At 69.3% G+C, this 57,671-nt stretch carries 50 protein-coding genes and 1 tRNA gene (1 of these 51 running past the window's edge); 27 read left to right on the top strand and 24 right to left on the bottom strand.

The window, feature by feature from the left end:
• Together F4X11_19285 and F4X11_19280 are read left to right on the top strand one after the other, a co-directional pair.
• Positions 1–753: the 3' portion of a hypothetical protein gene (locus tag F4X11_19285; protein MYN67147.1), read on the top strand. 426 nt of this gene lie to the left of the window's left edge; only the last 753 of its 1,179 coding nucleotides appear in the window; its start codon lies beyond the left edge, outside the window; the stop codon is at positions 751–753.
• An 8-nt stretch (positions 754–761) separates the two neighbouring features.
• Positions 762–3,905, top strand: a complete 3,144-nt coding sequence (locus tag F4X11_19280) for an efflux RND transporter permease subunit (protein MYN67146.1) — start codon at positions 762–764, stop codon at positions 3,903–3,905.
• Here F4X11_19280 and F4X11_19275 read toward each other — a convergent pair.
• The gene (locus tag F4X11_19275; GenBank protein MYN67145.1) at positions 3,859–7,089 is read right to left on the bottom strand and encodes an efflux RND transporter permease subunit; all 3,231 of its coding nucleotides are present in this window, start codon (positions 7,087–7,089) and stop codon (positions 3,859–3,861) included. The two genes, F4X11_19280 and F4X11_19275, sit on opposite strands and share 47 nt — an antisense overlap.
• A gap of 143 nt (positions 7,090–7,232) precedes the next feature.
• On the opposite strand from F4X11_19275, the gene F4X11_19270 reads away from it, so the two are divergent.
• Positions 7,233–10,412, top strand: a complete 3,180-nt coding sequence (locus F4X11_19270) for an efflux RND transporter permease subunit (GenBank protein ID MYN67144.1) — start codon at positions 7,233–7,235, stop codon at positions 10,410–10,412.
• A gap of 7 nt (positions 10,413–10,419) precedes the next feature.
• Here F4X11_19270 and F4X11_19265 read toward each other — a convergent pair whose 3' ends face one another.
• On the bottom strand, positions 10,420–12,132 hold the full coding sequence (locus tag F4X11_19265; protein ID MYN67143.1) for a glutamine--tRNA ligase/YqeY domain fusion protein: 1,713 nt from the start codon (positions 12,130–12,132) through the stop codon (positions 10,420–10,422).
• Positions 12,133–12,137: 5 nt separating this feature from the next.
• Entirely contained in the window at positions 12,138–13,718 is a 1,581-nt protein-coding gene (gltX, locus tag F4X11_19260; GenBank protein MYN67142.1) for a glutamate--tRNA ligase, read from the bottom strand.
• A gap of 103 nt (positions 13,719–13,821) precedes the next feature.
• Between gltX and F4X11_19255 the strand changes: the two genes are divergently transcribed.
• The 5 genes from F4X11_19255 to F4X11_19235 all read left to right on the top strand — a co-directional run bounded on the left by F4X11_19255 (position 13,822) and on the right by F4X11_19235 (position 18,351).
• A complete protein-coding gene (locus F4X11_19255) occupies positions 13,822–14,628 on the top strand; it encodes a hypothetical protein (protein MYN67141.1) in 807 nt (268 codons plus the stop codon).
• A 163-nt stretch (positions 14,629–14,791) separates the two neighbouring features.
• Positions 14,792–15,841 carry an aldo/keto reductase gene (locus F4X11_19250; GenBank protein ID MYN67140.1) on the top strand — a complete coding sequence of 350 codons (1,050 nt, stop codon included), beginning with the start codon at positions 14,792–14,794 and terminating at the stop codon, positions 15,839–15,841.
• Between the two features lie 78 nt (positions 15,842–15,919).
• Positions 15,920–17,278: an NADP-specific glutamate dehydrogenase gene (locus F4X11_19245; GenBank protein ID MYN67139.1), complete on the top strand. Its 1,359-nt coding sequence runs from the start codon at positions 15,920–15,922 to the stop codon at positions 17,276–17,278.
• Between the two features lie 23 nt (positions 17,279–17,301).
• On the top strand, positions 17,302–17,811 hold the full coding sequence (locus F4X11_19240) for a trypsin-like serine protease (GenBank protein MYN67138.1): 510 nt from the start codon (positions 17,302–17,304) through the stop codon (positions 17,809–17,811).
• A gap of 18 nt (positions 17,812–17,829) precedes the next feature.
• On the top strand, positions 17,830–18,351 hold the full coding sequence (locus tag F4X11_19235) for a hypothetical protein (GenBank protein ID MYN67137.1): 522 nt from the start codon (positions 17,830–17,832) through the stop codon (positions 18,349–18,351).
• A 7-nt stretch (positions 18,352–18,358) separates the two neighbouring features.
• On the opposite strand, the gene F4X11_19230 is transcribed toward F4X11_19235, so the two are convergent.
• Genes F4X11_19230 through F4X11_19220 form a run of 3 tightly spaced genes read right to left on the bottom strand, consistent with a single transcriptional unit; the run spans position 18,359 to position 20,434 of the window.
• Positions 18,359–18,778 (bottom strand): hypothetical protein, encoded by a 420-nt coding sequence (locus tag F4X11_19230; GenBank protein ID MYN67136.1) that lies wholly within the window; start codon positions 18,776–18,778, stop codon positions 18,359–18,361.
• Positions 18,768–19,046 (bottom strand): hypothetical protein, encoded by a 279-nt coding sequence (locus F4X11_19225; protein ID MYN67135.1) that lies wholly within the window; start codon positions 19,044–19,046, stop codon positions 18,768–18,770. The genes F4X11_19230 and F4X11_19225 overlap by 11 nt, the downstream gene beginning before the upstream one ends.
• Positions 19,047–19,105: 59 nt before the next feature.
• On the bottom strand, positions 19,106–20,434 hold the full coding sequence (locus F4X11_19220) for a hypothetical protein (protein MYN67134.1): 1,329 nt from the start codon (positions 20,432–20,434) through the stop codon (positions 19,106–19,108).
• 207 nt (positions 20,435–20,641) lie between these two features.
• On the opposite strand from F4X11_19220, the gene F4X11_19215 reads away from it, so the two are divergent.
• Positions 20,642–21,970 carry a hypothetical protein gene (locus tag F4X11_19215; protein ID MYN67133.1) on the top strand — a complete coding sequence of 443 codons (1,329 nt, stop codon included), beginning with the start codon at positions 20,642–20,644 and terminating at the stop codon, positions 21,968–21,970.
• Positions 21,971–21,977: 7 nt separating this feature from the next.
• A complete protein-coding gene (locus F4X11_19210) occupies positions 21,978–22,871 on the top strand; it encodes a hypothetical protein (protein MYN67132.1) in 894 nt (297 codons plus the stop codon).
• 12 nt (positions 22,872–22,883) lie between these two features.
• Here the strand turns inward: F4X11_19210 and F4X11_19205 are convergent, their stop codons facing one another.
• Positions 22,884–23,714, bottom strand: coding sequence for a DUF4920 domain-containing protein (locus F4X11_19205; GenBank protein ID MYN67131.1), 831 nt, complete (start codon positions 23,712–23,714; stop codon positions 22,884–22,886).
• On the opposite strand from F4X11_19205, the gene F4X11_19200 reads away from it, so the two are divergent.
• From F4X11_19200 to F4X11_19190, 3 genes are all read left to right on the top strand, one after another.
• On the top strand, positions 23,563–24,627 hold the full coding sequence (locus tag F4X11_19200; protein ID MYN67130.1) for a metal-dependent transcriptional regulator: 1,065 nt from the start codon (positions 23,563–23,565) through the stop codon (positions 24,625–24,627). The two genes, F4X11_19205 and F4X11_19200, sit on opposite strands and share 152 nt — an antisense overlap.
• Positions 24,627–26,903 (top strand): ferrous iron transport protein B, encoded by a 2,277-nt coding sequence (feoB, locus tag F4X11_19195; GenBank protein ID MYN67129.1) that lies wholly within the window; start codon positions 24,627–24,629, stop codon positions 26,901–26,903. Before F4X11_19200 ends, feoB begins: the two co-directional genes overlap by 1 nt.
• A gap of 166 nt (positions 26,904–27,069) precedes the next feature.
• Positions 27,070–27,687 carry a hypothetical protein gene (locus F4X11_19190; protein MYN67128.1) on the top strand — a complete coding sequence of 206 codons (618 nt, stop codon included), beginning with the start codon at positions 27,070–27,072 and terminating at the stop codon, positions 27,685–27,687.
• A 6-nt stretch (positions 27,688–27,693) separates the two neighbouring features.
• On the opposite strand, the gene F4X11_19185 is transcribed toward F4X11_19190, so the two are convergent.
• The 6 genes from F4X11_19185 to F4X11_19160 all read right to left on the bottom strand — a co-directional run bounded on the left by F4X11_19185 (position 27,694) and on the right by F4X11_19160 (position 34,971).
• Positions 27,694–29,043, bottom strand: a complete 1,350-nt coding sequence (locus F4X11_19185; protein MYN67127.1) for an MCE family protein — start codon at positions 29,041–29,043, stop codon at positions 27,694–27,696.
• A gap of 156 nt (positions 29,044–29,199) precedes the next feature.
• Positions 29,200–29,862: an ATP-binding cassette domain-containing protein gene (locus F4X11_19180; GenBank protein ID MYN67126.1), complete on the bottom strand. Its 663-nt coding sequence runs from the start codon at positions 29,860–29,862 to the stop codon at positions 29,200–29,202.
• A gap of 83 nt (positions 29,863–29,945) precedes the next feature.
• On the bottom strand, positions 29,946–30,731 hold the full coding sequence (locus tag F4X11_19175) for an ABC transporter permease (GenBank protein ID MYN67125.1): 786 nt from the start codon (positions 30,729–30,731) through the stop codon (positions 29,946–29,948).
• Between the two features lie 9 nt (positions 30,732–30,740).
• On the bottom strand, positions 30,741–31,724 hold the full coding sequence (locus F4X11_19170) for a BON domain-containing protein (protein ID MYN67124.1): 984 nt from the start codon (positions 31,722–31,724) through the stop codon (positions 30,741–30,743).
• A 164-nt stretch (positions 31,725–31,888) separates the two neighbouring features.
• The gene (locus tag F4X11_19165; GenBank protein ID MYN67123.1) at positions 31,889–33,337 is read right to left on the bottom strand and encodes a DUF459 domain-containing protein; all 1,449 of its coding nucleotides are present in this window, start codon (positions 33,335–33,337) and stop codon (positions 31,889–31,891) included.
• A gap of 125 nt (positions 33,338–33,462) precedes the next feature.
• Positions 33,463–34,971 (bottom strand): MBOAT family protein, encoded by a 1,509-nt coding sequence (locus F4X11_19160; GenBank protein MYN67122.1) that lies wholly within the window; start codon positions 34,969–34,971, stop codon positions 33,463–33,465.
• Positions 34,972–35,012: 41 nt separating this feature from the next.
• On the opposite strand from F4X11_19160, the gene mtgA reads away from it, so the two are divergent.
• The 7 genes from mtgA (at position 35,013) to F4X11_19125 (ending at position 38,751) form a co-directional block, all read left to right on the top strand.
• Complete coding sequence (gene mtgA, locus F4X11_19155; protein MYN67121.1) at positions 35,013–35,828, top strand: monofunctional biosynthetic peptidoglycan transglycosylase; 816 nt, start codon at positions 35,013–35,015, stop codon at positions 35,826–35,828.
• A gap of 6 nt (positions 35,829–35,834) precedes the next feature.
• The gene (locus F4X11_19150) at positions 35,835–36,005 is read left to right on the top strand and encodes an alpha-E domain-containing protein (protein MYN67120.1); all 171 of its coding nucleotides are present in this window, start codon (positions 35,835–35,837) and stop codon (positions 36,003–36,005) included.
• Positions 36,002–36,769, top strand: coding sequence for a peptidase (locus tag F4X11_19145; GenBank protein ID MYN67119.1), 768 nt, complete (start codon positions 36,002–36,004; stop codon positions 36,767–36,769). The genes F4X11_19150 and F4X11_19145 overlap by 4 nt, the downstream gene beginning before the upstream one ends.
• Positions 36,766–37,614: a transglutaminase family protein gene (locus tag F4X11_19140; GenBank protein MYN67118.1), complete on the top strand. Its 849-nt coding sequence runs from the start codon at positions 36,766–36,768 to the stop codon at positions 37,612–37,614. The genes F4X11_19145 and F4X11_19140 overlap by 4 nt, the downstream gene beginning before the upstream one ends.
• Positions 37,615–37,704: 90 nt before the next feature.
• Positions 37,705–37,778: transfer RNA gene (locus tag F4X11_19135), tRNA-Gln, on the top strand.
• Positions 37,779–38,026: 248 nt separating this feature from the next.
• A complete protein-coding gene (locus F4X11_19130; protein MYN67117.1) occupies positions 38,027–38,314 on the top strand; it encodes a type II toxin-antitoxin system Phd/YefM family antitoxin in 288 nt (95 codons plus the stop codon).
• The gene (locus F4X11_19125; protein MYN67116.1) at positions 38,302–38,751 is read left to right on the top strand and encodes a type II toxin-antitoxin system VapC family toxin; all 450 of its coding nucleotides are present in this window, start codon (positions 38,302–38,304) and stop codon (positions 38,749–38,751) included. The genes F4X11_19130 and F4X11_19125 overlap by 13 nt, the downstream gene beginning before the upstream one ends.
• A gap of 49 nt (positions 38,752–38,800) precedes the next feature.
• On the opposite strand, the gene F4X11_19120 is transcribed toward F4X11_19125, so the two are convergent.
• The 8 genes from F4X11_19120 to F4X11_19085 all read right to left on the bottom strand — a co-directional run bounded on the left by F4X11_19120 (position 38,801) and on the right by F4X11_19085 (position 47,450).
• Entirely contained in the window at positions 38,801–39,901 is a 1,101-nt protein-coding gene (locus F4X11_19120; protein MYN67115.1) for a Fic family protein, read from the bottom strand.
• An 89-nt stretch (positions 39,902–39,990) separates the two neighbouring features.
• Positions 39,991–40,740: a hypothetical protein gene (locus tag F4X11_19115; protein ID MYN67114.1), complete on the bottom strand. Its 750-nt coding sequence runs from the start codon at positions 40,738–40,740 to the stop codon at positions 39,991–39,993.
• Positions 40,741–40,755: 15 nt separating this feature from the next.
• Positions 40,756–41,127, bottom strand: coding sequence for a DUF488 family protein (locus tag F4X11_19110; GenBank protein ID MYN67113.1), 372 nt, complete (start codon positions 41,125–41,127; stop codon positions 40,756–40,758).
• Between the two features lie 4 nt (positions 41,128–41,131).
• Positions 41,132–42,784, bottom strand: coding sequence for a gamma-glutamyltransferase (gene ggt / locus F4X11_19105; protein MYN67112.1), 1,653 nt, complete (start codon positions 42,782–42,784; stop codon positions 41,132–41,134).
• 254 nt (positions 42,785–43,038) lie between these two features.
• The gene (locus tag F4X11_19100; protein ID MYN67111.1) at positions 43,039–44,886 is read right to left on the bottom strand and encodes a transketolase; all 1,848 of its coding nucleotides are present in this window, start codon (positions 44,884–44,886) and stop codon (positions 43,039–43,041) included.
• A gap of 226 nt (positions 44,887–45,112) precedes the next feature.
• Entirely contained in the window at positions 45,113–45,640 is a 528-nt protein-coding gene (locus F4X11_19095; protein MYN67110.1) for a hypothetical protein, read from the bottom strand.
• Positions 45,641–45,689: 49 nt separating this feature from the next.
• Positions 45,690–47,174 carry a thioredoxin domain-containing protein gene (locus tag F4X11_19090; protein ID MYN67109.1) on the bottom strand — a complete coding sequence of 495 codons (1,485 nt, stop codon included), beginning with the start codon at positions 47,172–47,174 and terminating at the stop codon, positions 45,690–45,692.
• 6 nt (positions 47,175–47,180) lie between these two features.
• A complete protein-coding gene (locus F4X11_19085; GenBank protein ID MYN67108.1) occupies positions 47,181–47,450 on the bottom strand; it encodes a hypothetical protein in 270 nt (89 codons plus the stop codon).
• 79 nt (positions 47,451–47,529) lie between these two features.
• Here F4X11_19085 and F4X11_19080 point away from each other — a divergent pair, with 79 nt between their 5' ends.
• The 3 genes from F4X11_19080 to F4X11_19070 all read left to right on the top strand — a co-directional run bounded on the left by F4X11_19080 (position 47,530) and on the right by F4X11_19070 (position 50,164).
• Positions 47,530–48,276 carry a hypothetical protein gene (locus F4X11_19080; protein ID MYN67107.1) on the top strand — a complete coding sequence of 249 codons (747 nt, stop codon included), beginning with the start codon at positions 47,530–47,532 and terminating at the stop codon, positions 48,274–48,276.
• 88 nt (positions 48,277–48,364) lie between these two features.
• A complete protein-coding gene (locus F4X11_19075) occupies positions 48,365–49,855 on the top strand; it encodes an amino acid decarboxylase (protein ID MYN67106.1) in 1,491 nt (496 codons plus the stop codon).
• 69 nt (positions 49,856–49,924) lie between these two features.
• Positions 49,925–50,164 (top strand): hypothetical protein, encoded by a 240-nt coding sequence (locus F4X11_19070; protein ID MYN67105.1) that lies wholly within the window; start codon positions 49,925–49,927, stop codon positions 50,162–50,164.
• A gap of 16 nt (positions 50,165–50,180) precedes the next feature.
• Here F4X11_19070 and F4X11_19065 read toward each other — a convergent pair whose 3' ends face one another.
• The 3 genes from F4X11_19065 to trkA are packed head-to-tail and all read right to left on the bottom strand — an operon-like array spanning position 50,181 to position 53,441.
• Entirely contained in the window at positions 50,181–50,633 is a 453-nt protein-coding gene (locus F4X11_19065) for a phosphohistidine phosphatase SixA (GenBank protein MYN67104.1), read from the bottom strand.
• Positions 50,633–52,093, bottom strand: a complete 1,461-nt coding sequence (locus F4X11_19060; GenBank protein MYN67103.1) for a TrkH family potassium uptake protein — start codon at positions 52,091–52,093, stop codon at positions 50,633–50,635. Before F4X11_19060 ends, F4X11_19065 begins: the two co-directional genes overlap by 1 nt.
• 10 nt (positions 52,094–52,103) lie before the next feature.
• Positions 52,104–53,441, bottom strand: coding sequence for a Trk system potassium transporter TrkA (gene trkA / locus F4X11_19055; GenBank protein ID MYN67102.1), 1,338 nt, complete (start codon positions 53,439–53,441; stop codon positions 52,104–52,106).
• 104 nt (positions 53,442–53,545) lie between these two features.
• On the opposite strand from trkA, the gene F4X11_19050 reads away from it, so the two are divergent.
• The 4 genes from F4X11_19050 to F4X11_19035 all read left to right on the top strand — a co-directional run bounded on the left by F4X11_19050 (position 53,546) and on the right by F4X11_19035 (position 57,564).
• Entirely contained in the window at positions 53,546–54,841 is a 1,296-nt protein-coding gene (locus F4X11_19050) for a C4-dicarboxylate ABC transporter (GenBank protein ID MYN67101.1), read from the top strand.
• A 50-nt stretch (positions 54,842–54,891) separates the two neighbouring features.
• The gene (locus F4X11_19045) at positions 54,892–55,944 is read left to right on the top strand and encodes an AAA family ATPase (GenBank protein MYN67100.1); all 1,053 of its coding nucleotides are present in this window, start codon (positions 54,892–54,894) and stop codon (positions 55,942–55,944) included.
• Between the two features lie 412 nt (positions 55,945–56,356).
• Complete coding sequence (locus F4X11_19040) at positions 56,357–56,617, top strand: hypothetical protein (GenBank protein ID MYN67099.1); 261 nt, start codon at positions 56,357–56,359, stop codon at positions 56,615–56,617.
• Between the two features lie 50 nt (positions 56,618–56,667).
• On the top strand, positions 56,668–57,564 hold the full coding sequence (locus tag F4X11_19035) for a restriction endonuclease (GenBank protein ID MYN67098.1): 897 nt from the start codon (positions 56,668–56,670) through the stop codon (positions 57,562–57,564).
• Positions 57,565–57,671 lie beyond the last annotated feature (107 nt).

Below are 57,671 nucleotides of genomic sequence, written 5' to 3'. Positions count from 1 at the left end.
GGTGCGGAAGAGGACATCCGGACATTCGAGCGCGAGAACCCGGGCGCCGAGCCGTCCGAGTCGGTCCGCCGCCTGCCGTCCATCGCGGAGGCCGAAGCGCGGCTCATGCGGGCGCAAGCCGACCTGAAGCTGGCCGAGCTGCGACTGGAGCGCACGAACATCTCCCTGCCGTACGACGGGCGGGTGATGGGCTCGGACGTCGAGGTGGGTGAGCTGGTGGGCCCGGCGGACCTGGTCGGCGGGCCGTCGTCGCGCCTGGGCGTCGTGTACCGCCCGGGGGCGCTGCAGGTGGACGTGCCCATCGAGCCGCGGGACCTGGAGTACCTGGATCCCGTGATCGGGCGGAAGGCGCGCATCGTTGGCCAGATGGCGGCGTGGGAGGCCCGGGTGGTGCGCGTCTCCTCGGTGGTCGCTCCCAGGACCCGCCTGGCGTCCGTGTTCCTCAAGTTCGCGGCGGATGCGCATCCCGACTCGCTGCCCGCGCCGGGCACGTTCGTGGAGGCGGCCATCGAGGGTCCTGTCTACAAGGACGTGTACGTGCTGCCGGAATCGGTCCTGCAGGAGCGCGACAGCGTGTGGGTGGTCCGGGACGGCCTGCTGAGCGCGCTTGCGCCGAAGGCGCTCGGCCGGACGGATGCCGGCTGGGTGGTGCAGGCGTTCGAGGCGGGCGAAGGGGTCGTAGTCGGCACACTGCCGGGAGCCCGTGAAGGACTGGCGGTCGAGGCGACGGACGCGGCGCCGCCGTCCAACTGAAGGGAGTCATGGGCATGTCCACCACCGACACTTCGGGGACGGCACCGCCCGCGACCACCGCGCGCAAGGGTCTGATCGGCTACTTCGCGGAGAATCCGGTCGCCGCCAATCTGCTCATGGCGGTCTTCGTCGTGGGTGGCATCGCGTCCGGGTTCGGGATCGCCGTGCAGAACTTCCCGGAAATCGATCTGCGCACGATTCTCGTGACCGTGCGCTCGCCCGGCTCGTCGTCGCAGGAGGTGGAGCAGGACATCAACCGCCGCGTCGAGGAGAGCGTCATCGGGCTTGCCGGCGTCGAGCGGGTAGTGACCACCGCCAACGAGGGATGGGGCAGCACACGCATCGAGCTGGCGACCTTCGCGGACAACAACACCGTCCTGAACGACGTGCGGAACGCGGTGGACGCCATCGAGAACTTCCCGCCGTTGAACGCCGAGCGCGCCGAAATCGAGCTGGCGCGCCTGTCCATCGAGGCGATGACCCTGGTCGTCTCGTCGTCGGTGGTGGACGAGAACGAGCTGCGGCTCGCGGCCGAGGACGTGCGTAGCGAGCTGCTGGAGCTGCCCTCCGTCTCGCAGGTGTCCCTGCGGGGCACGCGCGACCGGGAGATAGCGATCGAGCTGAGCGAGGAAGAGTTGCGCCGCAACGACCTGTCCATCGCCGAGGTGTCGAGCACGGTGCAGCGGGCCTCGCTCAATCTCACGTTCGGGGAGCTGCGCACCGACGCCGGCGGGGTGGTGCTGCACACGGTCGCCAAGCGCAGCATCGGCGAGGAGTTCGAGGGCATTCCGCTCATCACGCGGCTGAACGGGACCATCGTGACGCTGGGCGACGTGGCGGAGGTCCGCGACGGGTTCGTCGACGACGACATCGTCTCCGAGGTCAACGGCGCGCCGGCGGTGTTCATTCGCGTCGACGCCACCGAGCAGCAGTCGCTCACCGCCATGACCGGCGACATTCGTAGCTGGCTGGCGAGCTACGACGCCCCGCAGGATGTCGCGGTCGGCGTCTGGAAAGACCAGGCGCAGCCGGCCCTCGCCCGGTTGTCGTCGATCGCCAGAAACGGGCTGGCCGGCGTGATCCTGGTCTTCGTCCTGCTCCTCCTGGTGTTCGACCTCCGTGCCGCGACGTGGATAACCGTCGGCATCCCGTTCTCGTTCGTCGGCTCGCTCCTGTTCTTCGGCCCCGCGAGCCTGACGCTGAACCTGGCGACGCTGATCGGGTTCTTCCTGATGGTGGGCCTCGTCGTCGACGACGCGCTGGTGGTGGGCGAGAGCATCGCCGCCGAACGCGACAACGGCAAGCGCGGGGCCGAGGCGGCGGCCGCGGGCGCCCGGGCGGTGGTGGGGCCGATAACCATCGGCGCCTGCACGACGCTGCTCGCGTTCGTGCCCTTCCTTTTCGTCACGGCCACCGTCACGCAACTGGTGAACGTGTTTCCGTATGTCGCGCTCTTCGTGCTCTCCGTGTCGCTGATCGAGGCGTTCTTCATTCTGCCGGCCCACCTCTCGAACGAGGGGCGCTGGAGCCGGGAACCGTTGCGAACGGTGCAGGCCCGCGTGTGCGACTGGATAGACCGGATCCGCGATCGCACGGTGGTGCCGGCCGTGTCGTGGTCCGTGCGGCACGGCTCGTCGACGCTGGCCGCCGGGGCCGCGCTGGTGCTGTTTTCCCTGCTGTTGATCGGCTCCGATGTCGTGCGCGTCATTGTCTTCGATGCGGAGATGAACCCGCCCGAGAACGTCGAGGTGGACCTGCGCCTGCCGGTCGGCACGCCGTTCGGGACGACGCTGGCCGCCGCCGAGCAGGTCGTGGACGCCGCGTACGCGATGAACGAGCAGCTTCCGGGGGAGTCCATCGACGCGGTCAGCATTCTCGCCGGCGACGTCATGTCGCCGCGAGCGGTTGCGCGAGAGTCCAGGGGCAGCCATATCGCCGGCGTCCGGGTCCATCTGAACGAGCGGCCCGTCCGGGAGGCGTCGCCCGCGGAGATCGAGCGGGCGTGGCGCCGGAACATCGGCGAGCTCCCGTACCTGGAGCGGATGGAGGTTGTGACCACGGACATTCGGTCCCGGCCCACCGTCGCCTACGCGCTGAAGCACGACGACGCGGAGACGTTGCGGAAGGCGACCGGCGAGTTGCGGGCCTTCCTGGCGACGATTCCGGGCCTCTACGAGATCACCGACAGCCTGTCGCCGGGCAAGCGGCACCTGGATATCTCGCTGACCCCGGCCGGCGAGGCGGCGGGCCTGACGCCGGCCGCGATCGGGACGCAGTTGCGCGCCAACTTCCACGGCCTCGAGGTGCAGCGGATCCAGCGCGGCCACGAAGAGCTGAAAGTGATGGTGCGCTACCCGCGCGAGCGGCGGAGCAATCTGCGCGCGCTGTCCAGCGAGCGCGTCCGCCGCGTCGGCGGCGGCGAGGTGCCGTTGTCAGTGGTGGCGAATCTGACCGAGAGCCGCGACCAGGCGACGTTGATGCGCATCGACGGCAGGCGGGCCACGACCGTGGAGGCGCGGGCGGACACCGCGGAGCTCACTCCCATCCAGGCGCGGCGAAGGGCCGACCGGGAGTTCATCCCGGAACTGCTGGCGAAGTACCCGGGCCTGAGCGTCGAGCGGGAAGGCGGCGCGCGGGACGAGCGGGCCATGCTGGAGACGCTGGGCCTGCTGGTCCCGGTGGTGCTGATCGCGATGTACGCGCTGATGGCGGCCTTTCTGCGGAGCTACTGGAAGCCGCTCGTGGCCGTGGCCGGCTTCCCGATCGCGTTCGCCGGCGCGGTCCTCGCGCATTGGGTACTCGGGTGGAACCTGGGCGCCCTGTCGCTGTTGGGCCTGATCGCGGTCTTCGGGGTGGTGGTCAACGACGCGCTGGTGCTGCTGGACCGCTACAACGTGATTCGCCGCGAGAACGACATGCTGCCGGCCATCGCCGCGGCGTCGGCCGCCGCGCGGCACCGCTTCCGGGCGGTGTTCCTGACGACCGCGACCACCATCCTCGGGCTGTCGCCCATGCTCTACGAACGAAGCGACGACCTGATATTCCTCGTGCCGTTCGTGGTGAGCATGGTGGGCGGCCTGGTCCTGTCGGGTGCGTTCATTCTGTTCATCCTGCCGACGCTGGTGATGATGGCCGAGGGCGCCAGCGAGTAGAACCCGTCAGACGCCGCGGCAACCGCTGCACGTCGTCGAGGATCGCGTAGGAGACCGGCACCAGGAACAGCGTGATGACGGTGGCGAACAGCACGCCGAAGGCGAGCGAGACCGCCATCGGAATGAAGAACGCCGCCTGCATGCTGCGGTCGGCCATCATCGGCACCAGGCCGGCGAAGGTGGTCAGCGACGTGAGGACGATGGGACGAAACCGCTGCCCGCCCGCCTGACGGATGGCGTGCTCCAGTCCGGCAGGGGCAGGCTGCCGGCCGTCCGGTCCACGGCTCTCCGCGCCCTCGGCGTGCCGCGCCCGGTTGATGAAGTCGACCATGATCAGGCTGTCGTTGACGACGACGCCGGTCAGGGCGACCAGGCCGAGCAGCGACATGAACGTGACGTCGAGCCCCATCAGGATGTGGCCCCACAGAGCGCCCACGAGGCCGAAGGGAATGGCGCCCATGATGATGAGCGGCTGCGCGTACGAGCGCAGCGGGATCGCGAGCAGTCCGAAGATCAGGATCACGGCCAGGACGAACCCGACCCGCAGGCCGCTCACGGCCTCCTGCTGCGTCTGCTGCGAACCTCTGAACGCGTAGAACACGCCCGGAAACTCCGCGAGCAACTGGGGCAGGATGCGCTCTCGCAGATCGGCGACGAGGGCCCCCGCCGACGAAACCTGCGGATCGACCGACGCGGTCACGTTCACGGCCCGGCTGCGGTCGATGCGCCGGATCGAGGCGAAGCCGCGCCCCGGCTCCACCAACGCCACCTGGCTGAAGGGCACCTCCCCGCCGTTCGGCGTGCGGACGCGCATGGCTTCCAGGTTGCCGAGCGACCGCCGCTGCTCGCGGGGGTAGCGGACCATGACGCGGACGTCGTCGCGCCCACGCTGGATGCGCTGCGCTTCCTCGCCGTAGAACGCCTGCCGGACCTGGCGGCCGAGGTCCTCGAGCGTCAGCCCGAGCGTCTCGGCCGCGGGCCGGATGTCCAGCCGCATCTCCGCTTTGCCGGCCTGCATGGAATCGGCGATTCCATAGACGCCGGCGTACTCGGCCAGCCGGCCCTTGAGCGCGTCGGCGACGGCCCGCAGACGTTCGAGGTTCCGCCCGGAGAACTCCACGTTGACGTCCTCCCCGGCGCTCAGCAGCGACGCGCGCAATTCGATAGCGACCGCTTCCGGGACCGGGCCGGTCTCCTCCCGCCACAGGAGGCCGAGCTGCTCGCTGGTGTACGAGCGTGTCTCGGCGGGCGCGAGCTCGATCGTGACTTCACCTATGTTGGAGGCGGCTACCACGTCGGCGTTGATGCGTCCCACCCGGCCGCCGGTCGCTCCGCGCGCCAGCACCGGCTGGTCGCCGATCGTCGTCGCCAGGTGCCGGAAGTAGTCGAAGCCGGTGTTCTCCTCGAGAGTCGCCCGCAACCGTGCGGCGCCCGCCTCGAACTTCGCGACCGCCGCCGAAGTGGCGTCGGCCGGCGTGCCCAGCGGCATCGTGATCGAGGCGGTCATGAACTCGTTCTCGATCGCCGGTGCGAACTGGAAGTTGGTCCAGCCGCCCAGCGCGAGGCCGCCAGTGAGGATCAGGGCGGCCAATCCGACCGCCGCAGCGACATAGCGCCACCGGAGAGCGGCGTCCAGGGCCGGTTCGTAGCCGTTGCGGACGCACCAGAGGAGTCCGCCTGCGATGCGCTGCTGCAATCGGCGCCAGGAGCCGGCGCGCGCCCGCCGCCGGCCGTGCGCGAGGTGGGCGGGCAGGATGCCGAGCGATTCGATCAGCGAGAACAGCAGGCAGGGCACGACGACGAGCGGCACGACCTGGAACATCTGCCCGAACCCGCCGGTCACGAAGAGCAGCGGCATGAATGCCACCGCCGTCGTCAGGACGGCGTAGATCACCGGCTTGCCGATCTCCCGCGCCCCGTCGACGGCGCCGCGCAGACCGTCTCCGTGCTGTTCCTGATGGCGGTGGATGTTCTCGCCGACGATGATGGCGTCGTCGACGACGATGCCGAGCACCAGGATGAAGGCGAAGCACGAGACCATGTTGACGCTCAGGCTCAGGCCGGGCATCAACGCGACGGCGCCGAGGAAGCAGATCGGAATCCCGAGGCTGACCCAGAAGGCGAGCCGCATGTCGAGAAACAGCGCCAGCACGACGAAGACGAGCATGAACCCGGCGGCGCCGTTTTCGAACATGATCGCCAGCCGGTCGGTCAGCACCAGCGACTGGTCCTGCCAGACCGTCAGCGTGACGCCTTCGGGCAACCAGGCGTCCGCGCGCCTGACGAAGTCGCGCACGGCCGCCGCCACGTCGAGCGCGCTCTGGTCCCCGGAGCGGTAGACCGACACCGTCACGGCCGGAAGCTCGTCGAAACGGGCGCGCTGATCGGTTTCCGCGAAGCCGTCGACGACCGTGGCCACGTCGCCCAGCAGCAGGCGACTGCCGTCCGGCCGGGTCCAGAGCACGAGGCGCTCGTAGTCGGCGCCGCTGTAGGCCTGTCCGATCGTGCGCAGCAGGATCTCGCCGCGCCGGGTGCGCACCGAGCCGCCCGGCAGATCCAGCGAGGAGCGGCGAACGGCGTTCGCGACCTGGTCGAACGTGAGCCGGTGACGCCGCAGCGCCACCTCCGACACCTCGATGGAGATCTCGTACGGCGGGACGCTCACGATCTCGACCTGGCCGACCTCCGGCAGGGCGACCAGTCCGTCCCGCACGAGCTCGGCGATCGACTTGAGAGTGGCGACGTCGGCGGCGCCGGCGATGGCCACATCCGTCACCTGGTTGCGGGTGACCAGCTCGCGAATGATCGGCTTCTCGGTCTCGATGGGAAACGTCGTGATCGCCTGGACGTTGTTGGTGATCTCGTCGAGCACGCGCTGGGCGTCGGCGCCGGTCTCGAGCTCCACGATCACCGACGCGCTGCCCTCGGACGCCGTCGACACGATCTGCTGAACGCCGTCGATGTTCTGGACGGCCTCCTCGATACGTACGACGACCCCGGACTCGACCTCTTCCGGCGCCGCACCGAGGTAGGGCACCTGGATGCTGATGCGGCGCAGGTCGAGTTCCGGGAACACCTCTTCGGTGACGCTCGCGGCGCCCGTCAGGCCGCTCGCGACGATCAGAACCATCAGGAGGTTGGCCGCGACGGGATTGTGAGCCAGCCAGCCTATCGCACGGTTCATCTTGCCGCTCGCCCCTGCGTATCGACCCTCGCTCCCGAAGCCGAAACGTCACCCGGCCGGACGCAGCGCACGCTGCGCAGTTCAGCTATCCGTCGCCGTCTCCCCTCGAATCCGTCGTAATCGACTACTACCGCGGTGGTTGTATGATACCGGCTCCTCGCCGACGAACCGAGGGAGTGATGCCCATGAGCACCACCGACGTCGAACGGAACGCGCAGTTGGGAGCCGCCGGGAAGACCGGGTTGATCGGCTACTTCGCGGGGAATCCCGTCGCCGCCAATCTTCTCATGGTAGTCCTCGTCGTCGGGGGAATCGCGTCCGGGTTCCGTCTCGCCGTGCAGAACTATCCGGCAATCGATCTGCGAACCGCCAGCGTGACCGTGCGCGCGCCCGGCTCGTCGCCGCAGGAGGTGGAGCAGGACGTCAATCTGCGCATCGAGCAGGCCGTCATCGGTCTCGCCGGCGTCGAGCGGGTCGTGGCCACCGCCGCCGAGGGCCGCGGGCGGGTACGGATCGAGGTGGCCACCTTCGCGGACGCCGGCGCCGTTCTGAGCGACGTGCGCAACGCGGTGGGCGCCATAGAGAACTTCCCGCCGATGAACGCGGAGCCGCCCGAGATAAGGCTGGAGCGGTTGGCCATCGAGGCGATGACCTTGGCGGTCTCGTCGTCGCTGGTGGGCGAGGACGCGTTGCGGCTCGCGGCCGAGGAAGTGCGCAGCGAGCTGCTGGAGCTGCCCTCCGTCTCGCAGGTGACGCTCAGGGGGACGCGCGACCGCGAGATAGCAATCGAGCTGAGCGAGGAGGATCTGCGCCGCAACGATCTGTCCCTCGCCGAGGTATCGAGGGCGGTGCAAAGGGCCTCGCTCAACCTCACGTTCGGAGAGTTGCGCACCGAGTCCGGCGGCGTCGTCCTGCACACCGTCGCCAAGCGCAGCATCGGCGAGGAGTTCGAAGGCATTCCGCTCATCACGCGGCTGAACGGGACCATCGTGACGCTGGGCGACGTCGCGGAGATCCGCGACGAGTTCGTCGACGACGACGTCGTCGCCGAGGTCGACGGCACACCCGCGGTGTTCGTGCGCGTCGACGCCACCGAGCGGCAGTCGATCGCGGACATGGTCGCCGACATCAGAAGCTGGCTGGCAGACTACGATGCTCCGCAGGGCATTCACGTCGGCGTCTGGAACGATCTGGCGCAGCCGGCCATCGAGCGGTTGTCGTCCGTCGCGCGCAACGGGCTGGCCGGCGCGATACTGGTCTTCGCCCTGCTGTTGCTGGTGTTCGACCTGCGCGCCGCGGCGTGGATTACGGCCGGCATCCCGTTGGCCTTCATCGGCTCGTTGATGTTCTTCGGTCCAGCCAACCTGACCCTGAACATAGGAACGCTGGTCGGCTTCTTCCTGATGGTGGGCCTCGTGGTCGACGACGCCTTGGTGGTCGGCGAGAGCATCGCCGCCGAACGCCACAACGGCAAACGCGGGGCGGAGGCGGCCGCGGCAGGCGTCAGGGCAGTCGCGGGTCCGATCACCATCGGCGCCTGCACCACGCTCCTGGCGTTCGTGCCGTTCCTCTTCGTCACCACCGCCGCCATGCAGTTGGTGAACGTGTTTCCGTACGTCGCGCTCTTCGTGCTCGCCGTGTCGCTGATCGAGGCGTTCTTCATTCTGCCGGCCCATCTTTCGCACGAAGGGCGCTGGAGCATGGAGCCGTTGCGTACGCTGCAGGACCGCGTTTGCGTCTGGATAGACGCGATCCGCGACCGCACCGTCGTGCCGGCCGTGTCGTGGTCCGTGCGGCACATCTCGTCGACGCTCGCCGCCGGCGCCGCGCTGGTGCTCTTCTCCGTGTCGCTGCTGCTATCCGAGGCGGTTCGGGTGATCATCTTCGATGCGGAGATGGGCCCGCCCGGGAGCGTGCAGGTGGACCTGCATCTGCCGGCCGGCACACCGTTCGAGACCACCCTCGCCGCCGCCGAGCAGGTCGCCGACGCCGCCTACGCGATTAACGAGCAGCTTCCGGGAGAATCGATCAACGGCGTCAGCGTGCTCGCAGGCAACGCCCTGGCGTCGCGAACGGGCACGGACGAGTCCAACCGCAGCCACATGGCCGGCGTGCGGCTCCATCTCAACGAGCGGCCCACGCGTCAAGCGTCGCCCGTGGAAATCGAGCGGGCGTGGCGTCTGAACATCGGCGCACTTCCCGATCCGGAGAGAATGGTGTTCCAGACCACGCAGATCCGGATCGGGCCGACAGTCGCCTACGCGCTCAAGCACGACGACGCGGAAACGCTGGGAAGAGCGGCCGCCGAGTTGCGGTCGTTTCTGGCGACGGTGCCGGGCGTGTACGGCATCGCCGACAGCCTTTCGCGCGGCAAGCGTCACATCGAGATCGAGCTCACCCCGGCCGGCGAGGCGGCGGGACTGACGCCTGCTGCGATAGGGATGCAGTTACGCGCCAACTTCCACGGCGTGGAGGTCCAGCGCATACAGCGCGGCCACGAAGAGCTCAAGGTCATGGTGCGGTACCCGAGGGAGCGGCGGCGCAATCTGCGCGAGCTGACCGGCGAGCGCGTCCGCCGGGCCGGCGGCGGCGAGGTGCCGTTGTCGATGGTGGCGAACCTGACCGAGAACCGCCAACAGGCGACGTTGATGCGCATCGACGGCAACCGGGCCGCGACGGTGGAGGCGCGAGCGGACGCCGCGGTGATCACGCCCATCCAGGCCCGGCGGACGGTAGAGCGGGAGATCGTCCCGGCATTGCTCGCGCAGTACCCCGGCCTGACCATCGAGCCGGAGGGCGGGGTACGGAACGAGCGGGGCATGCTGGAAACGCTCGGGCTCCTGGTGCCGGTCGTGCTGATCGCCATGTACGCGCTCATGGCGGCCTTTCTGCGGAGCTACTGGAAGCCCCTCGTGGCCGTGGCCGGGTTCCCCGTTTCGTTCGCCGGCGCCATCCTGGCGCACTGGGCGCTCGGGTGGGATCTGAGCGCCATGTCGATACTCGGCCTGATCGCCGTCTTCGGAGTGGTCGTCAACGACGCGCTGGTGTTGCTGGACCGCTACAACGTGATTCGCCGCGAGAACGACATGCTGCCGGCCATCGCAGCGGCGGCCGCGGCGGCGAGGCACCGCTTCCGGGCAGTCTTCCTGACGAGCGCGACCACCATCCTGGGGCTGTCTCCCCTGCTCTACGAGCGTAGCGACGATCTGATCTTCCTCGTGCCGTTCGTGGTCAGCATGGTGGGCGGCCTGGTGCTGTCGGGCGCGTTCATTCTCTTCATCCTGCCGACGCTGGTGATGATGGCCGAAGGCGCCAGGGAGTAGGACCCAGCTACCGCTTGCCCTGCTTCTTCAGGATCTTCACCCACGTGTCCCGCAACCCGACCGTCCGATTGAAGACCAGATCTCCGCCCGTCGAGTCCGGATCGACGCAGAAGTACCCCCGGCGCTCGAACTGGTAGACCGCACCCGGGACCGCACCGGCCAGGCTCGGTTCGACGCGGCTCTTCTCGCGTGTCTCGAACACTTGGAGGCCGTCCTTGTAGTCCGTCCCCTCGGGAACGTCTTCGGGATGCTCCACACCGAACAGGTGCTCGTAGAGACGCACCTTGGCCGGAAGAGCATGCCGGGCCGACACCCAGTGAATCGTGCCGCGCACCTTTCGGCCGTCGGGCGCATACCCGCCTCGGGTCTCCGGATCGTAAGTGCAGCGCAGCTCGACCACCTTTCCGTCACCGTCCTTGATCACGTCGCGACAGGTCAGGAAGTAGGCGTAGCGGAGACGAACCTCCCGCCCCGGCGCGAGGCGGAAGAACTTCCTCGGCGGGTTCTCCTGAAAGTCCGCTTCCTCGATGTACAGCTCTCGCGAGAACGGCACCTTGCGCGTGCCGGCACTGGGGTCCTCCGGGTTGTTTATCGCTTCGAGCTCTTCAACGCGGTCTTCCGGGTAGTTCTCGATGACCACCTTCAGCGGTAGGTTGACCGCCATTACGCGAGGGGCTGTTCGGTTGAGTTCCTGCCTGACCGCATCCTCGAGCTGTGCCATCTGCACGACGCTGTTGGCCTTGGCGATCCCGATTCGCCCGCAGAAGTCGCGAATGGCGGCGGGCGGATAGCCACGCCGCCGCATGCCGGTCAACGTCGGCATCCGCGGATCGTCCCAGCCGTCGACGTGCTTCCCCTCCACCAGCTCCAGCAGCTTCCGCTTGCTGAGCACGGTGTGCGTCAGGTTGAGCCGGGCGAACTCGATCTGCCGCGGCGGGTCCTCGAAGTCGAGCGCCTGCAGGTACCAGTCGTAGAGCGGCCGGTGGTCCTCGAACTCCAGCGTGCAGAGCGAATGCGTGATCCGCTCGAAGGCGTCCGACAGCGGGTGCGTGAAGTCGTAGGTCGGATAGATGATCCAGTCGTCGCCCTGCCGGTAGTGGGGGCTGCGGCGGATCCGATAGATCGTCGGATCGCGCATGTTCATGTTGGGCGCCGCCATGTCGATCTTCGCCCGCAGCGTCCGCGCGCCGTCGGCGAACTCGCCCGCCCGCATCCGGGCGAACAGGTCCAGGTTCTCCTCCACCGGCCGGTCGCGGTACGGGCTGTCGCGCCCCGGCTCGTCCCACCGTCCGCGGTAGCGGCTCACCTCCTCGCCCTGCAGGTCGTCGACGTAGGCCAGCCCCTTGCGGATCAGCGAGACCGCGCACGCGTGGAGCCGCTCGAAGTAGTCGGACGCGTAGCAGGAGCGGTCCTCCCAGTCGAAGCCGAGCCAGCGGACGTCCTGCTCGATCGCGCGCACGAACTCCTCGTCCTCCGTCTCCGGGTTCGTGTCGTCCATGCGCAGGTTGCAGAGGCCGCCGAACTCCTGCGCGATGCCGAAGTTCAGGCAGATCGACTTCGCGTGGCCGATGTGCAGGTAGCCGTTCGGCTCGGGCGGAAACCGGGTGTGGACCCGCCCGCCGCGACGGCCGGCGGCCTTGTCGGCAGTGACGATTTCCCGAATGAAGTCGAGTCCGGCGGTTTCGGTCTCGGGCATGCTCACGCGTGTGTCCTCGCTCATTTGAATCAGTCAGCGCCCGACTGCGCCTCCGCGGCGGCCAGGGCCCGGTCAATTCTAGCGAGACACGCCGCGCGGCCGAGAATCTCCAGTGCCTCGAACAGGCCGAACCCGACGCCCTTGCCGGTCGCCGCGACCCGTAAGGCATGGATGATCTGTCCGATCTTGATCTCCTCCGCCTCGACGAACCGGTGCAGCGCGGCGTCGAGCGTCGCGGCATCGAAGGGATCGACCGCCTCCAGCACCGGGCGGAACCGCCGCAGCCGGTCCGCGGCATCCGGCGCGCCGATGCGCTTGCGGAACGCCTTCTCGTCGTAGGCGAAATCCGCGTCGCCCTGGAAGAACTCGGTGTAGCGCACGATGTCGCCCGCCACCTTGATCCGGTCGTCCGCCGCGCCGACCACCGCTCCGATGCGCTCCCGCTCCGCCTCGGTCGGCTCCGCCCCCAGGAGGCCGAGCCGCGCGAGGTACGGAGAGACGGCCTCGACCTTCGCAGCCACCGAAAGCGCGTTCATCCGGCGCTCCTCGAACGCCATCATCTTCTGCGGGTCGAAGCTCGCGGCGGACCGGTTCACCCGCTCCAGAGAGAAGTGCTCGATCATCTCGTCGCGCGTGAAGTCCTCGGTGCGGTCGTCGAGCGACCAGCCGAGCAGCAGCAGGTAGTTGACGAGCGCGTCCGGCCGGTAGCCGACGTCGCGGTAGAACTCCACGAGCACCGGGTTGAAGGTCTCCGGCACGACATTCCCGCCGAGCGCGGCCAGGATGCCGGCGCCGTGGTCGTGCATCTTCTTGAACTCGGGCTGTGACAGGTACTTGCCGAGCTTCCGCTTGCTCAGCTTCTCGCTGCCGCCCGGCGCCGCCACGTAGGGCAGGTGCGCGTAGCGCGGCCGGTCGTAGCCGAGCCCGTCGGCGATGAAGACCTGCCGCGGCGTGTTCGACAGGTGCTCCTCCGCGCGGATGACGTGCGAGATGTCGAAGTCGTGGTCGTCGACCGCGCTGGCCAGGTGGTAGAGATGGCTGCCGTCGGCCCGCTGGATGACGTGGTCCTGCTCGAGCGCCCAGTCGAAGGCGACCGGCCCCCGCACCAGATCGTCGAAGCGGCAGGCGCCGTCGCGCGGCATCTTCAGGCGGACGACGGCGGTGCGTCCCTCGCCCTCGAAGCGCGCCGCGTCGGCGTCGGTCTCCACCATCCAGCGCCGGCTGTAGATGAATCGCCGCTTCTCGCGCTGCGCCGCCTCGCGCTCGGCCGTCGTCTCTTCCGCCGTGGCGTAGTCGCGGTACGCGAGCCCCCGGTCGAGCAGTTCCGACACCGCGGCCCGGTAGCGATCGGTCCGTTGCGACTGGTAGTACGGCGCGTACGGGCCGCCCACCTCCGGCCCCTCGTCCCAGTCGATGCCCAACCAGCGGAAGCCGTCGAGGATCGGCCGCAGGGCCGCCTCGACGTTGCGCTCCCGGTCGGTGTCGTCGATGCGCAGGATGAACCGCCCCCCGTGACGGCGCGCGAACAGCCAGTTGAACAGCGCCGTGCGGACGCCACCGATGTGGAGATAGCCGGTCGGGCTCGGAGCGAAACGGGTGCGAACGGGCATGCGTGTACCTGAAAGGGAGCTCTGTCCAGACTCTCGCAGGCGACTCGCGTGAGCCGCCCGGCCACGGCGCGCCGCGGCTCGCGCACCGCGACGCTCGGATATTATGCAGGGACCGATGCACGGAAGACTGCGGCCGCTGCACGGCAGAGAGGATTCCGACATGCGCGCTCTGGTGACGGCGGTCGTCGTGATGGTGGCTCTGGGCGGACTCGGGACGATGGCAGGCGCCGGGAGCGAGTTGCTGGCGCAGGCGGGAGGACGGCCGGAAGTGGAGCACCTGACGTTCGCCATCGAAGGCCACGGCGAGATGCCGTACGCGGTCTCGGTGCCGGCCGGCTACGACCCGGCCACGCCGCATCCCCTGATCCTGGCCCTGCACCCGGGCGGCAAGCAGGGGTCGTACTACGGCAGCCTCCACATGCGGCAGATGTTCGAACCCGCCCTGCGCGCCCTGAACGCGGTGGTCGTCGCCCCGGACGTGCCGACGCGGCGCTGGACGAGCGACGTCTCCGACCGCGGGGTCATGGCTCTGCTCGAACAGATCGTCGAGACCTACAACATCGACCGCGCGCGCATCCTCGTCACCGGGTTCAGCCTCGGCGGGCGCGGCACGTGGTTCTTCGCAACCCGGCACCCGGACTTCTTCACCGGCGCCATTCCCATCGCCGGCCGCCCCGGCGACGAGCCGCTCGACGCGCTCGGCGGCATGCCGGTGCACATCATCCACAGCCGCGCGGACGACGTGGTTCCGTTCGGCCCCGCCGAGGAGGCGGCGCGGCAGCTCGAGGAGGCGGGCGGCGCCGTGGCATTCACAGCGCTCGACCGCGTGGGCCATTACGCGATGGGCGGCTACGTCCGCTCGCTGCGCGACGCCGGCGAGTGGATGATGGAACAGTGGAACAGCCGCTGAGCTGACGGGACGCCCAGCCGAAGGCACGGGGCGGCCCTGACGGACGTCGGGGCGGCCCGACTGCTGCGGTCAGACAAAGCCGCCGCGTGGAGCGCCGCGCTGGCAAGCGATGCCCGGTCGGCGGTTGCCGCGCGAAGGGGTCCCCGCCCGATACAATGATTGGATGCAATACCGGCGATTGGGCGCAACAGGGGTGTACGTCTCGGAACTCTGCCTGGGGGCGATGACCTTCGGCACCCAGTGGGAGATGATCGGCGCGCTCGGCCAGTCGGAGGCCGACGCGCTCGTCGGCCGCTCGCTTGACGCCGGCGTCAACTTCTTCGACACCGCGGACGTCTACTCCACCGGCGACTCCGAGGAGATCCTCGGCCGCGCCCTGGCCGGGCGCCGCCGCGACGTCGTCATCGCGACCAAGGTGCGCGGCCGCATGGGTCCGGGGCCGAACGAAGTCGGCCTCTCCCGGCTGCACATCATCGACGCCTGCGAGGCGAGCCTGAAGCGGCTCGGCACCGACTACATCGACCTCTACCAGATCCACCGCGCCGACCCCGAGACCGCCATCGACGAGACGCTGGGCGCGCTGACCGACCTGGTCCGCGCCGGCAAGGTGCGCTACATCGGCTGCTCGAACCTGGAGGCGTGGGAGCTGATGAAGGCGCTCGGCGTGGCGGAGCGGCGGGGCTTCGAGCGCTTCCAGTGCACGCAGTCCTACTACGCGCTGGCGGGACGCGACATCGAGCGGGACACGATTCCGCTCATCCGGGACCAGGGGCTGGGCCTGCTCGTCTGGAGCCCTCTGGCCGGCGGGTTTCTGTCCGGGAAGTTCACCCGCGAGGGCGCGCGCGACGGCGACGCGCGACGCGTCGCATTCGACTTCCCGCCCCTGGACAAGGAGAGAGCGTTCGACATCCTCGACGTCATGCGGCCCATCGCCGACGCGCACGGCGCATCCGTAGCGCAGGTGGCGCTGGCCTGGCTGCTGGCGCAGGACGCGGTCACGAGCGTCATCATCGGCGCCAAGCGGATGGATCAGCTCGTGGACAATCTGGGCGCGGTGGAGCTGACCCTCACCGACGACGAGGTCGAACGGCTCGACGACGCAAGCGCGACGCCGGCGCCGTACCCCGCCTGGATGCTGGCGCTGGGCGACGACCGCCTGCCGGGCACGTCACGGGACCTGGCCGCGCTCCTCAAGAAGCCGCGCGGCAACTGAAGTCGCGCGGTCACCGCAGGCAACCGTATCGCGTCGCGGGAACGAAACCGGAAGAGCGGAAACCGAGGAGGCAGGGACATGCACCGGACCCCGGGTGTCCACGAACGGCTGGAGAAGTTCATGACCGGTCTCATCCGGCGCAATCCGGGCGAGCCCGAGTTTCACCAGGCGGTTCGCGAGGTCGCCGAGTGCGTCATGCCGTTCGTGGCGGCGCACCCCGAGTACGGGGAGGCCCGCATCCTGGAACGGCTCACCGAGCCCGACCGGATCATCACCTTCCGGGTGACGTGGCAGGACGACGACGGCGGCATCCGCGCGGCCCGCGCCTGGCGCGTGCAATTCAGCAACGCCATCGGCCCCTACAAGGGCGGCCTCCGCTTCCACCCCACGGTGACGCAGAGCGTGCTGAAGTTCCTCGGCTTCGAGCAGATCCTCAAGAACAGCCTCACCGGCCTGCCGATGGGGGGCGCCAAGGGCGGCTCCAACTTCAGCCCGCGGGGCCGCAGCGCCAACGAGGTGATGCGGTTCTGCCACGCCATGATGCGCGAGCTGCACCGTCACATCGGCGAGGACACCGACGTGCCGGCAGGCGACATCGGCGTCGGCACCCGCGAGATCGGGTTCCTGTTCGGGCAGTACATGCGCCTCGCCAACCGCTTCACCGGGGTGCTGACCGGGAAGGGCCTGGCTTTCGGCGGCAGCCTGGTGCGGACCGAGGCGACCGGCTACGGCGCGGTCTATTTCCTGCAGAACATGCTGGCGACCCGCGGCGACGGGATCGCCGGCAAGACGGCGGTCGTCTCGGGCTCGGGCAACGTCGCGCTCTACGCCATCGAGAAGCTGAACGAGCTGGGCGCCACCGTCGTCGCCGCCTCCGATTCGAACGGCTTCATTCACGATCCGCACGGCATCGACGCCGAGCGGCTGGCCTGGCTGAAGGAGCTGAAGGAAGTGCGCCGGGGACGCGTACGCGAGTACGCCGAGCACTTCGGCTGCGACTACCGCGAGAAGGAACGGCCGTGGCGCGTCCCCTGTCAGCTCGCCGTGCCCTGCGCCACGCAGAACGAGCTGGACGCCGACGACGCGGAAGCCCTCCTCGGCAACGGGCTGGTGGCCGTGTCGGAGGGCGCCAACATGCCCTCGACGCTCGGCGCGGTCCGCGCCTTCCTCGGCCGGAAGATCCTGTTCGGCCCCGCCAAGGCGGCCAACGCCGGCGGCGTCGCGGTCTCGGGCCTCGAGCAGAGCCAGAACGCCCTGCGAATCTCCTGGTCGAGAGAGGAGGTCGACCGGCAGCTACAGACCATCATGCACGACATCCACGAGAAGTGCCGCGCGGAAGGAACCGACCCGGACGGGTTCGTCAACTACGTGCGCGGCGCCAACATCGCCGGCTTCCGGAAGGTCGCCGACGCGTTGCTCGCCTACGGCGTCGTGTAGCGGCGAACACAGGAAGTCATGCCATGTCTGCCGATTGGAAGCCGGTCATCCATGAGTGCCGCAACCACGTACCCATCATCGAGGGAGTCAATCATCTGGGATCCGGTCTGCTCGTTTCTGCCGACGGCTTGATCGTTACGAACGCACACGTGGTCGACGAGAAGGGAACGCTCCTGATCTCGCTCCATGACGGTACCCGCGCCAAGGGTGTCATGGTCCACCGCCATGAACAGGCCGACCTAGCCATCGTGAGAGCCGCCATACACACGCGGCAGTACTTTCCGCTGGAGGACCGCCTGGCCCACGGCTACGATGCCGGGGACGAGGTCCTGGCCATCGGACATCCGCGCGGGCTGCACTTCACATCTACGAGAGGCATCGTGAGCGAAGCGAGTCGCCGTACGCCCGACGGTCGTTTCGTACAAACCGACGTTGCCATCAACCCGGGCAACAGCGGTGGGCCACTGCTCGACGCGCAGGGCAACCTCGTTGGCATCAACACCTGGCAGATTCGAACCGACTCGCAAGGGTAGGGGTTCGCCATTCCCGGCGTGCAGGTCCTCGAGTACTTTCTGGAATTCTCCAAGTTGCATCGCACCGGGCAAGTTGAGATTCCCACCGACGAACAGCTGGCTGAACTCGAGCAATCGCTCAGTCCACCGCAACTCTTCGAAGCCGCGGCAGAGCTGGCTGAGTTGCCGGTCCAGCGCAACGAAGAGGTCGCGGCCGACGGCTGGTGGTGGAACGTACTGACCGTTTCCGAAAACGGATTCCTCGCTGGCGTCGGCGAGCATTTCCTCATCACTCGACACATCGCTGACCTCACGCCGGCCCACCAAGAGGACGAGAACCTGCTCTTTCAACTGCTCCGATGGCAGAACGAAATGGCATGGTGCAGGTTCAGGATCGACGAGGACAACGCCCTGTTTCTGGGGTACCTTCGTCCGTTCGAAGATCTCGACGTCTCGGAGGCATGCAACGCGCTGCTGGAAATGTCGAGGGCGGTGGATTCTTGCCTTCCACCGCTTGAGGAGTACTTCAGCACCCCCCAGAAGAGGGGCTGGTTCCGCTGAAGGTGTCCTACGTGGACACCTGTCGCTTCACCTCCACGACAGGGCAACCGCCGTTTACCCCTGACCGGCTCGAATAGTCTCCAAGACCGCGGTGACGACCGGCGGAAGACGGTACAGCAACCACGCGATGATGGCTGCGACCCCGCCAAGCAGCCATCCAGCCGTCTTGATGGATGCGCGGCGCCGCCGTCACTTCGTGACGCATCGCATCGAGCTTGACCCCTTGGTCCTTGACCTGCTCGGCCAGGGTGGCCACCGCCTGCGTGAGCGCTCCAACTGACTTCTGCAACTCCATGGTGGTCTGCAAGACCCAACTGTGGTCGGCGGCCTGCAAGCCCGGTGGCGTGGCAATCGGGTAGTTCTCGGGCGTGCTCTTGACTGGTTCTTGCCCGCCTGGCCTGTCGCGGACGATTCGTTCAGTCGCCATTGTCCAGGGTGCGCTTCGCGGCAATCCACTCCCAGACCGTGGCGTCGCGGTAACCATAGTAGCCACGGACCGGGAAGACCATGCCGGTTGGCTGGCCGCCTTCGCCCACGATTCGTTGCCATACGGACTTGCTGGTCGAGGCGTCGGAGTGGACAAGCCACTGGCATGGACCGACCTTCAGACGGTCGTCGTTGGAGAAACGCTCAAGGATGAGCCCCTCCCACTCGGTTTCGTCGTCGCCCATCACGCAGTAGATCATCTGCTTCAATTATCGAACGATCGCAGAGCACATGTCATGACACATGCTCAAGCAGGTTCCGTGCCAGATCAACGACTACCGGTGACCGTCCCGAAGTAGTCCGGCAGACCCGGCTTCGTGTCCCGCAAGATTTCCACGATCGCCTGCCGGTCGGCGAGCGCCAGCCGGTCGTACGGCGACTCGGCGACCTCCCCGGACAGCACCGCCCACATGCGCTGGTACACGGCATCGAGCGCGGTCTCCGGCAGCGCGTCGAACGCCTCGGTGTAGATCATGTAGCTGCACGGATAGCGGAACAGGCGGCCGTCGAGCGAGATCTCCCGGAGCGACCGGCCCCGGCCATCGCGGGGACCGCGCGCCGAGAACAGCTCGCTGAAGCCCGAGCCGCCGGCGACGCCCGGCGGCAGCGGCGCCTCGTCGACGAACAGCAGGTAGTCGACCAGCTCGACCGCCGCCTCGTCGACGATCTCCAGGAAGCGGCCGTCATCGGTCGAGCGGCCGCGATCCGCGGGGGCCACCATCTCCGCGCGGTGCTCCACCCGCCGCGCCTCCCAGCCGATGCGCGTGATCAGGTTGGTGAGATGGGCCTGGTGCTCCAGCACCATCAGCGCCACGATGTCGCTGTAGGGCGTCGGGAACCCGTCCAGGTCGAACCGCCCGTCGAGCGAGTCGATGACCGGCGGCACGACGCCGAAGGTCGCGTGCGGGTCATCGACAGCTTCCACCTCGACGTTGCCCATATGCGCGACGCCGCCGTGCGACCCGGTGACGTACCAGCCGCCCCAGCGGTCCTCCAGCCGGCTGCGATGGTCGGTGGGGTGGCCGCTCGCGTAGGCGTTCGGATCGTCCGGCATCGGGAACATGCTGAGGACCTGCGGGCCGGGCACGCCGAGCGTGTCCCACGACAGGTGGCAGGCGAGGCAGGTCTCGCGGCGCCGGAAGCGGGGCGCGGCCGACGGGGTCTGCTCGAGCGAGTAGAAAATCGTTCCCTGGCGCCGATCCTGGGCGGCGATCTCGATGACGTCGGCGCCACGGACCCAGCCCAGCGCGACATCGTCCCGGAAGAAGACGGCGCGCGGGTTGTCGAAGTCGATCCAGTCCTCCTGGAAGCTCGTCGGGGAAAAGACGAGCACCTGCGACTCCACGGGCATGTCGAGCGCGTCGAGCAGCGAGCGGAGATAGCCGTTCCGGCCTTCGAAGGCGAGCGCGGCCGAGCCCTCCTCGAGCCGCCGGTTCAGGTCCTCGACGGCGTTGTCGACCGCGCCGTTGGTGTACAGGATCGCCGGGTGGTCGCGCGACGCCCGGTATGCGCCGCCGCGCTGACCCCAGACGGACGTGACGGCGACGACGCCCAGGAGAATTGCTGCCGCCGCCCCGATCGAAGTCGTCTTGCGCATGAACGTCTCGACCTCGTTGTTCGTCTTAACGGATCGGGGAGCCGGCGCCCGCCGGCCCGGTCGGATTCCACCTCACGGCTGCGACCGCCGGAGCGCTCGGCTCCCCACACGCGAGTCATGGACCCGCTACCCACGATTATAATGACCCGCGAGTGGTCGGGCGGCTGCCGCCGCGGTCACGGGAGAGAGAACGAAAGGACGTATGCGATGCGGACCAGAATCCTGGGCATGCTGGTGCTTTTTGCCGGGACGGCGGCCCTCGTTCCCGGAACCGCTGTCGCCGCAGACGACGGCGTACCGACGTTCACGAAGGACGTGGCCCCGATCTTTCAGGCCAAGTGCGAGGCATGCCACCGGGCGAGCTCCATCGCGCCGATGTCCCTCGTGACCTACCAGGAATCGCGCCCGTGGGCGCGCTCGATCCGGGAGCGCGTGTCGACGCGCCAGATGCCGCCCTGGCACATCGACCGCACGGTCGGCATCTCCGAGTTCAAGAACGACCGTTCTCTGACCGACGCCGAGCTGGACACCATCGTCCGCTGGGTCGACGGCGGCGCGCCGCGCGGCAACCCGGCCGACATGCCGCCGCCGATCGAGTGGCCCGACGCGTCGAAGTGGTACTTCGCGGAGCTCTTCGGAGCGCCGGACCTGGTGGTCGCGTCCGAGCCCTACACGATGCCGGCCGAGGCGAACGACGCCTGGTGGAAGCCGGTCTCCGACACCGGCCTGACCGAGCCGCGCTGGGTGCGGGCGATCGAGCTGCGGCCCGGCACGACGGCCGGCCGGAGGATCACGCACCACGCCATCGCCCGCCTCGAGCAGGAGGAGACCGATCCGCTGCTGCGGAACGCGGCGGCGAACGGCGCCGACGATCCGCTGAACAACTCCGGGCTGTTCATGGAGTGGGCGGTCGGCAAGCAGGGCGAGTTGATGCGCCCCGGCAGCGGCAAGCTGATGCTGCCCGGCTCGCGCATCGTCTGGGACGTGCACTACTCGGCAGTGGGCGAGGAGATCACCGATCACGTCGAGCTCGGCATCTACTTCTACCCGCGGGGCGAGGAGCCGGAGCACCGGCAGGTGCTGCACCTGATGGGAGCCGGCGGCGTCGACATCCCGCCGAACACCATCTCGGTCACCGAGGGCTTCTTCCCCCTGAAGCGCGCCGCGCGCATCGAGAGCTTCCAGCCGCACATGCACCTGCGGGGCAAGGCGATGGCGATGGAGGCCATCCTGCCCACCGGCCGGCGCGAGGTCCTCAGCCATGTCGGCGACTTCAACTTCAACTGGCACAACACCTACGTCTACGCGGACGGCGCCGCGCCGCTGCTGCCGAAGGGCACCCTCGTCAAGATCACCGCGTGGCACGACAACACCGCGGCCAACCGCGCCAACCCGGATCCGAACGTCTGGGTCGGGTACGGCGACCGGACGGTCGACGAGATGGCCCACGCGTGGGTCAACGTCACCTACTTCACCGACGAGGACTACGAAGCCGAGGTCGCGGCGCGCGCGGCGATGACCGACAACGACGACTGATATCTCGATGCAACTCCACAGGTTTCGGGTCGGTCTCGCGACGGCCCTCTCCGCCGCGCTCCTGTTTGCAGCCGCCACGACGCGGGCCCAGCCGCCCCGCGCCCCGCTCCCCCTCGAGCCCGAAGGAAGCCGCGGCGAGGCGATCTTCCCGGCCGTGGAGGGCTGGTACCGCAACGCGGACGGGTCGTTCACGATCCTGTTGGGATACTTCAGCCGGAACGACGACCCGCTGGACATCCCCATCGGTCCCGACAACCGGATTCAGCCCGGCGGTCCCGATCTCGGGCAACCGACGCACTTTCTGCCCCGGCGCGCGTGGGGGGTGTTCGCCATCAACGTCCCGGCCGACTTCGGCGAGCAGCGTCTCACCTGGACCCTGACCGCCAACAACCAGCGCTCCGAGGTGTCGTTCTGGTTGAATCCGCCCTACTTCGTCAACCCGTTCCTGAACCGCGCGAACGGCAATTCGCCGCCGCGGCTCACGGTGGGCGACGGTGAAGAGCTGCAGGGGCCGCCGGTGATGGGAGTCTCCGCCACCTACACCGCGTCGGTCGGCGAGACCCTCGAACTGAGGGCGTCGGCACGCGACGAACCGCTGACCAACCCCCCGCCGCCGCGCCGGCGGGGACGCCCGCGGCCGCCGCTGACGCTGACGTGGCGTCTCTATCGCGGACCCGCCGAGGTGATCTTCGAGTCGGGAACCGAGGACGGCACCGAGGACGGCACGAACGGACGCCACGAATTCACGGACCTCACCGGAGGCGAAACCGCCACTTTCGCCACCTTCACGGAGGCGGGCGACTACCGCTTGATGGTCACCGCCAACGACATCTCCGGCAACGGCGGCGGCGGAGATCAGTGCTGCTGGACGACGGGCTTCGTCGACGTGACCGTGCGCTGACGCGCGGCGTGTCTACTTCCGCAGTTCCACCGCCTGCGCGACGAAGCTGACCTCGGTGGCGGTCCCGTCCGGGTTGCGCGTCAGCCCCACGCCCTCGGCGATCAGGTGGTCGGCGTCCGCCTTCGACCAGGTGTGCTGCTCGAACATCCCCTCCAGGCGGGCACTGGCCCCGCTGGAATCGGTCGGCACGAAGAAGGCGTAGCCCTTGAAGGTGACCCGGATGCCGCGGTCCGCACCGGCCGGCACCAGCTCCAGCCAACAGCCCTTCATCTGGCACACCCGGTTGACCTGCCCCTCGAGCGTCACCGTGCGGTCGGCGTAGGAAGAGATCGACTGCAGCGCCACCGCCAGATCGACGACGGGTGAATCGCCGATGGCCTCGCCACGCTTGACGAGGTCGTCCTGGGCGCCGGCGGCGAGCGGCAGGCCGATGGCCAGAGCGGCGACGAGCGCGAGCGAGCGGGCGGTCCAGCGGTGCATGAGAGCCTCCTCCAGTGGCACAAGAATCCTGCCAGCCACCGATGATACCAGCACGGCGACGGATTCCCCACAGGCGGCGGCTCGGGATTCGGCGCCCGTGCGCAGAACGCGCGAACGGCCGCCGACCGCCGGCCCCACGGTTGCGCCCGCTGGACGGATACGGCGCGGTGGTTTAGACTGATCAAGATCCATTTTTTGAATAGTCAAACTCATGCCCGACCCCGCGCTCGCGCTCATCGTGTTCGGCATCGCGGCAGCCGCCGCGGTCGTGTCGTTCTGGCCCCGGATCGGGCTGGCGCCGCGACTGCGGCGTCTCTTGCGACTGAGCGAACGCGTCCTCCTGGAGGACGCCGTCAAGCACATCTACACCTGCGAGCGCACGGGCCGCGTCTGCTCGCTGGAGAGCCTGGCCGGGCGCCTCGAAGTCTCCCGGACCCGCGCGGCGGTGCTGCTCTCGCGCCTGGGCGCGATGCGCCTGGTCCACACCGGCGGGGACGGACCGACCGTGACCGACGAGGGACGGCAATCGGCGCTGCGGCTGGTCCGGACGCACCGCATGTGGGAACGCTACCTCGCCGACCGGACCGGCGTCCCGGCCAGCGACTGGCACGATGAGGCGGAGCGGATGGAGCACGCCCTGTCGGTGGACGAGGTCGACGCGCTCGACACCCGGCTGGGACACCCCCGCTGGGATCCGCACGGCGATCCGATCCCGACCTCGACCGGCGACGTGCCGCCCGACCAGGGACTCGGCCTGGCGTCGGCCCAGCCGGGACGAACGGTGGAGATACTGCACCTGGAGGACGAGCCGCGCGAGATCTACGACGGCCTGATCCGCGACGGGCTCGTGCTGGGCGGCCGCCTGGACGTCGTCGCGCGCACGGACGGCAGCGTCCAGCTGCGGAGCGGCGGGCGCGAGTGGGAGATCGACACGGTGGCCGCCGGCAACGTCACGGTCCAGTACCTGCCGCCCGGCGAACGCGCCGAGACCAGCCGCACGACGCTGCTCGACGCGGCGGCCGGAGAGACCGTTCGCGTCACCGCCATCTCCCGCGCCTGCCAGGGCACCCAGCGCCGCCGGCTGCTCGATCTCGGCGTGGTGCGCGGCACGCCGATCACGCCGGAGCTGGCGAGCGCCGCCGGCGACCCGGTCGCCTACCGCATCCGCGGCGCGCTGATCGCGCTGCGCCGCACGCAGGCGGCGTGGATCCACGTCGAACGCGCCGCCGCCGGCGACAGCGCCATTCCCGCCCACGGCGTCGAGGAGGTCGCCTGATGGCGCTGCCGGCCCCGACGTGCGGCAGCCGCGCCGAGCACCGGACGCAGAGCCTGATCCGGCTCGGGTTGAGCCCCGACAAGTGGGACATCCTCGTCGCCCTCGCCGGCAACCCGAACGTCGGCAAGAGCACCGTCTTCAACGCCCTGACCGGACTGCGGCAACACACGGGGAACTGGCCCGGCAAGACCATCGTCCGCGCCGAGGGCGCGTTCGCGCACCGGGGCTCTCGGGTAAAGATCGTCGACCTGCCCGGCACCTACTCCCTGCAGGCGGGCAGCGCCGACGAAGAGGTGGCGCGCGAGTTCATCCTGTTCGGGCGGCCCGACGTGACGGTGGCGGTGGTCGACGCCACCCGCCTCGAGCGCAACCTGAACCTCGTGCTGCAGATCCTCGACATCACCGACCGCGTGGTGGTCTACGTGAATCTGATGGATGAGGCCCGGCGCCACGGCATCGCGGTCGACGCGGCGCGGATCGAGCGGGAGCTCGGCGTCCCGGTGGTGGCCGGCTCGGCCCGCTCCGGCGTCGGCATCGAGGCGCTGCTCGACGCCGCGCACGGCGTAGCGACCGGCCGGACGCGCACCACGCCGTTCCGCCTCGCGCAGCAGGCCCCCGGGGTCGAGCAGGCCGTCGCATCCCTTGCGGAGGTGGTCGAGGGAGCTTTCCCCGGCGTGCCGAGCAGCCGCTGGGTGGCCCAACGGCTGCTGAACGCCGACGACGCGGTGGCCGCCGCCGTGCGCTCCGGCGAGCTCGGCCAGCTCGGCGACGACCACGCGGTCGCCGAGCCGGTCCGCTCCCGCGAGCCGAGCCAGCGCGGCGAAGACCACGCCGGCGCGGCGCCGCCGGTTCCACCCGCCGCGGCCCGGAAGCGGCTGCTCGACGCCGCGCAGCGCCTGCGGTGGGACCTGCCGGCGGACTTCCACGACACGCTCATGGAGCGCACCTACGGCGCGGCGCACGACATCGCGGCGCGCGCAGAGGCGCGCGGGTTACGCAAGGCCGGATTCGACGTCGACCGCACGCTGGATCGGCTGCTGACGAACCGCTGGCTGGGCTTCCCGCTGATGCTCGCGATTCTCGCCGCGGTCTTCTGGATCACCATCGAAGGGGCGAACGTCCCGTCCGGCATGCTGGCCGCGCTCCTGATCGACACCGCACATCCGGCGCTGAAGGCAGCGGGCGACGCGGTGGGGCTGCCGTGGTGGCTGAGCGGCTTCCTCTTCGACGGCGTGTACCTGGCGACCGCCTGGGTCGTCGCGGTGATGCTGCCGCCGATGGCGATCTTCTTCCCCATCTTCACCCTGCTGGAGGACTTCGGCTATCTGCCGCGCGTCGCCTTCAACCTCGACGCGCTGTTCCGCAAGGCCGGGGCGCACGGCAAGCAGGCGCTGACGATGTGCATGGGGTTCGGGTGCAACGCGGCCGGGGTAGTATCCACCCGCGTCATCGACAGCCCCCGCGAACGACTCATCGCCATCATCACCAACAACTTCTCGCTCTGCAACGGCCGTTGGCCGACGCAGATCCTGATCGCCTCGATCTTCATCGGCGCCCTCGCCCCGGCACACCTCGCCGGCCTGGTGTCCGCGGCGGCGGTCGTCGCCATCGCGGTGCTCGGCATCGGCGCCATGTTCCTGGCGTCGTGGTTCCTGTCGAACACGGTGCTGCGCGGCGAGGCGACCAGCTTCAGCCTGGAGTTGCCGCCCTACCGGCCGCCGCGGGTGCTCCAGACGCTCTACACCTCGCTCATCGACCGCACCCTGATCGTGCTGTGGCGCGCGGTGGTGTTCGCCGTGCCGGCCGGGGCGGTCATCTGGCTCTCGTCCAACGTGACCGTCGGCGGCGCGAGCATCGCCGAGCACGCGGTAGGGTGGCTCGATCCGTTCGGCTTGCTGATCGGCCTCAACGGGGTGATCCTGCTCGCCTACGTGGTGGCGATTCCCGCCAACGAGATCGTCATCCCGACGGTGCTGATGTTGACGGTGCTGACCGCCGGCGGGGCGGCGGGGACGGGAACCGGCGCCGGGGTGATGTTCGAGCTCGACAGCGTGGCGGCGACCGGCGAGCTGCTGCGGGGCGGCGGATGGACGCTGCTGACCGCGGTCAACCTGATGCTCTTCAGCCTGCTCCACAACCCCTGCTCGACGACCATCTACACCATCTACAAGGAGACCCGCAGCGCCCGCTGGACGACCGTCGCCTCGCTGCTGCCGGTGGCGATGGGCCTCTCCGTCTGCTTCCTGGTCGCGCAGGTGTGGCGGCTGCTGGCGTGAGGTGCCGAGCAGGCCGGTCGCGCTCCACCGCACCTCCGGCTCGGGCTTGACCCGGCCTGCCCGACAGGACAGACTGAATTCTCTTTCGGACCTATGTCGCCAAGAACCGGTCGCGCAGATCGCCCACGACCGGCGTAACCGACGGTGTCGGGATTGGCACCCTGTGATGGAGCGAACGATGCGACGACAGCTATCCCGTACCTGCTGGTTCGCGTGCCTGCTGAGCGCCGCGGTGGCAACGCTGGCGGTGGCCGGCGCGGCGCACCTCGCCGCCCAGTCCGGCGGTGACGACACGCCGCCGGCCATGCCGCGCTACGACGCGGACGGCGCGCTCCAGCTCCCGGACGACTACCTCCGCTGGACCTTCGTCGGCGCCTCGCTCGGGCTGAGCTACAACGACGAGCCTCCGCAGCGCGAATCGTTCAACCACACGCTGATGGAGCCGACCGCCTACGACCACTTCGTCCGTACCGGCGAGTTCCGCGAGGGCACCATGCTCGTGCTGCTGGTACGGAGCACGGAGGCCGACGCGATGCCGGCCCGCCACGGCCGGTTCGCGGCCGACGTGCTGGCGGTGGAGCTGGCCGTCAAGGACAAGGAGCGAGTCGAGGCCGGCTGGGCCTACTACGACTTCCGGGGCGGCGCCAACCTGATGACCACCGCGCAGCCGCAACCGGTCGGCAACCGCTGCTACGCGTGTCACATCGACCACGCGGCGCGCGACAATGTCTTCCTGCAGTTCTACCCCCTGCTGGCGGACGCGGCCGGCGTCACCGTCGACTGACAAGCGTCACTGCGCCGCCCGGACGGAGCCGCGCGCGAGCTGCTCCGGGTCCGCGAACAGCGTCAGCGCCACCCCGTCCCAGCGCCCGTCGCCGCGGGGGCTCTCCGCGGCTTCGGCGCCCAGGGCCATCGTGCCGGTCCCGCCCGCATGACGAAACGCCCGCACGACGTGGCGCTGCACCAGCTCCGCGCGTGCGAGCGCGTCGAGCATGCGCCGTCCGACACCGCCGTCGGTGGCGTAGCCCTCCACGACGACAGGGCTGTTCCGCGGGTACTGGAGCAGCTCTCCCATCGCTTCCTCGATCCGGCGGCCGGCGCCGTCGCGCAGCGTCAGGCCGCCCTCGGGATCGGTTTCGAACAACCGATCGGCGGCGAGCCATATGCGCAACGGCGCGTAGCGATCGTCGCGCAGGAGCGTGCGGTACTCGTCCACGGTCAGCTCGTCCAGGTTGTAGAAGCCGCGCTCGGCGAAGAAGCCCCGGAACAGCCAGTTCCGCTTCAGCGCCTCGGTGTTGTCGGCGACGTCGGCCATCGCCGCGCGGGCGCGGCCCATGACCTCCCCCGCCTCGACCAGCAGCCGCTGGGTTGCGCTGTCGGGGCCGCTGAAGCGCCCTATCGCGTCCTCCACGCGCTCGGCGCTCTGGCGCACCGCCCGCATCGTCCCCTCGGTCTCCCCGAGCACGCGTTCGACGGCGTCCTGCCCGCTCGCCACCGTATCCATCACCCTGCGCACTTCACCCACCATGCCGCGCGCCTCGGCGATCAGGTCGGCGCTGGCGCCGGTCACGCGCCGGGCGTCGTTCCCGAGTCCGTCGATGAGGCGGGTCGTGCTCTGAATGGTGTCTTCGAAGCCGCCGAAGCTCTCGGTCAGCTCGGCCCGCATCTGCACCATCTCGTTGGCGGCGATGCGGAACGTTTCCCGTCCCTCCGCGATCAGGTCGGCGATCGCCACCGCATCGATCCCTCGCAGCTCGCCGCCGTCCGAAATGAGCGGCGCCGCCTCGCTTCCCGCCCGGAGCTGGATGAACGCCGAGCCGAGCAGACCGTCCGACAGGATCGCGGCCTCCGAGTCGGTACGCACCAGCGCGTGCAGATCCTCCCGGACGCGCATCCGCACCACGAACCGGCCGCCCGGCGCGTCGGGAATGTCGATGCCGATCACTTCGCCCGCGGGCAGGCCCGACAGCCGCACGCTGGTCCCGATCTCGACCCCCGCGACGTTGCCGAAGTCGGCCTCTATCTCGAACTGCTCGCTGAACAGCAAGCGGCGGTCGCCGATCATGAACAGGCCGACCGCGAAGATCAGCAGCCCGCCGATCACGAACGCGCCGACCAGCGCCAGGCGTGGGGACCCCATCTGAACCTCCCTCTCCTGCGAAATCTACCGCGCGCGCCCGCTTCTTTCGTCGTCCGCTGACGCACGCCGGACGATCGAGCCGTCCGCTTGCCGGGCCATCCCGCCGCGCGGCCGGCAATCACCCGCCCGCCGGTCTCCGCCGCGCGGGACGGACGGTCACCCGCCCGCCTCCGACTGCATGAACTTCCGCACCAGCTCGTGCTCGCACCGCTCCAGGTCCTCGGCCGTACCGCTGGCCAGCACCCGGCCCTCGTGCAGAAACAGCATGGTGTCCGCGATGCGCCGGGCGCTCGGGATGTTGTGGGTGACCACGACCAGCGTCGTGCCGCGCTCGTGCTTCAACCCGACGAGCAGGTCGTCGATCTCCTCCGAGGTCACCGGATCCAGCCCCGCACTCGGCTCGTCGACCAGCAGGATCGCCGGATCGAGCGCCATCGCCCGCGCCAGGCCGGCCCGTTTCCGCATGCCGCCGGACAGCGAGCCCGGCATCGACTCCGCCGCGCGGGCCAGACCCACCGCGGCCAGCTTCTCCAGCGCCCGCGCGCGAATCTCACCGTCGGAGAGCGTCGTATGCCGCCGCATCGGGAACGCCACGTTCTCGGCCACCGTAATCGAATCGAAGAGCGCGGCGTTCTGGAACAGAAAGCCGATTCGCTGGCGCACCGCGGCCAGCGCCGACGGGGACAGCGCGGTGACCTCCGCGTCGTCCACGAAGACACGGCCCGCGTCCGGCTGCAGCAGACCGACGATGTGCCGCAGCGTCACGCTCTTCCCGGTCCCGCTCCGGCCGAGCACGACGGTAGCCCGGCCGCGCGGCATGCGGAGCGACACGTCGTCGAGCACGCGAAACGAGCCGAACGCCTTCGATACGCGGTCGAGCCGGATGGCGGCGGGCGGCTCCGTCACTCCGCGGTCTCCGGAAAGATGAAGAAGATCAGGCGGACCAGCACCACGTTGGCCGCGATCATCAGGATCGACGCGGTGACCACGCTGCGCGTCGCCGCGTAGCCAACCCCCTGCGTGCCGCCGGAAGTGTGTACGCCGAGATAGGACGCGGTGACCGCGATGATGAAGCCGAACACCATCGTCTTCAGCGTGCCGGGCACGTAGTCGGTGAACTGGACGAGCGAGAAGGCGGCCCGGAAGTAGGTCTCGAAGGGCATGCCGGAGACCGCCGATTCCGCCGTCCAGCCGCCGATGATGCCCGTGATGTTCATGACCGCGGTCAGGATGGGCATGGCGATCATGCAGGCGACGACGCGCGTGACGACCAGGAACTTGAACGAATCGACGGCCACCGCCTCCAGCGCGTCGATCTGCTCGGTCACCTTCATGGCGCCCAGCTCCGCACCGACACCCGCCCCGACCCGCCCGGAGACGAGCAGCCCGACCACGAGCGGTCCGGTCTCGCGCACCAGGGCGAGGGCGAGCACCGCGGGGACCAGCGCCTCGGCGCCGAACCGCTCGAGCGACGCCCGCGTGTGCATCGACATCACGATGCCCACCGCGTAGCCCGCGGCGGCGATCAGCGGCAGCGAGCGCCAGCCGAGCTCGTACACCTGCCGCGCGGTCTCCTGAAACTCGAACGGCGGCCGGAAAATCTCGCGCAGCGCCCGGCCGGCGAAGATCATGGCGCGCCCCCCGCTGGCCAGACGCGTCACGACGACCGTACGCAAGAAGCCGGGCATCGAGACTCCTCAGAAGATCCAGTACGCGACACCCACGCTCACGACGACCGAGCCCGCGTTCACCCGCTCGGTGGCGATCGACGCATCGCTCGCGAAAGTCACCTTCGGCCTCGCGAACAGGTACCCGCCGAACACGTTGATGCCGACCCGCGGCGTGACGTCCGCCCAGAGGACCGCCCCGGGGCGCCACGCGAAGCTGTTGCCGACGGCGATGGCCCGGCCCTGACCTGCCCGCGCCGTGTCGACGGCCAGCCGGTTGAACGAGTAGCCGCCCACGGCCGAGGCGCCGACCGCCAGCCTTCCTCGTACAACGCCGTACTCGACGCCGGCCATCACCGGCCGCAACTGTATCGCGGCCAGGCCCGGCCGCCCCGCGGGGCCGGTCTCGATCTCCGTGTTCGTCCAGTTGAACGCGATCGCCGGCCCCATGCCGTTCCGCGGACGCAGGCGCAGCAGCGGGCCCACGGCCAGCGCGCCGCCCAGGGTCGCCTCCGACGGGCGCGTGACGCGCACCGAGGCGCCGAGGCCGACGAGGCGCAACGGACCCTCCTCGGGACGCGGGGCCAGCGCCGGCAACCGCGGGCTCCCCGAGACCGGCCGCCTGTTCCCCTGGACCGTCGAGGCGCCCCCGGCGGACGGCGGCGCATGCCGCGAGCCGGACGGGAGGTTCCCCGCAGGCGGCAAGGAATCGGGATCGCCTATCTGCAGCCTCGACTCGACCCGGGCCACCCCGGCCACTCCGAGCGCCAGCGTCCGCGCACTCTCCACGTCGTCCGTGGAACGCACGGTGCCGTCGAGGGTCACCACGCCGCTGCGCACCTGGACATCTATGGGCAGCGTACCGAGCGATTCGTGGTTGACGAGCGCCGTCTTGACACGCACCGCGGTCTGGGCGTCCGCAACGGCGGCCGGCACACCGGAGGAGGACCTGGCGCTGCAGCCGCTCGCCGCCATCACCGCAACGGCGAGGAGCACGCTCAGCACCCTCGACATCACGTACCGGCCTGCACGTCGCCGCTCGAAAAGAAGACCGACCGCCGGCCTCGGGAATGCCGGTGCAGGAACGGACCCGAACCGCCCACGGGCGGGCGCGGCCTTGCGGTCGCGTTGGAAGTCTCGCCGGCGCGAAACTTCTGCGGCGCAGAATCCCGGCGGGGTCACCGTCCCGGAGCCGCCGCCCGCAGCGCCGCCTCGATCTCGCCGTTCAGATAGCCCGTCGCAGCGGCCCCCCGCGCCGACTGCCACGCCCGCAGCGCCGCGCGCGTGCGAGGTCCGAACAGCCCATCCGCCGGGCCGGGATCGAAACCCTCGGCCAGCAGCCCCCGCTGAATCAGCCGCCGCGTGCGCCGGTTCAGGCCAAGCTCCGTCTCGACGGCCGGACTGCCCGGCCGGCCGAGATCCGCGGAGTCCGCACCGTCCGCGATCACCCCCGCGTCCCGGCCGCCGCTCGGCTCCGCGCGCAGACCGCGCCCGTCCCCGGGCAGCGCGTCCCGGACCGCATGCGCCGGCGCCTCCGGCAGCGTGAAGGCGAACCAGTCGCCGAGCACGTCCAGGATCCCGGCGGTCACCAGCTCCGCGCCGTAGCTGTTGAGGTGCATGCCGTCGCTCGCGCGGATCACCCGCAGCCTGCCCTCCACCTCGGCGCGCGCGACGTAGTTCCCGTCGGCGTCCGCCGTCATGGCGAAGGTATCGACGAACCAGGCTCCCGCCCGCGCGCACGCGGCTTCCGTGACCTCGTTGATCCGGGCCATCTTCCGCTGGTGGTAGGCGCTCTTCATCGCCGGCATGCCGAGGATGACGACGGGCACCTCGTCCTCGGCGAAGATCTCCACGAACGTCTCCACGCGGGCGCCATAGACTGCATCCCACGTGTCGGTGAACAGGGGCGCGACCGCTCCGCCGGTGTCCCGATCCGTCAACCCCTGACCGTCGTTGCCGCCGAACTGCGCGATCACGAGATCCGGCTGGAACTCGTCCTTCATCTCCCGCGCCTTCGCGTGCCAGTCGAAGTAGTCCGGACGCGCCAGCCCCGTGGAGTGGAGCCCGTACCGCTTCACGGTCACACCCTCGAACCGCTCGATCCACCGCTCGAGCGAACGTCCCAGACCGAATTGAATCGACGACGCCCCGACGATCATCACGCGCCGCGGCGCCGGAACGGCGGCCTCGGGCTCCACCGGCTCCGAATCGACGATCTCGGGCTCCGCTTCCCCGGCCGCGGCAGGAAGCTGGGGCGACCGGCCGCCCACCGTGAACGCGGTTTCGTAGAACGCACGCATCGGCTCGTGCAGCACGGCGCGCAACTCCGCCACCCCCGTCAACTCGCCGACCCCGGCCAGCACGCCCGCGGCCGCGGCCTGCCAGGGCGCCCGGTCGCCGAGTGCGACGTCGCGCTCGGTCTCGAGGCGCAGCTCGCGCCCGACATGCGCGCCCAGCCCGAGCGCCAGGCTCCAACAGAGCAGCAACACGACCCAGGGCGAATGCGACGTGGCGGGGCGCGGCGACCGGGAGCCGGCGTGGGACGTCGGATCGGCTCTCCCGATGCGGACGAAGGTGGACAGTCGAGCGCGGAGAGTCAGGCGGCTTCCCTCCATGAATCGGCGCAAGAAGACGTATCGAAAGGCATTGTACCGAGTCGCCTGTGCGATGTCACGCAGCCGCGTCCCCGAGCCGGCCGCGGTTCACGGCCGGTCACCGTGCACCGATATCGGGCGTCCGGCGGCTCGGGAGATCAAAAGCGGAAGTAGGTGTTGGGAAGCACGCCGAAGGGCCGCACGGCAAGCAGAAGATAGAACATCGCCAGCCAGAACGCCCAGCGCAGCGCCAGCGGCAGCGCCCCGCTCCACCGCACGAACCGATCCCGCATCGCATCTCCGGCGAAGTTGAGGCCCAGGCCCGCCAGCGTCACGGGCAGCAACAGGAGGGCGAAGCCCTCACCCGCGAGCCCCGGGGTGAACATCCGCGACAGGAACGTGACCGCAACCGCCAGATCGGTGCACACGAAGAAGACGCGCGACAGGCTGACGACGAGCATGGTCCACGCCCAGCCCCGCAGCCACTCCGTCGCCGTCAACCGGCGCTGCACGTCTTCACCGCGCGCGCGGTGCTCGTCGAGCCGGTACTTGTAGAGCACCAGCGCGAGACCGTGGCACGCGCCCCAGATGACGTAGCCCCAGGTCGCCCCGTGCCAGAGACCGCAGAAGACCATGGTCGCGAACAGGTTGAAGAGGACGCGTCCGCGCCGGCGGCGGGAGCCGCCGAGCGGGAAGTAGATGAAGTCCCGCAGCCACGAGCTGAAGGTCATGTGCCAGCGCCGCCAGTAGTCGCCGACGCTGGCCGCCGAGTAGGGATTGTTGAAGTTGTCGGGAATCCGGAAGCCGAACAGCAGCGCGCAGCCGCGCACCAGGTCAACGTAGCCCGAGAAATCGCAGTAGATCTGCACCGTGTATCCGAACACCGCCATCCACAGCGCGGCGGCCGTGTAGTTCTCGGGCGCGTCGAAGATCCGGCTGACCCCGAAGCTGAACAGGAGCGAAGCGATCACCATCCGCTTGAAGAGACCCGACAGGATCAACGAGACGGCGAGCGGGAACTGCTCGATCCGGGCGGGAGCCGGCCTCTCGATCTGCGGCAGCAGATCGCGTCCCCGGCATATGGGGCCGATCAGCAACTGGGGAAAGAACGCCATGAACACGGCGAAATCGACCAGGCTCTTCGCCTTCGGGCCCGACTCCCGGTGCACCTCGATCAGGTAGGCGATGGCCTGGAAGGTGTAGAACGAGATGCCGATCGGCAGGACGATCTGCGGCACCTGCAGTTGCGCGCCGGCGCCCAGCGCGAAGAGCGCATCGTTGAACGTCTCCGCGAAGAAGACGTAGTACTTGAACCACGCCAGCAGCAGGAGATTCGCCGTCACTCCGGCGGCGAGCCAGCGCCCGCGCCCCGGCCCCGCGCTCGCGGCGACGAGGCCGGCCGCCAAGTGATTGCCGGCGACGGAGAGGCCGAGCAACGCCACGAACTCCCAGCCGTAGCTTCCGTAGAACCAGACGCTCGCGGCGATCAGCAGCAGCTTCTGCGCCTGCCGCGACCGGCGGAGCGCCCAGAAGACGGTCAACGCGGAGAGCAGGAAGAGGAGGAAACGGGCGGACTCGAAGGGCATGCCGAAGTGATCCGATCTTGACCGGGAACCGGCGACCGTCGCAACACGAGACCGCGACGCCCCCGTTTCCGCGGGTAACATAGACCATCGGTGCTCCCGGCGGGAGGAGCCCCGGCCGGTCCATGACGATTCCACCGACGGAGACGCAACCCCGGCGAAAAGGCGGCCCCCCGCGCCGGCGGGCCGCACGCCCGGCGCGGCGGGGCAGGGCCACCCGCCCGACCCGCCGCCGGTCCTGGTTCGCGCGCCTCCGGCGCGCCTGCCTGCTACTCGTCACCGCCGCTCTCGGCGCGTCGCTCGCGGTGGTCCTCGTCCTGCGCTGGGCGCCGCCTCCGACCACCGCGTTCATGGTGCGGGACGCGCTCGCCGCGGCGGAGCGTGGAGACCCGGCGCGCATGCCCTACCGCTGGACGAGCTGGGAGGGGATCGCGCCGCACGCCGCCCTGGCCGTCATCGCCTCCGAGGATCAGAAGTTCCCGGATCACAACGGCTTCGACGTCGAAGCCATACGCATGGCGCTGGGGGACGCGCTGCAGGGCGAGCGGCTGCGCGGCGCGAGCACGATCTCCCAGCAGACCGCCAAGAACCTGTTCCTGTGGCCGGGGCGCAGCCTGTTCCGGAAGGGACTGGAAGCCTATCTCACGGTGCTCATCGAGCTCTGCTGGAGCAAGCGCCGGATCGTGGAGGTGTACCTGAACGTCGCCGAGTTCGGGACGGGCGTTTTCGGCATCACGGCGGCCAGCGAACGGTTCTTCGACAAGCGCCCGGCGGAGCTGAACGCGGACGAGGCCGCGCTGCTGGCGGCGGTCCTGCCCTTGCCGTCCCGGTGGCGGGCCGACGATCCGTCGCCGAGCGTGCGGCGGCGGCAGGCCTGGATCCGCGCGCAGATGACCCGGCTCGGCGGTGTCGCGCTGATCGAGGAGCGGCTCGCCGACTGACGGTCGATCGCGCTCGGCCGCCTCGTCGCGGCGCTCGACTATACTGACATCGTGGACGTTGTTCGTTCGGGCCTGCACGATTTCCTCGACGCGATTCAGGGCAAGCTCAACGGCGTCGGCAAGGAGATCACGCACACTTTCTTCGCGCAACGCTGGCGGGGAGAATCGCTGCGATGACCTACTGCGTCGCGATGAACGTCGAGGACGGCATCGTCGGCCTGTCCGACACCCTCATCACGTCGGGCCGCGAGGTGACCACGCTGCGGAAGGTGAACGTGTACTCGCCGCCGCGGGGCACCTTCTTCGTCATGACCTCCGGACTGCGGTCGCTGCGGGACAAGACCCTGACCTATTTCGAGGATCGGCTCGCCGAGCGCGCCAGCCGCGACGAGCCGTTCGAGCGCCTCTACCAGGCCGTCAACCTGCTGGCCGAGCAGGTGCGGGCCGTGGCCCACGAGGACAAGGCGGCGCTGCACGAGAGCGGCATTCCCTTCAACATCCACACCCTGATCGGCGGGCAGATGGAGCGCGACGCGCGGCAGAAGCTCTACCTGCTCTATCCGGAAGGGAACTGGGTCGACACCGGGCGCCTGACCCCCTACCACGTCATCGGATCCGTCGGCTACGGCAAGCCGATCCTCGACCGCACGCTCCGGGCGGAGGACTCGATGCGGCATGCGTTCAAGGTCGCCTGCCTCTCCTTCGACTCGACGCGAATCAGCGCCGCCGACGTCGATTTCCCCATCGACGTGGTCCTGTACCGGCGAAACTCCTTCCGGATCATCGAGCGCCGCTTCCAGAAACAGGACCTTGAACAGCTCTCGCGCTGGTGGGGCGAGCGCATCCGGCGCGCGATAGAAGAGACGCCGGGGGAGTTGCTCGACCGCGCCTACGACGAGATCGAGACTGCCCCGCCGGCGCCGGTCTCCCACGTCTCGTGAGAATCACCGTCCGCCATCGAACGTCGTACGCCTTCGACGCCCCCGTCTACCTGGAACCGCACGTCATCCGGCTGCGGCCGCGGGCCGACGGCGCGGTCCGGCTCGTCGACTTCGCGCTGGAGATCGATCCCGAGCCGGCCGTGCGCACCGACAACCTCGATCCGGAGGGCAACGTCGTCACGCGCGCGTGGTTCGAGGGCCGGTGGCCGCGACTGACGATTCGCACGCACGCCGTCGTCGATACCCTGCTCGACAACCCGTTTCGATTCCTCGTCACCGAACCGGACCGGCCGCTGCCCTACGCCTACGCGCCCGAGTTCCGCGACCGGCTCGCGCTGTACCGCCGCTCGCCGGACGCCGCCCATCCCGCCGTGCGCGAGATGGCCCTCGCCGCAGCCAGCGAGTCGCAGCGTGACCCGGCGCGCTTCCCCCTGGTCCTCGCCCGGCGCATCCGGGCGGCGTTCGGCCGGGAAACGCGTGCGGAAGGTCCCCCGCTCGCTCCCGAGGCGACAATCGCGTCCGGACGGGGCGCCTGCCGCGATCTGGCCGTGCTCTTCGTGGCCTGCTGCCGGGCCGTGGGACTCGCGGCGCGCTTCGCCAGCGGCTACGCCCACAGCGAGAAGGCGGACTCGACCGAGCTGCACGCCTGGGGCGAGGTCTTCCTGCGCGGCGGGGGCTGGCGCGGCTACGACCCCAGCCAGGGGCTGGCCGTGGCGGACCGGCATGTGACCGTCGCCGCCGCCGCCAATCCCCGGGACGCCGCCCCGGTGACCGGCACGTTCCGTGGAGACGGGGTGACCGCGAGCCTGGCGGCGGAGATCGAGCTCGCGGCGCGCGGGTCCTGATCGACCGCCCTGCCCCTGCCGGCGTCTCGCGGCCCGTCGTCGTCGAAGCCCTGCTATACTATGTAGTTGATCCCACCTGCGCCTTCTTGCTGGGAGGTCGTTCAACGGTAGGACACGCGGCTCTGGACCGTGGAATCGGGGTTCGAATCCCTGCCTCCCAGCCACAACTTCGCATTCGCTGCGTTGTGGATGGGAGGCAGCGATTCAGGCGCTACGCGGCTCTCGCCGCTCCGGGCGCGAATCCTTTGGCTGTTTACCTTCGCCACAACTTCGCATTCGCTGCGTTGTGGATGGGAGGCAGCGATTCAGGCGCGTCGTGGGAGGTCGCGGGCGTCTGACCAGTTGCCTTGGCATGTACCGGCACATTCGCGTAGAATGGCCATATCTGTAGCCATTCAAGCATGAACGGACCATGTCCACCGTATCCATCGCCAAGGCGCGAAACACGTTGACCCGGTTGATCCACAAAGCCGAGGACGGAGAACCCGTGCACATTACCCGGCACGGAAAGCCCGTCGCCGTCCTCGTTTCCAGGGGCGAGTACGAGCGCCTGTCATCGGGAGAGCCGAAGAAGGATTTCTGGCAGGCGGTCGAAGACTGGCGCGCGCAGGCGGGTTTCGACTGGCCGGAGTTGACCCCGGATGAAGTGGACGGGTGGCGTGACCGGCGTCCGCCGCGGGAATTCTCATGGCCGGACTGAAGTACCTGCTGGATACGAACGTACTCTCCGAGCCCTCACGTCCGCACCCGGACGCCGGCGTCCGTCTACGCTTGCGCGCTCATCGGCACGAAGTGTGCGCCGCGGTTCCGATCCTGCACGAGATGGAGTACGGGTTGGCGCGGATGCCGGTCGGAGCGCGCAAGCGGCAACTGACTCGTTACCTGGAGCAGGTCTTGCGCCACCCGCTGCCGATCCTCCCGTACGATCTCGAAGCGGCCCGGTGGCACGCCGAAGAACGCGCGCGGCTGACCGCCCGCGGCCGGACGCCCCCGTACGTCGATGGCCAGATCGCCGCGATTGCAGCGACCAACGACTTGACCCTGGTCACCCGCAACACCCGCGACTTCGGTGACTACGACAATTTGAGATTGGAAGACTGGTTCGGCCCACCGGGGACAACAGTCCCCGACGGCTGATTGCATACGCAGCCCGGCTGACGTTCACCCCTCCACGAGTCGGTAGCTCTCACGCCTCCACGAGTCGGTAGCTCGTGCTGCGCCCCCCGCCGGGATTGCGGACGAGGAGACCGTGGTCGATCAGGAAGGCGACGTCCCGCAGGGCCGTGTCCTGGGAGCACTTCGCGAGCCTCGCCCACTTCGTCGTCGTGAGCTTGCCCTCGAAGCCCTCCAGTAAACGGTTCAGAACAAGCCGCTGGCGCTCGCTCAGCGCGAGACCGTCAGCGCGTTCCCAGAAACGAGCTTTGGCCAGCACGCCGGCCAGTGCCGTTCTTGCATTGTCGATGGCGCGGCCGAGGCAAGACAGGAACCAGTCCATCCAGTCGGTGAGGTCGGTCGTACCCCGTTGCGTCTGCTCGAGGATGTCGTAGTAGTCGTTGCGCTCCGCTCGGATTTGCGACGACATGCTGTAGAAGCGCTGGGAGCTGTGCTCCGAGCGGGCCAGCGCCATGTCGGCGACCGCACGGGCGATGCGCCCGTTGCCATCGTCGAACGGATGGATGGTGACGAACCGAAGATGGGCCAGACCGGCTCTGAGCACCGGGTCGGTCTCCGGCGGTGCCTCGAACCAGTCCAGGAACGCTCTCATCTCAGCATCGAGTCTGGCCGCGGGCGGGGCCTCGAAGTGCACACGCTCCCGGCCGGCCGGGCCGGAAACCACCTGCATAGGGTTGGACTGACTGCTGCGCCAGGCGCCGACCGTGATCCGCCTCATGCCGCTGCGGCCGGTGGGAAACAGCGACGCCTGCCAGTCGCAGAGCCGCTCCGCGGTGAGCGGCTGGTCGAAGCGCCTTGTCGCGTCGAGCATCATCTCGACGACGCCGTCGACGGCGCGGTCCGCCTGCCCGGTGCCGCCGACGTCCATGCCGAGCCGCCGTGCGACCGACGATCGGACCTGCCCCGCGTCGAGCTTCTCTCCCTCGATGTCGCTGCTCTTGACGACGTCCTCGACCAGCGTTCCGAGCACCGCCTCGCGCCGGAGATCGAAGCCGAGGGCTTCCATGCGGCCGATGAGACGACCCTGCCGGTGCCGCACGTTCGCCAACGCGTCGACTATGGCCTCGCGGTCCCAGCACAGGCGCGGCCAGTCGGGCTGCTCGTGGATGTACATTCTCCGCATGATCTGCTGAGATTGTAGCGAGTATTTGCCGCGCACAGACCGGGCGCGAACGTTGGGATTCTGAAGCTCGTTGAACCGGGTCAGCCGGTGCCTGTCCATCCCGACAAGGGGGCTCCCTCCCGAACCACCGGATAGCGCGGACTGCCCCAGCCGGCATTCGGCTGCTCGATCATCACGTCGATGAAGTTGGGCACCAGCAGTGCCATGATTCTCGCACCTGGCTCTACTTGATTTCGGTTGACCCGGCCCTTCCAGGTCGCACCGCCGTGAAGCAGTTGATTGCGTAGCGTGTTCAGGCGGTAGAATAGCTCGCAGAGGACGTCTCCGGTCCGTTTCTCCGAGAGCGCCTGCAGCGCTCGTTTACGATCCCTATCGAACCGTAGCTTCCAGTTTCGAGCCTCTGCCGGGTTGTTGCGATGGCTCCAGTACGGAGCGTACACGAATCTATTCTCCAGCATCTTCTGGATCTCGTCCCGAAGCACCGACCAGACAATGGAGTTGATCGTGCTCTTCGAGTTCTGGATGGCGACTATCCTGCCAACATATTCGCGCCGTTTTTCATCCTCTTTCTTGTCCCTGTAGATCGACGATGTACCGAACTGCTCATATAGGGCGTTGAAGGCTATCCAATGGAAGATGAACGCAGCGTCCAGATCTTCTTCAGTTTCATACTCCTTCTCGGCGCGCTCAAGCCAGCTCAGGGCGCGGCGCAACCGGAGGTTCAGGTCATCGCGGGAATTCGGTAGCCCTCCCGGCCCGCCGGAGGGCCTGTGGTACCACGGGCGACTCCTCCATTTGGCATCCAGTTCCTTCGCGGACTTCGGGTGCATCGACTCTTGTAGGGACTACGCCAAGTCGGCCCCGGCATCGTCCAGAAGCTCGCGCAAAACCGACATGTGGCATCGCGTCTGGTCCTGACAGTAACAGCCGATGGACAGATTCGTCACCTTCGAGAGCGCCGCGAAAAGGGGAATCAGGTACTTGCGCTCCGGCTTGTTCATCTCCGAGCGATAGCGCCCGACGAATCGCTCCCAGGAAATAGCGTCATCGTTGAACTTCTTCAGCAACTCACTGCTCGGCGCCAGCTCGGGCAGCCGCACGTCGTATTCGTCGATCTCCTCCTTGCGCTTTCCGCGGGGCGGGTATCTGACCGCCCCCACCCGAAGGTGTTCTCCCTTCCGGCGGCGGCGGTCAATCAGAGAGACGATGTGAATCACGGGCTCAGTATCCGATGACCTGCCCGTCCTTCCGCGGGTCCGTCCCCCCGTGCAGCATCCCCGTCTCCGGGTGGATCATGATCGCCTGGTAGCCGCCCATGCCGCCGCCGCCCTGGCGCTCGACGTGGTGGCCGCGGCGCCGGAGCTCGGCGATGACCTCGTCGGAGACGCCCGGCTCGACGGCCACGGTGCCGCCGGGGCGCAGGCTGGGGCTGTGGCGCACGCGCGCGGCGTCGCCCGCCTCCTGCAGGTTCATGCCGAAGTCGATGATGTTCGACAGCACCTGCCAGTGGCCCTGCGGCTGCATCGAGCCGCCCATGACGCCGAACGACATGAAGGGCTTGCCGTCCTTGGTGACGAACGCGGGCATATTGGTGTGCAGCGACCGCTTGTGCGGCTCGAGCGAGTTCAGGTGCCCCTCTTCGAGCGAGAAGCCGGAGCCGCGGTTCTGGAGCGCGAAGCCGAGGTCGCCGGGGACCACGTCGGAGCCGAAACCGCCGAAGATGCTCTCGATGAGCGAGATGGCGTTGCGGTCCTTGTCCACCACCGTGAGGTAGACGGTGTCGCTGTGGTCGAAGGGCTGCCCCGGCGTCGTGTCGAGCCCGGCGCGCTCGGGATCGATGAGCCGGCGGCGCGCGTCGGCGTAGGACTTCGTGATGAGCGGCAGCGTCGGCAGCTCGTTGGCGTCGGCGTCCGCCACGTAGGTGTTGCGGTCGGCCCAGACCAGCTTCTTCGCCTCGGCGTAGAGGTGGACGGCGTCGGCCGAGTTGTGGCCGAGGGCGGCGACGTCGTAACCCTCCATCAGGTTGAGGATCATCAGGGCGAGGATGCCGGAACTGTTCGGCGGGACCTCCCAGACGTCGTAGCCGCGGTAGCTGGTGCTGACCGGCTCGACCCAGACCGACGAGTGGTCCTCGAAGTCGGCCATCGTGAAGTAGCCGCCGTTCCCCTCGCTGAACGCCACGATGCGCCGCGCGATGTCGCCCTTGTAGAACGCGTCGCGGCCGCCCTGCGCAATGGCCTCGTAGGTGGCGGCGAGGTTCGGGTTCTTGAAGACCTCGCCGACGCGCGGCGGACGACCGTCGGGCAGGTAGGTGGCCGCCGAGTCGGGCCACTGCGCCAGCGCGATGGCCGAGCCGGCCCACTGCCGCTGGATGATCTCGCTCACCGGGAAGCCGCCGCGGGCGTAGGCGATGGCCGGCGCCAGCACGTCGGCGAACTCCAGCGTCCCGAAGCGCTCCAGCAGCTCGTGCCAGCCGTCGACCGCGCCCGGCACGGTCCACGTCAGCGGACCCTTGCCCGGCATCCGCGTGTAGCCCTGCCGGACCAGCGTCTCGCGGTTGATCTCGTACGGCGCGCGGCCGGTGGCGTTCAGGGCGTAGAGCTGCTCGGTCTCGGCGTCCCAGAGGATGGCGAACAGGTCGCCGCCGACCCCGTTCATGTGCGGCTCGACCAGCCCGAGGACGGCGTTGACGGCCACCGCCGCGTCGATCGCGTTGCCGCCCGCCTTGAGGATATCGATGCCCACCTGCGCCGCCAGCGGCTGGCTGGCCGCCACCATCCCGTGCGGGGCGATGACCTCGGACCGGCTGCTGTGCGGACTCCGGGCCGGCCGGCTGTAGCCGTGCCCCAGCGCATCCTGCGACTGGGCCCGCATCGCCACGTCGGCGCCGAGCATGTTGATTCCAACCATCGCAGCTACCGCCATCAGGGTAACCCGACCGCTCCGGATCGACGGACGACGGGATCGCAACTTCATTTTCTTGACTCCCTGCATCGACGCTTCAACGTCTAGCGTCGTTGTACCTGAACTCGTACGAGCGATGACGAGACTGGATCATGACCGGGATCCACTGCCTGACGCAATGCCGCCGCGCCAGGGTTGCCCGAGGCTGTCGGCGCCGTACCCGCCTACGCTCGACCGGCCGCCGCGGTTCCCGCCCGGTTGCCGACTTGACGGCGCACGGCGGCGGCGATGCAGGAGGCGGAGATCCCGAAGCGCTCGAGGAGCTCGCCGGGCCGGCCGCTGCGCGGAACTTCGCGGACGGCGAGGCGCTCCACCACGATGCCGTCGGGGGCCACCGCCTCGCTCACGGCGTCGCCCAGACCGCCCGCTGCGTAGTGGTCCTCGACGGTGATCAGCCGATCGCCCGTGCGGCGCGCGGCGTCGACCAGCGCGCGGCGATCGACAGGCTGCACCGAGTAGGCGTCGATGACGCGCAGCGCGATGCCCTCGGCGGCCAGCGCGTCGTGCGCCCGCAACGCCTCGAAGAGGGTAACCCCGGCCGCCACCACCGTCGCGGCGTCGTCCGGCGACTCGCGCAACGCCTTCGACCCGCCGATCGGGAACTCGTCGTCCGGGCCGTAGATGACCGGGGTCTTCGGCCGGGAGGTCCGGATGTAGACCATGCCGTCACGGCCGGCCGCCGCCTCGACCAGGCGCGCGGCGCTCACGGCGTCGCACGGGTAGAGAACGGCGCAGCCGGGCACGGCGCGCATCATTGCGAGATCCTCCAGCGCCATCTGGGAGGGCCCGTCCTCGCCGATGGAAATTCCCGCGTGCGATCCCGCGAGCTTGATGTTCATCCCGCCGATGCCCGCCATCCGCACGAAGTCGGACGCCCGCGTCAGGAAGGCGGCGAACGTCGATGGGAACGGGATGGCGCCGCGGCTGGCCAGCCCCATGGCGGCGCCGACCATGGCCTGCTCGGCGATGTAGGTCTCGACGAACCGGTCGGGGTGCACATTCTCGAACGTCTGGCTGAACGTGGAGTTGCCGACGTCCGCGTCCAGCGCCACGATGCGGGAGTCCACCGCGCCGAGGGCGGCCAGCGCGTCGCCATAGGCGGTCCGCGTCGCCACCTGGCTCCCCGGTTCGTACGCCGGCGGCGACGGAAGCCGCGCCGGACCGGCGGGTGACTGCGCCGGTGCAGCCCCCGAGCGCGCGGGAGGGAGCGGGATCGCTGGGAGCGCAGTTTCCGGCCCGAGCCGACCGTTCAATTCGTCGAGCGCGGCGTCGAGATGCGCACCGGGCTCGATCGGCTTGCCGTGCCAGCCGTCCTTCCCCTCGATCAGCGACACGCCCTTGCCCTTGACGGTACGGGCGAGAATCATCGTCGGCCGCCCCGTCGTCCCGCGTGCTTCTTCCAGCGCCGCCACGATGGCCCCGACGTCGTGGCCGTCGACGACGACGGCGTGCCAGCCGAAGGCCTTCCATCGCTCCCGGTAGGCCGCCATGTCGTGGCCCCACTGCGTCGCCCGGCTCTGGCCGAAGCCGTTGACGTCGATGATGCCGCACAGGTTGTCGAGCCGGTAGCGGTCCGCGACCTGCGCGGCCTCCCACACCGAGCCCTCCGCCGACTCGCCGTCGCCGATGAGCACGTAGGTGCGATAGTCCGAGCCGATGCGGCGGGCGTTGAGCGCGATGCCGACGGCGGCGCAGATGCCCTGTCCGAGCGAACCGGTCGCCACGTCGACGAACGGCAGGCGCGGCGTCGGGTGCCCTTCGAGATCGCTGTCGATGCGCCGCAGCTTCAGCAGGTCGTCGGGCGGCACGAAGCCCGCCTCCGCCCAGGCGGCATACAGCAGCGGTGCGGCGTGCCCTTTCGACAGGACGAAGCGGTCGTTGTCGTCGTCTTGCGGGTTCCGGGGGTCGAAGCGCATGTGCCCGAAGAACAGGGCGGCGACGATGTCGGCCGCGGAGCAGCAGCTCGACGGATGGCCGCTGCCAGCCGCACTCGTGGCGCGCACGGACGCCATGCGCAGACGGGTCGCGACCCGCTCCAGCGCGGGGACAATCGGAGAGTTGGACGGCAAGGGTTCCTCTGGCGCGGGAAGTCTAGCACGGCGATTGCGGGGGTCCGGGGAGACTCACGCCGCGTCGGCGAAGCTCCCGCCTGGTCGTGCGCGGCTCTATCTTGGCGGAGGAGGAGGCGGTGGAGGTGGGGGAGTCGGTGGGCGTGTCGGCCCGCCGGTGCGATCCGTGTCACCTCGTGGCATATCGATCCTCTGTCACTCTGTAGGCGTCGGCGGTGGTGGCCACGTTGATCTTCTCGCTGACCTTCACATGAACGTCCATGGGGATGGTCGCCCGCCCAAGTCTCCTGGAGAGCTCCTTGTTCCGTTCCCGGATATCGGAGTCGGTGACCGCTGCAGAGTCGACGTCCAGCCAGAGCTGCCGCCACTCGGTCTCCAGGTCCTGGCATTCCCTCTTGGCGGAGTTGAGCACAGCGATCTTGGTGCCGTAGTCCGACATGAAGTCCCATGTGACCAGAACGGCGATGCCCAGGTTGGGAATCATCTGCCACTGCTCGGGCAGCATGTTCAGGACCGTCGCGACGCTACCCGTTGCGGAAAGCAGCAAGCCAAAGCGCACAGCGCTGTGACGGTTACGGAAGCGCGACTCCATCTTCTCCGCATACCGGGCCATACGAGCAGCGTCCAGCATCTCGCTCCAGACGGCGTGTCGGGTTCCTTCCGTGACGGCCTGCCGCGCGATGCGCTCGTCGTCCATCGGCCCCCTCCTGTTCCAACTCTATACCGACCGCATGGGCAGCGGTCGCTCAGTCGACATCGAGCAGATCGCGCATGGCCAGCGCGTACGGCGCCGCGTCGACCCCGTGCGCGCGGGCGGCCGCCGTCTGCGCGGCGAGGGTGGCGACGGCGCGATCCCGAAACGCGGGGTCGGCCGTGATGGTCGCCAATCGCAGAAGCACGCGCGCCGCCTCGCAATTGACGGCGAACGGTTGCAGCGGCTCCCGCAGCAGACCGATGTCCTCCGGGCCGTGGACGCGGTCGAGGAAACCGCCGCCTCCGCTCGGGTCCCACAGATGCTGGATGGCGAAGTGCATCAGCTCCTGGGCCATGTCGAGATAGACCTCGCGGTCGGTCAGCGCGTGGAGATCGAGCAGCGCCGCGGCGGCCCGGACCTGGTCGGAGAGCAGGCCCCGGACGCCGGTGCGGGAGCCGGACCGGTGGGCGATCCCGCCGCCGCGCTCGTAGGTCCCCGCCACGACGTGCTCCATCGCGTCGACGGCGAACTCCAGCAGCGACGAGTCGCGCAGCGTCTCCGACGCGGCGGCGAACGCACGGGCCATCAGGGCGGTGCCGTCGGCGTAGACGGCACGGTCGACGGCGGGCGGCCCGGCCGCGGGTGCATCCGCCGCCGCCCGCGGCCGGTAGTAGTCGGGGTCGCCTCGCTGGCTGGCGAAGAACCCGGGATGGTCCGGCGCCGGGTCGGCCAGCGTGCGCCGCACGTAGCCGACCACGCCGATGGCCCGATCGAGGCAGCCGTCGTCGTCGGGCAGCAGGAAGAGGCGGAGCGCGTCGGCGTTGACCGCGAGCAGCTTCTCGGTCGCCGGCGCGGTCCAGTCGCGGCGCGCGCAGTAGCGGAACACGCCGCCGTCGAGCTCGTCGTAGAGCCCGCCCCGGACCATGGCCCGGAGCGTGCGTTCGAACACCGCGCCGAACGCTTCGTCACCGTCCCCGGCCCGGCGCCACGCCAGCTCGAGGGCGGCGCCGTGGACCCGCTTGACCCCGTCGCCGAAGCCGCCGTGCTCGTCGTCGAACTGCGCCAGCAGGCGGTCTCCGAGCCAGGCGTCGACGTCGGGATCCGGGGCGGCGGCCGCCGGAACGGCCGGTTGCGCGGCAGACGCTGCGCCGCGCGCGGCGATCGCGTCCCGCTGCTGCTCGAACGCGTCGGCGACGCGCGGGAGCAGGTCCCGCATCCTCTCCGCCGTCGCGTAGGTCTCCCCGCCCAGAACCTGACCGTCCGGGGTCAGGAACGCGGTCGTCGGCCAGGCGCCGAGACCGTAGCGGTCCGCGACGTCGGGGTGCTCGTCCGCGTCCACCCGGATCGGCACGAACCGATCGTCCAGCAGATCGGCGACACCGGTATCGGCATACGCCCCGCGCAGCATCGCGGCACCCGCCGGGCACCAGCCCGGTCCCAGAGCCAGCAACACGGGGACCTGCCCGGCGCGCGCCTCGTCGAAGGCGGCGCGCCCCCACGGCCGCCACTCGACGAGGCAGGTGGTCGCCGCGGGCAACGGCGGCTACTCCTCGGTGATGTCCGCCTGGATGTCGAGCTCGATGCAGCCGGCCACGCTGTTGGCGGCCGGACACCCGGTCGGGTGCCGCTCGACGGCCCGCTCGGCCGCCTCGCGCTTCCCCTTCGGGACCGTGAGGTCGTAGCGGACGCGGATGCGCGTGATGCGCAGCACCTTGTCGATAGCTTCGATGTCGCCTTCGACGGCGGCGGTGATCTTGTCGGGCGGCGCCGGAATGTCGCGCACCTCCAGTGCGCGTGCAAGGGTGCCGAGCAGTCAACCGCCGACGGCGCCGACCATGTAGTCGAGCGTCGCGGGCACGTCCTCGTCCGGCTCCACCCCGTAGAACTTCTTGATGCCCCCGTGCACGCCGAACCGGATCGGCGTGTCGAACCCGTCGAGGAACATCTCGCGGATGGGTCCCTTGACCCGATCTATCCGCATGCGGCTGGTATGTACGACGTCTGGCACGAGCGGCTCCTTCCGCCTCCGGCCGCGATCGCGCGGCGCCGGGCACTTCGCGTCCCCGATGCTACAATCGGGGACCATGCAAGAGTCAAGAATCAGCGTCGTTCTCGTCGTCTTCGCCGCTGCGCTGCTGCTCGCCGGGAGCGCGGTTCCGGCCGGCGCCCAGGCGCCGAGCTTCCAGGCGGAAGAGGGTCCGGAAGGGGTCCGCAACTACACGCGCGTCGACGCCACCGTCGCCTGCGCCGGGGCCACCCCGGTCGAGGCGCTGGCGGTGCTGCAGGAACGGGGCTTCCGCACCATCGTCAACTTCCGGACCCCGGGCGAGCAGGGAGCCAACATCGACGACAGCCGCGCGGCGGCCGAGGCGGCGGGCCTCAACTACGTCCACCTGCCGTTCCGCACGCCGACCGCCGAGATCGCCGAGGCGTTCCTCGACACGGTGGGCGAGCCGGCCAATCAGCCCGTCTACATCCACTGCGGCTCCGCCAATCGGGTGGGCGCGATGTGGCTGATCAAGCGCGTCAAGCAGGACGGCTACTCGGTGGAGGACGCAACCGCCGAGGCAGAAGCGATCGGCCTGCGGAGCGTCCCGCTGAAGAACTTCGCGCTCGAGTACGTCGGCGCGGGCAACTGACGGGCGCCAGATCGACCGCGACACGGTGGCCGACGACACGGCGGGTAGCGGCACCGTGGCCGGCAAGGAACCGGAACGCCTCGGCGACATGGACGCCGAGGCGTTCCGCAACCACGGCCACGCCCTCGTCGACTGGATAGCCGACTACCTGAACCACACCGAGCGCTACCCCGTCCTCTCCCGGAATACGCCGGGCGCGGTGCGCGACGCGCTGCCGCCGTCACCGCCCGACAAGGGCGTCCCCTTCGATGCCATCTTCCGCGACTTCGAGCGCGTGATCCTCCCCGGCGTCACGCACTGGAACCACCCCGGCTTCTTCGCCTACTTCGCCATCTCGGGCGCCGCCGCCGGGGTGCTCGCCGAGTTCCTCTCCGCCGCCCTGAACGTGCAGGCGATGCTGTGGCGGACGTCGCCGGCCGCGACCGAGCTCGAAGAGGTGACCCTCGGCTGGCTGCGGCAGCTCCTCGGCCTGCCCGACACGTTCGAGGGCGTCATCTACGACACGGCGTCCATCTCGAGCCTGCACGCGCTGGCCGCGGCCCGGCACGGCGCGGTGGCCGACGTCCGCACGCGGGGGCTGGCGGGCCGTTCGGACATCGGCCCGTTGCGCGTCTACGCCTCCGAGCAGGCGCACTCGTCGATAGACAAGGCGATCATGACGCTCGGCCTGGGCCACGACGCGCTGGCCCATGTCCCCGCGGACGACGAGTTCCGGATGCGGCCCGAGGCGCTGCGCGAGGCCATCGCCGCCGACCGCGCGCGCGGCGTGACCCCGCTGGCGGTGATCGCCACCGTGGGCACCACCTCGACGACCAGCGTCGACCCGGTCGGCCCCATCGCGGACATCTGCGCGGACGAGGGCATCTGGCTGCACGTCGACGCGGCCTACGCCGGCGTCGCGGCCCTGGTGCCGGAGACGCGGGACGTGCTGGCCGGCTGCGACCGGGCGGACTCGTTCGTCGTCAACCCGCACAAGTGGCTGTTCACGCCGTTCGATCTCAGCGCGTTCTACTGCCGGCACATGGACACGCTGCGCGATGCGTTCTCCCTGACCCCCGACTACCTGCAGACGCTGGAAGCCGTGGAGGTCCGCAACCTGATGGACACCGGCGTGCAGCTCGGCCGCCGGTTCCGATCGCTCAAGCTGTGGGCGATCCTGCGCCACTTCGGGTCGGACGGCATCCGCGAGCGGCTGGCCGAGCACATGCGCCTCGCCCGGCTGTTCGCAGGCTGGGTGGACGAGAGTCCCGACTTCGAGCGGCTCGCGCCGGTCCCGTTCAGCGTCGTCTGCTTCCGGGCGAGGCCGGCAGGTGCGACGGTCACACCGGATGGCGCCGGTACCGACGGCGGGACCTCAGCCGCAGGCGGCGCCGGCGACGCCGCCGGCGATGCCGCAGCGGACAAGCTGAACGAGCGGCTGATCGAGGCGGTCAACGCCACCGGCGAGGTATTCCTGTCCCACACGCGCCTCGACGGGCGCTTCACCATCCGCCTGGCGGTCGGGCACGTGCGCACCGAGGAGCGGCACGTGCGGCGGGCGTGGGAGCTGCTCGACGACAAGCTGCGCGCACTCCGCTGATCGACATCCGCCAGCGCTCGCCCCGACAGCATGTGCACATAAACGCATATGCTGATATGCTCACAGAGAATGAGCATCCGCTGGAGCCTGGTCGTCCCTGATGAAACCGACCGCAGTCTTCGCAGCTACCTGGCCAGAACCGGTGGCAGGAAGGGAGACCTGTCGCGATTCGTCGACCGCGCCGTCCGGCAGGCAATCTTCTGGGAGACCCTCGAATCGATCTGGGAACGCAACCAGCACCTCTCGGCGGACGAGATCCAGGCCCTCGCCAACGAGGCGGTCACGCAGGCCCGGGCGGATCGTGCTTGATACTTGATTCACGCCGTCACGGAGACAGGCGCCACACCGCCCGCCAGCGCGTGGGGTCGCCGCCCGGATCCGGCTCCAGCGCCACCACGCCGTGCGGGGGAAACGCCACGTCCTCGCCGACGCGGCCGAGCAGCCGCCGCAGCAGGCGCGCGATGTGGGGCATGTGGCCGACCAGCAGCAGGTCGCGCGTCTCGCCGGCCAGCCGGTCCGCGAGGATGTCGGAGGGATCGGCGGGCTGCAGGCCGCGCACCATCGTGAACGCGGCCAACGGATTGCAGGCCAGCCGAAACGCCTCGCCGGTCTGGCGCGCCCGCAGCTTGCCGCTGTGCCAGATCTCGACCGGGGCGACGCCGCGCCCCGCCGCTTCCCGCGCAAGCCGCTCGACCGCCGCACGGCCGGCCGCGGTCAGCGCCCGCTGCGCGTCGACGCTCGGGTCCGCCGCCTCGCCGTGGTGGACCAGGTAGATCACTATCCTTCGATCCCCCGCCAGTGGGCGCTGGTCCAGACCTCGAACCGCAGCAGCGCAAGCACCGTCACCACCTCGAGGCGCCCGATCCACATGGCGGCGATCAGCGTCAGCTTGCTGATCGGGTGCAGCCCGGCGTAGCTGGACATCGGCCCCACCTCGCCGAAGCCGGGTCCGATGTTGCCCAGCGTGCCGGTGGTGGCCGTCACCGCCGTCTCCAGGTCCGCCCCGAAACCGATGACGACCGCCGTGCAGACCGCGAACATCAGGACGTAGAACAGGAAGAACACCAGGACCGAGCGGATCACCTCGTCGGGAACGACCTTTCCGCCGAGCTTCACCGGCAGGACGCCGCGCGGATGGAGCGTCCGCCGCAACTCCAGCAGCGTGAAGCGCCCCACCAGCATGTGCCGCAGCACCTTCGGTCCGCCGGCCGCCGAGCCCGCGCAGCCGCCGATGAACATCATGGCCAGCAGCACGAGCTTGGTCCGGTCGTTCCACAGGTCGAAGTCGGTGGTCGCGTAGCCGGTCGTGGTCAGGATCGACAGCACCTGGAACGCCGCCCGGCGCAGCGGCGCGCCGTCGCCCTCCACGATCCACAGCAACAGGGCCAGGGAACCGGCGGCCAGTGCGACGATGCCCACATAGGCACGGAACTCGTCGTCGCGGAACAGCGCGCCGGGCCGGCCGAGCAGCGCCCGGTACTGCAGCGCGAAGTTGGCCCCGGCAAGAAACATGAAGAGGCAGATGATCCACTCGATCAGGGCGCTGTCGTAACCCATGACCGACTGCGCGTGGGGCGAGAAGCCGCCCGCCGCGAGCGTGGTCATGGCGTGGCACACCGCGTCGAACCAGGGCATGCCGGCCAGGCCGAGCGCGACCACCTCGGCCGCGGTAAGGCCCGCGTAGAGGCGCCAGAGCGACGCCGCGGTCTTGCGGATCTGCGGGGCCAGCTTCTCCTCGGTCGGCCCCGGCGCCTCGGCGAAGAACAACTGGCGCACCCCCACCGCGAGTCGCGGCAGGACGGCGACGACGAGGGTGATGACCCCCATGCCGCCGATCCACTGCGTCATCGCCCGCCAGAAGAAGAACCCCCGCCCCGGCGCCTCGAAGTCGGTCAGGATGGTCGCGCCGGTCGCCGTGATGCCCGACATCGCCTCGAACAGCGCGTCGATGACCCCGAAGCCGACCCACAGGTAGGGGATCGAGCAGAGCACTGCGAACAGCAGCCAGACGCCGGCCACCACCGACAGCGCCTCGATGCGGCGCAGATCGTCGTCGGCGCCGCGCGAGATGCCGAGCAGCGTCTGCCCGATACCGCCGCTGACGACGCCGCCGAGCACGAAGCCCGGGATGTCGGTCCATTCGCCGTAGAAGGCGGCGACCAGAGCCGGCGCGGCGAAGGCGGCGCCGAACAGCCGGCAGATGCGGCCGGCGACCTGGGCGATGTTGATGAAGCGCATGAACCGCCGTTCAGCCCCGCACGAACAGGTCGCGCACGCCCCGGACGGCGGCGTCCTTGCAGCAGACGAGCAACCGGTCGCCTCCCGCTATCCGGTCGTCGCCGCGCGGCACGAGGACCTCGCCGGCGCGCAGCACGGTGCCGATGATGGAATCCCGCGGCAGGCGCAGGTCCTTCACCGCGGTGGGCAGGAACCCGGCCGGCGTGGTCAGCTCCACGACGCGGGCCTGCCCCTCCTGCAGGATCGCGAGCAGGCTGGCGCGCCCGCTGTCGATCTGGTGGACCACCGACGTCACCGCCGCGCCGCGCGCGGACAGCGCGACGTCGATGCCGACCCGCTCGAACAGGCGGTGGTTGGACGACTTGCTGACGCGCGTAATCACCTTGCCGACGCCGAGCTGCCGCCCGAGCAGCGAGGCGAGCAGGTTGCGCTCGTCGTTGTCGATGACCGAGACCAGGACGTCGCTGCGGCCGATGTCCTCCGACTCCAGCAGCTCCAGGTCGGTGCCGTCCCCCTGGAGGATGAGGGCGCGGCCCAGCGTCGCCGCGAGCAGCTCGCCGCGGGCCGGATCCCGCTCGATGACGCAGAGCCGAATGCCGTCGGCGCGGTCGAGGTGCTGCGCCAGGCGGTAGCCGACGTCGCCGCCCCCGATGATGGTCACGAGCTGCGACGCGGCGTCCCCCGCGCCGGGGGCCATCAGGGTGCGGAGCTGCGCCATGCCGTCGCGGTTGCCCATCAGGACCACCTTGTCGCCCGGCTCCAGACGCGTCTCGCCGCGCGGGATCGAGGTGGAGTGCTCGTGCTTCACCGCGATGATGACCACCCCCGCCGGCAGGTCGAGCGACGCCACCGGCGGTCCGACCAGCGGCGAGGCGGCGTCGAGCCGGTACTCCAGCAGCTCGATGCGACCGCCCGCGAACACCTCGGCGTCGGTCGCCCCCGGCGCCATGATGATGCGCTCGATGTCGGCGGCCAACTCCGCTTCAGGCCAGATGATCTCGTCGATGCCGAAGTGCCCGTGCAGGCCGTCGGCGCCGCCGACGAGCAGGTCCTCGCGGGTGGCGAAGCAGATCGTCCGCCGCGCGCCCAGCTTGCTGCCGAGCGCGCAGGCGACGATGTTGATCTCGTCGAGCTGCGCCGACGCGACGAGCAGCTCGCAACGCGCGACCCCCGCCCGCCGCAGCACGTCCGGGTTGGCGCCGCTGCCGGCCACGAACTCCACGTCGGCGTCGGCGAAGCGCTCGCCGACCAGCGGATCCGAATCGACCACGAAGACGTCGTGCGCCGGACCGAGCGCCTTCGCCAGCGGATACCCGATGGCGCCGCCGCCGATGATGATGATGTGCATCCGATCGCCGCCGCTGAACGCTCGTGTCGGCCGCAGCGCGCCGTTTCTTCAATCCTACTCCCCGAAACGCCCCCGACGGCCGGGACCGGATATACTCCCGCCCCATGGATGCCGCCACCCTGTCGCTCGGCGCCCTGGCGATCGCCATCGTGGTCAGTTGCACGATCCGGCTCCACGTCGGGTTCCTCGCCATCTCCCTCGCCTGGGTGGTCGGCGTCTACATCGCCGACATGAGCGCCGCCGAGGTGATGAGCGGGTTCCCGACCCGGCTGTTCCTGACCCTGGCCGGCGTCACGCTGCTCTTCTCGCAGGCGCAGGCCAACGGCACGCTCGATCTCATCGCCCACAAGGCGGTCCTGCTGTGCCGCGGCAACGTCGGCGTCATGCCGATGATGTTCTTCGCCCTCTCGTTCGTGCTCGCCTCGATCGGGCCGGGCAACATCGCCTCGGTCGCCCTGATGGCGCCCATGGGCATGGCCGTCGCCGGGCAGGTCGGCATCCCCGCGTTCCTGATGGCGATCATGATCGGCAACGGCGCCAACGCCGGCTCGCTCTCCCCCATCGCCCCGACCGGCGTCATCGTCAACGGCGTCATGGACGAGATCGGCCTCGGCGGCTACGCGCTGTCCACCTACCTCAACAACATGATGGCGCACGCGGTGGTCGTCTTCGCCGCCTACTTCCTGCTCGGCGGCTGGAAGCTGCTGGGGCGGTACCACGAGGGCGCCCTGGTCGTCCCCGGGCGGGACGCCGGCGACGGCGCCGAGGGCAAGACCACGGCCGACGACTTCGGGCGCGAGCACTGGATCACCATCGGCGTCATCGCCGCCCTGCTCGTGGGCGTGATCCTGTTCGGCGTCGACGTGGGGCTCGGCGCGTTCGGGTGCGCCATCATTCTGGCGCTGCTCAAGGCGGGCGACGAATCCGAGGCGGTCAAGATCATGCCCTGGCGCGTGATCATGATGGTCTGCGGCGTCACCGTCCTCATCTCGGTCCTCGACGAGACCGGCGGCCTGGAGCTGTTCACCCGCGTGCTCGCCGGCGTGTCGACCGCGAACACGGTGACCGCGGTCATGGCGTTCACCACCGGCTTCATCTCCATCTACAGCAGCACGTCGGGGGTCGTCCTGCCGGCGTTCCTGCCCACCGTGCCGGGGCTGGCCGAGCAGGTCGGCGGGGTGGACCCGCTGGCCATCGCCTCGTCGATGAACGTCGGGGCGCACCTGGTGGACGTCTCCGCGCTGTCGACCCTGGGGGCGTTGTGCATGGCCGCGGCGCCGAAGTCGGAGGACCCGCGGAAGCTGTTCAACAAGCTGATGGCGTGGGGCCTCTCGATGACCATCGTCGGCGGGTTCACGTGCTGGCTGCTGTTCACGGTGCTGCGGATCGGGATCGGGTAGGGGCCGCCATCCCGGAGCGCTTACGCCGCGCATCCCGCGCGGCAAGTCCCATGATTCAGGATCTCAAGATCTCGAACTTCAAGTGCTTCCAGGACGTGCATCTCCGCGACCTCGGCCGGTTCAACGTCATCGTCGGCCGCAACGGCGGCGGCAAGACGGCCTTCCTGGAAGCGCTCTTCCTGCTCGCCAGTGTCGGACCGGAGCTGGCGCTCAAGATTCGACGCATGCGCGGTCTTGGAGACAGCGTCTCCATTTCTGCGGAACGCGGGTCCTTCGAGTCCTTGTGGCGGGACCTGTTCTTCGATTTCGATCAGACATCCACCATCGCGCTGCGTGCCGTGGGGACCGATGAGAACACCCGGTCGCTGAACGTGTCTTACGGTCCACCGGCGAGCGCCACCCTGCCGTTTGGGAAGGGATCGGTCGAAGAACACGTGCGGCACGCTGCAATCGACTTCGAATACGGACTCGCCAACGGCGACGCCGTCAGGTGCCAGTCGGCGCTTACCGGTCAGGGTTTGTCATTCGGAACGGTGGTCGAGACTTTCCCGGCGATCCTCCTGTCCCCGGTGCTCCGCGAGGGCCCGGAACACAACGGTCAACGATTCTCCTCGCTGAGCAAGAAGGGAGAACACGAGGCCGTCGTCTCGGCCGTCCGCAAGCAGTTCCCCTTCATCGAAGGACTGAGCGTCGAGTACCACGGCGGCACCGCCATGGTTCACGCGAAGCTTCGCTCCGTGCACGAAAAGGTGCCGCTGCCGCTGGTCTCCGACGGCATCAACAAGATGCTGTCCATCCTGCTCGCCGTGCATCACTTCTCGCGCGGGATCATCCTCATCGACGAGATGGAGAACGGCCTGTACTTCGATCTCATGCGCCGTGCGTCAGCGGCGATCCTGCACTCCGCCCGGGAATCGAACACCCAACTGTTCGCAACGACCCACAGTCTCGAGTACTTGCGCGCGTTGCTGCCGGTCGTCCGGGAGCATCCCGACGAATTTCGCCTGCTGCGGACCACGAAGGACAACGGAGCCAGCGCGATCGACTGCTTCGACGGCCAGCACTTCGCGGCCGCTCTGGAAGAAGGCCTCGAGATCAGGTAGTCGGGCATCATGGCCGACACGGAAGGGAATCCGTTCCGTTTCGACGACCCGGTCTACGTGCTCTGCGAAGGCCCCGCGGACGTGCGTCTGGTCAGACGATTGCTGCGCCGCGAGAAGCTGGACGGTTTCTCAGTGAACTACGCGCAGGGTTACGAGAGGTTCGCGAGGCACGTCCAGGGGCTCCGAACGAGCTCTGATTGGCGGAAGCTGAGACGACTCCTGATCATCGGCGACAACGACACCAAGCCGGCGGCACGGTGGAAGAACGCGCACGACGCGCTCACGCTGGAAGGACTGCCCGCCCCGGGGCGCCGCCCCGGGGCGCCATGCCGACATCGCCGAAGGCACGCCGTCCACAGGCATCTTCATGATTCCCCGTGCGGACACCACGGGGGCTCTGGAGACGTTGCTCATGGACGCCATCCTCCGGGAGCGCAACGACCTTGCCGACTGCCTGCGGCGACTCGACGAATGCCCCGCGACCGATTGCGACGAATGGGACGCCGTGAAGCGTGCAAAGATGCAGTTCCAGACCGCGGTCGCCATCACGTGCAGGGATGACCCGAGCGCCGGCGCGGCGCACATCTGGTCGAAGACACACAATCCGATTCCGGTCACGAGCCCGGTATTCGACGAACTGGCCGAGTTCCTTCGACGCGCAGCAAAGATGTAGTCCGAGAGGGTTTATTCGAAACAGGCGCAGCCGTGACCCCCGTTACCCCCGTGACTCCCGACAACGTGCGAGCTCGCTTCCGGGACTTGCAGGTCTGGCAGCGCAACGGGCAGCGCGCACCCCACAAGTGCCTCCTCGTATTGTGGGCCATCGGACGCTGCCTGAGCGGCGAAAGCCGCATGGCGTCCTACCGACTAGTCGACGAGCGGCTCGGCGAGTTGTTGCGCGAATTCGGACCGCCGCGAAAGGCCGTGCATACGGAGTTCCCGTTCTGGCGCCTGCAGCATGACGGCGTGTGGGAGCTCGACCGTACCGACGGCATTTCCGTCACCAGCAGCGGCGACGCCCACAAGACAGCACTCCTTCGGGCCAACGTCCACGGCGGCTTGATCGAGAACATCTACGAGACACTCCGCGCGAATCACCGACTCGCGGCCGCGGTCGCGAGCGACCTTCTGGCCGCACATTTCCCGGACAGCCAGCACGACGAGATCCTCCAGGCCGTCGGTATCGATCCCGAGTTTGCGGCCGGGAAACGCCGCACGATGAGAGACCCCGGCTTCCGTGCGGTGGTGCTGCGGGCCTACGAGTACCGCTGCGCGGTCTGCGACTTCGATGTCCGCATCGGGGCGCGCTCGGTAGCGCTCGACGCCGCCCACATCAAGTGGCATCAGGCGGGTGGACCGGACGAGATTCGGAACGGCATCGCGCTCTGTGTCCTGCACCACAAGCTGTTCGACGCAGGCGCCTTCACGATCTCGCAACCTGTCGACGGCAACGTGGTCCTGGTGTCCGAGGCAGTCGTCGGCACCACCGGATTCAAGGAGTCGCTCGGCCGTTTCCACAAACGACCCATCCGCATTCCGATTCGCGACACGTATCGTCCCGAGGAGCGGTTTCTCGCGTGGAACCTCCGCGAGGTCTTTCATTCTCCCTGGCGAGCATGACTGCCGCTGGCCATGCGGGTCGGTCCTTGTCTTCTACAGGCAGCCCTACCGAAAGGGTGCGGCTCTTTCTCGTCGGGGGTCCAGAGAGGTCCATGGGGCTTCTGGGA

The sequence above is a fragment of the Acidobacteriota bacterium genome (genome assembly GCA_009861545.1).
Lineage (GTDB): Bacteria > Acidobacteriota > Vicinamibacteria > Vicinamibacterales > UBA8438 > WTFV01.
This window is presented reverse-complemented; position numbering and strand designations above follow the sequence as displayed.

Coding starts and splice junctions, on each gene's coding strand:
- F4X11_19070 (MYN67105.1), top strand. CDS start 49,925: ATGAGCATCCGCTGGAGCCTGGTCGTCCCTGATGAAACCGACCGCAGT.
- F4X11_19185 (MYN67127.1), bottom strand. CDS start 29,043: ATGGGGTCCCCACGCCTGGCGCTGGTCGGCGCGTTCGTGATCGGCGGG.
- F4X11_19245 (MYN67139.1), top strand. CDS start 15,920: ATGCACCGGACCCCGGGTGTCCACGAACGGCTGGAGAAGTTCATGACC.
- F4X11_19190 (MYN67128.1), top strand. CDS start 27,070: ATGGAGCGAACGATGCGACGACAGCTATCCCGTACCTGCTGGTTCGCG.
- F4X11_19170 (MYN67124.1), bottom strand. CDS start 31,724: ATGTCGAGGGTGCTGAGCGTGCTCCTCGCCGTTGCGGTGATGGCGGCG.
- F4X11_19145 (MYN67119.1), top strand. CDS start 36,002: ATGACCTACTGCGTCGCGATGAACGTCGAGGACGGCATCGTCGGCCTG.
- F4X11_19060 (MYN67103.1), bottom strand. CDS start 52,093: ATGCGCTTCATCAACATCGCCCAGGTCGCCGGCCGCATCTGCCGGCTG.
- F4X11_19270 (MYN67144.1), top strand. CDS start 7,233: ATGATACCGGCTCCTCGCCGACGAACCGAGGGAGTGATGCCCATGAGC.
- F4X11_19280 (MYN67146.1), top strand. CDS start 762: ATGGGCATGTCCACCACCGACACTTCGGGGACGGCACCGCCCGCGACC.
- F4X11_19130 (MYN67117.1), top strand. CDS start 38,027: ATGTCCACCGTATCCATCGCCAAGGCGCGAAACACGTTGACCCGGTTG.
- mtgA (MYN67121.1), top strand. CDS start 35,013: ATGACGATTCCACCGACGGAGACGCAACCCCGGCGAAAAGGCGGCCCC.
- F4X11_19180 (MYN67126.1), bottom strand. CDS start 29,862: ATGCCGCGCGGCCGGGCTACCGTCGTGCTCGGCCGGAGCGGGACCGGG.
- F4X11_19255 (MYN67141.1), top strand. CDS start 13,822: ATGCAGGGACCGATGCACGGAAGACTGCGGCCGCTGCACGGCAGAGAG.
- F4X11_19200 (MYN67130.1), top strand. CDS start 23,563: ATGCCCGACCCCGCGCTCGCGCTCATCGTGTTCGGCATCGCGGCAGCC.
- F4X11_19240 (MYN67138.1), top strand. CDS start 17,302: ATGTCTGCCGATTGGAAGCCGGTCATCCATGAGTGCCGCAACCACGTA.
- F4X11_19040 (MYN67099.1), top strand. CDS start 56,357: ATGGACGCCATCCTCCGGGAGCGCAACGACCTTGCCGACTGCCTGCGG.
- trkA (MYN67102.1), bottom strand. CDS start 53,441: ATGCACATCATCATCATCGGCGGCGGCGCCATCGGGTATCCGCTGGCG.
- F4X11_19250 (MYN67140.1), top strand. CDS start 14,792: ATGCAATACCGGCGATTGGGCGCAACAGGGGTGTACGTCTCGGAACTC.
- F4X11_19175 (MYN67125.1), bottom strand. CDS start 30,731: ATGCCCGGCTTCTTGCGTACGGTCGTCGTGACGCGTCTGGCCAGCGGG.
- ggt (MYN67112.1), bottom strand. CDS start 42,784: ATGCGGGCCCAGTCGCAGGATGCGCTGGGGCACGGCTACAGCCGGCCG.
- F4X11_19095 (MYN67110.1), bottom strand. CDS start 45,640: ATGGACGACGAGCGCATCGCGCGGCAGGCCGTCACGGAAGGAACCCGA.
- F4X11_19230 (MYN67136.1), bottom strand. CDS start 18,778: ATGGCGACTGAACGAATCGTCCGCGACAGGCCAGGCGGGCAAGAACCA.
- F4X11_19265 (MYN67143.1), bottom strand. CDS start 12,132: ATGAGCGAGGACACACGCGTGAGCATGCCCGAGACCGAAACCGCCGGA.
- F4X11_19100 (MYN67111.1), bottom strand. CDS start 44,886: ATGGCGTCCGTGCGCGCCACGAGTGCGGCTGGCAGCGGCCATCCGTCG.
- F4X11_19115 (MYN67114.1), bottom strand. CDS start 40,740: ATGCACCCGAAGTCCGCGAAGGAACTGGATGCCAAATGGAGGAGTCGC.
- F4X11_19275 (MYN67145.1), bottom strand. CDS start 7,089: ATGAACCGTGCGATAGGCTGGCTGGCTCACAATCCCGTCGCGGCCAAC.
- F4X11_19220 (MYN67134.1), bottom strand. CDS start 20,434: ATGCGCAAGACGACTTCGATCGGGGCGGCGGCAGCAATTCTCCTGGGC.
- F4X11_19080 (MYN67107.1), top strand. CDS start 47,530: ATGCCCCCGTGCACGCCGAACCGGATCGGCGTGTCGAACCCGTCGAGG.
- F4X11_19120 (MYN67115.1), bottom strand. CDS start 39,901: ATGTACATCCACGAGCAGCCCGACTGGCCGCGCCTGTGCTGGGACCGC.
- gltX (MYN67142.1), bottom strand. CDS start 13,718: ATGCCCGTTCGCACCCGTTTCGCTCCGAGCCCGACCGGCTATCTCCAC.
- F4X11_19205 (MYN67131.1), bottom strand. CDS start 23,714: ATGTGCTTGACGGCGTCCTCCAGGAGGACGCGTTCGCTCAGTCGCAAG.
- F4X11_19075 (MYN67106.1), top strand. CDS start 48,365: ATGGACGCCGAGGCGTTCCGCAACCACGGCCACGCCCTCGTCGACTGG.
- F4X11_19215 (MYN67133.1), top strand. CDS start 20,642: ATGCGGACCAGAATCCTGGGCATGCTGGTGCTTTTTGCCGGGACGGCG.
- F4X11_19125 (MYN67116.1), top strand. CDS start 38,302: ATGGCCGGACTGAAGTACCTGCTGGATACGAACGTACTCTCCGAGCCC.
- F4X11_19210 (MYN67132.1), top strand. CDS start 21,978: ATGCAACTCCACAGGTTTCGGGTCGGTCTCGCGACGGCCCTCTCCGCC.
- F4X11_19050 (MYN67101.1), top strand. CDS start 53,546: ATGGATGCCGCCACCCTGTCGCTCGGCGCCCTGGCGATCGCCATCGTG.
- F4X11_19045 (MYN67100.1), top strand. CDS start 54,892: ATGATTCAGGATCTCAAGATCTCGAACTTCAAGTGCTTCCAGGACGTG.
- F4X11_19160 (MYN67122.1), bottom strand. CDS start 34,971: ATGTTACCCGCGGAAACGGGGGCGTCGCGGTCTCGTGTTGCGACGGTC.
- feoB (MYN67129.1), top strand. CDS start 24,627: ATGGCGCTGCCGGCCCCGACGTGCGGCAGCCGCGCCGAGCACCGGACG.